Source organism: Bacillus sp. JS (assembly GCF_000259365.1).
In the GTDB taxonomy this organism is placed as follows: domain Bacteria; phylum Bacillota; class Bacilli; order Bacillales; family Bacillaceae; genus Bacillus; species Bacillus stercoris.
Window position 1 is genome coordinate 1,120,957 of record NC_017743.1, and the last position, 55,613, is coordinate 1,176,569.

60 protein-coding genes and 2 pseudogenes (2 of these 62 only partly in view) are annotated in these 55,613 nt (G+C 45.1%); 32 read left to right on the plus strand and 30 right to left on the minus strand.

Features of this window, described 5'->3' with window-relative positions:
- From sbcE to yhaL, 3 genes are all read left to right on the plus strand, one after another.
- A protein-coding gene (gene sbcE / locus MY9_RS05600; protein WP_081483665.1) for a DNA repair/recombination ATPase SbcE crosses the window boundary here: on the plus strand, positions 1–2,337 show its 3' portion. 552 nt of this gene lie to the left of the window's left edge; 2,337 of the gene's 2,889 nt are visible here — the last part of the coding sequence; its start codon lies off the left edge, out of view; it ends in the stop codon at positions 2,335–2,337.
- 73 nt (positions 2,338–2,410) lie between these two features.
- Positions 2,411–3,355, plus strand: coding sequence for a 3'-5' exoribonuclease YhaM (gene yhaM / locus MY9_RS05605; protein WP_014663394.1), 945 nt, complete (start codon positions 2,411–2,413; stop codon positions 3,353–3,355).
- 125 nt (positions 3,356–3,480) lie between these two features.
- Positions 3,481–3,693: a sporulation protein YhaL gene (yhaL, locus tag MY9_RS05610; protein ID WP_003233252.1), complete on the plus strand. Its 213-nt coding sequence runs from the start codon at positions 3,481–3,483 to the stop codon at positions 3,691–3,693.
- Positions 3,694–3,733: 40 nt separating this feature from the next.
- Here yhaL and prsA read toward each other — a convergent pair whose 3' ends face one another.
- Positions 3,734–4,612 (minus strand): peptidylprolyl isomerase PrsA, encoded by an 879-nt coding sequence (prsA, locus tag MY9_RS05615; RefSeq protein WP_014663395.1) that lies wholly within the window; start codon positions 4,610–4,612, stop codon positions 3,734–3,736.
- Positions 4,613–4,771: 159 nt separating this feature from the next.
- Here prsA and yhzE1 point away from each other — a divergent pair, with 159 nt between their 5' ends.
- Positions 4,772–4,858 carry a sporulation protein YhzE1 gene (gene yhzE1 / locus MY9_RS21100; protein ID WP_003327753.1) on the plus strand — a complete coding sequence of 29 codons (87 nt, stop codon included), beginning with the start codon at positions 4,772–4,774 and terminating at the stop codon, positions 4,856–4,858.
- A gap of 124 nt (positions 4,859–4,982) precedes the next feature.
- Entirely contained in the window at positions 4,983–5,069 is an 87-nt protein-coding gene (yhzE2, locus tag MY9_RS05625; protein ID WP_003155248.1) for a sporulation protein YhzE2, read from the plus strand.
- A gap of 51 nt (positions 5,070–5,120) precedes the next feature.
- Here the strand turns inward: yhzE2 and MY9_RS21105 are convergent, their stop codons facing one another.
- Together MY9_RS21105 and MY9_RS05630 are read right to left on the minus strand one after the other, a co-directional pair.
- Positions 5,121–5,303, minus strand: a complete 183-nt coding sequence (locus tag MY9_RS21105; protein ID WP_024571667.1) for a hypothetical protein — start codon at positions 5,301–5,303, stop codon at positions 5,121–5,123.
- A 107-nt stretch (positions 5,304–5,410) separates the two neighbouring features.
- Complete coding sequence (locus tag MY9_RS05630; RefSeq protein ID WP_040083567.1) at positions 5,411–5,929, minus strand: DUF3267 domain-containing protein; 519 nt, start codon at positions 5,927–5,929, stop codon at positions 5,411–5,413.
- 207 nt (positions 5,930–6,136) lie between these two features.
- Between MY9_RS05630 and MY9_RS05635 the strand changes: the two genes are divergently transcribed.
- Positions 6,137–6,478 (plus strand): YhaI family protein, encoded by a 342-nt coding sequence (locus tag MY9_RS05635; RefSeq protein ID WP_014663397.1) that lies wholly within the window; start codon positions 6,137–6,139, stop codon positions 6,476–6,478.
- Here MY9_RS05635 and MY9_RS05640 read toward each other — a convergent pair.
- Both MY9_RS05640 and MY9_RS05645 read right to left on the minus strand, forming a co-directional pair.
- Positions 6,475–7,086, minus strand: coding sequence for an HTH-type transcriptional regulator Hpr (locus tag MY9_RS05640; RefSeq protein WP_014663398.1), 612 nt, complete (start codon positions 7,084–7,086; stop codon positions 6,475–6,477). The genes MY9_RS05635 and MY9_RS05640 overlap by 4 nt on opposite strands.
- Before the next feature lie 178 nt (positions 7,087–7,264).
- Complete coding sequence (locus tag MY9_RS05645; RefSeq protein WP_040083814.1) at positions 7,265–7,621, minus strand: YtxH domain-containing protein; 357 nt, start codon at positions 7,619–7,621, stop codon at positions 7,265–7,267.
- A 129-nt stretch (positions 7,622–7,750) separates the two neighbouring features.
- On the opposite strand from MY9_RS05645, the gene MY9_RS05650 reads away from it, so the two are divergent.
- Positions 7,751–7,942 carry a hypothetical protein gene (locus MY9_RS05650; protein WP_014663400.1) on the plus strand — a complete coding sequence of 64 codons (192 nt, stop codon included), beginning with the start codon at positions 7,751–7,753 and terminating at the stop codon, positions 7,940–7,942.
- 74 nt (positions 7,943–8,016) lie between these two features.
- Here MY9_RS05650 and trpP read toward each other — a convergent pair whose 3' ends face one another.
- From trpP to MY9_RS05665, 3 genes are all read right to left on the minus strand, one after another.
- The gene (gene trpP / locus MY9_RS05655; RefSeq protein WP_003233236.1) at positions 8,017–8,535 is read right to left on the minus strand and encodes a tryptophan transporter TrpP; all 519 of its coding nucleotides are present in this window, start codon (positions 8,533–8,535) and stop codon (positions 8,017–8,019) included.
- Between the two features lie 124 nt (positions 8,536–8,659).
- Entirely contained in the window at positions 8,660–9,739 is a 1,080-nt protein-coding gene (gene serC, locus MY9_RS05660; protein ID WP_041521287.1) for a 3-phosphoserine/phosphohydroxythreonine transaminase, read from the minus strand.
- Between the two features lie 145 nt (positions 9,740–9,884).
- Positions 9,885–10,322, minus strand: coding sequence for an HIT family protein (locus MY9_RS05665; RefSeq protein WP_003233231.1), 438 nt, complete (start codon positions 10,320–10,322; stop codon positions 9,885–9,887).
- 487 nt (positions 10,323–10,809) lie between these two features.
- On the opposite strand from MY9_RS05665, the gene ecsA reads away from it, so the two are divergent.
- From ecsA to MY9_RS05680, 3 genes are read left to right on the plus strand one after another with little or no spacing between them, the layout of a single operon-like run.
- Complete coding sequence (gene ecsA, locus MY9_RS05670; RefSeq protein ID WP_014663403.1) at positions 10,810–11,553, plus strand: ABC transporter ATP-binding protein EcsA; 744 nt, start codon at positions 10,810–10,812, stop codon at positions 11,551–11,553.
- Positions 11,546–12,772 (plus strand): ABC transporter permease EcsB, encoded by a 1,227-nt coding sequence (ecsB, locus tag MY9_RS05675; protein WP_014663404.1) that lies wholly within the window; start codon positions 11,546–11,548, stop codon positions 12,770–12,772. Before ecsA ends, ecsB begins: the two co-directional genes overlap by 8 nt.
- Before the next feature lie 21 nt (positions 12,773–12,793).
- On the plus strand, positions 12,794–13,501 hold the full coding sequence (locus tag MY9_RS05680; protein WP_014663405.1) for an EcsC family protein: 708 nt from the start codon (positions 12,794–12,796) through the stop codon (positions 13,499–13,501).
- 19 nt (positions 13,502–13,520) lie between these two features.
- Here the strand turns inward: MY9_RS05680 and sndC are convergent, their stop codons facing one another.
- The 4 genes and pseudogenes from sndC to hmoB form a co-directional block, all read right to left on the minus strand.
- The gene (sndC, locus tag MY9_RS05685; RefSeq protein WP_041521288.1) at positions 13,521–14,711 is read right to left on the minus strand and encodes an N-acetyl amino acid acetylase SndC; all 1,191 of its coding nucleotides are present in this window, start codon (positions 14,709–14,711) and stop codon (positions 13,521–13,523) included.
- A 72-nt stretch (positions 14,712–14,783) separates the two neighbouring features.
- Complete coding sequence (locus MY9_RS05690; protein ID WP_014663408.1) at positions 14,784–16,175, minus strand: hypothetical protein; 1,392 nt, start codon at positions 16,173–16,175, stop codon at positions 14,784–14,786.
- 67 nt (positions 16,176–16,242) lie between these two features.
- Positions 16,243–16,560 (minus strand): annotated as a pseudogene (locus tag MY9_RS05695) (hypothetical protein).
- A 43-nt stretch (positions 16,561–16,603) separates the two neighbouring features.
- Positions 16,604–17,104: a heme-degrading oxygenase HmoB gene (gene hmoB, locus MY9_RS05700; RefSeq protein WP_014663410.1), complete on the minus strand. Its 501-nt coding sequence runs from the start codon at positions 17,102–17,104 to the stop codon at positions 16,604–16,606.
- A 121-nt stretch (positions 17,105–17,225) separates the two neighbouring features.
- Between hmoB and MY9_RS05705 the strand changes: the two genes are divergently transcribed.
- From MY9_RS05705 to MY9_RS05730, 6 genes are all read left to right on the plus strand, one after another.
- On the plus strand, positions 17,226–19,370 hold the full coding sequence (locus tag MY9_RS05705; protein WP_014663411.1) for a transglycosylase domain-containing protein: 2,145 nt from the start codon (positions 17,226–17,228) through the stop codon (positions 19,368–19,370).
- A gap of 121 nt (positions 19,371–19,491) precedes the next feature.
- Positions 19,492–20,553, plus strand: a complete 1,062-nt coding sequence (gene hemE / locus MY9_RS05710; RefSeq protein WP_014663412.1) for a uroporphyrinogen decarboxylase — start codon at positions 19,492–19,494, stop codon at positions 20,551–20,553.
- A 71-nt stretch (positions 20,554–20,624) separates the two neighbouring features.
- Positions 20,625–21,557 (plus strand): ferrochelatase, encoded by a 933-nt coding sequence (gene hemH / locus MY9_RS05715; protein WP_014663414.1) that lies wholly within the window; start codon positions 20,625–20,627, stop codon positions 21,555–21,557.
- Between the two features lie 14 nt (positions 21,558–21,571).
- Positions 21,572–22,984, plus strand: coding sequence for a protoporphyrinogen oxidase (gene hemY / locus MY9_RS05720; RefSeq protein WP_014663415.1), 1,413 nt, complete (start codon positions 21,572–21,574; stop codon positions 22,982–22,984).
- A gap of 149 nt (positions 22,985–23,133) precedes the next feature.
- Positions 23,134–23,709, plus strand: coding sequence for a TetR/AcrR family transcriptional regulator (locus MY9_RS05725; protein ID WP_014479348.1), 576 nt, complete (start codon positions 23,134–23,136; stop codon positions 23,707–23,709).
- 70 nt (positions 23,710–23,779) lie between these two features.
- Positions 23,780–26,107, plus strand: a complete 2,328-nt coding sequence (locus MY9_RS05730) for a YhgE/Pip family protein (RefSeq protein WP_014663416.1) — start codon at positions 23,780–23,782, stop codon at positions 26,105–26,107.
- Positions 26,108–26,148: 41 nt separating this feature from the next.
- Here the strand turns inward: MY9_RS05730 and fabHB are convergent, their stop codons facing one another.
- On the minus strand, positions 26,149–27,126 hold the full coding sequence (gene fabHB / locus MY9_RS05735; protein ID WP_014663417.1) for a beta-ketoacyl-ACP synthase III FabHB: 978 nt from the start codon (positions 27,124–27,126) through the stop codon (positions 26,149–26,151).
- A gap of 128 nt (positions 27,127–27,254) precedes the next feature.
- On the opposite strand from fabHB, the gene MY9_RS05740 reads away from it, so the two are divergent.
- The gene (locus MY9_RS05740) at positions 27,255–28,031 is read left to right on the plus strand and encodes a YhfC family intramembrane metalloprotease (RefSeq protein ID WP_014663418.1); all 777 of its coding nucleotides are present in this window, start codon (positions 27,255–27,257) and stop codon (positions 28,029–28,031) included.
- A gap of 83 nt (positions 28,032–28,114) precedes the next feature.
- Here the strand turns inward: MY9_RS05740 and MY9_RS05745 are convergent, their stop codons facing one another.
- On the minus strand, positions 28,115–28,306 hold the full coding sequence (locus MY9_RS05745) for a hypothetical protein (RefSeq protein ID WP_014663419.1): 192 nt from the start codon (positions 28,304–28,306) through the stop codon (positions 28,115–28,117).
- A gap of 137 nt (positions 28,307–28,443) precedes the next feature.
- Between MY9_RS05745 and MY9_RS05750 the strand changes: the two genes are divergently transcribed.
- Together MY9_RS05750 and MY9_RS05755 are read left to right on the plus strand one after the other, a co-directional pair.
- A complete protein-coding gene (locus tag MY9_RS05750) occupies positions 28,444–29,484 on the plus strand; it encodes a M42 family metallopeptidase (RefSeq protein ID WP_014663420.1) in 1,041 nt (346 codons plus the stop codon).
- Positions 29,485–29,498: 14 nt separating this feature from the next.
- Entirely contained in the window at positions 29,499–29,906 is a 408-nt protein-coding gene (locus MY9_RS05755; RefSeq protein ID WP_014663421.1) for an ASCH domain-containing protein, read from the plus strand.
- Between the two features lie 37 nt (positions 29,907–29,943).
- On the opposite strand, the gene gltT is transcribed toward MY9_RS05755, so the two are convergent.
- Positions 29,944–31,233 (minus strand): glutamate/proton symporter GltT, encoded by a 1,290-nt coding sequence (gltT, locus tag MY9_RS05760; RefSeq protein ID WP_014663422.1) that lies wholly within the window; start codon positions 31,231–31,233, stop codon positions 29,944–29,946.
- A 267-nt stretch (positions 31,234–31,500) separates the two neighbouring features.
- Complete coding sequence (gene yhfH / locus MY9_RS05765; RefSeq protein ID WP_014663423.1) at positions 31,501–31,638, minus strand: protein YhfH; 138 nt, start codon at positions 31,636–31,638, stop codon at positions 31,501–31,503.
- Between the two features lie 157 nt (positions 31,639–31,795).
- On the opposite strand from yhfH, the gene MY9_RS05770 reads away from it, so the two are divergent.
- The 4 genes from MY9_RS05770 (at position 31,796) to lcfB (ending at position 35,906) form a co-directional block, all read left to right on the plus strand.
- Positions 31,796–32,530, plus strand: coding sequence for an MBL fold metallo-hydrolase (locus MY9_RS05770; protein ID WP_003233185.1), 735 nt, complete (start codon positions 31,796–31,798; stop codon positions 32,528–32,530).
- Positions 32,531–32,542: 12 nt separating this feature from the next.
- On the plus strand, positions 32,543–33,538 hold the full coding sequence (gene lplJ / locus MY9_RS05775) for a lipoate--protein ligase LplJ (protein ID WP_014663424.1): 996 nt from the start codon (positions 32,543–32,545) through the stop codon (positions 33,536–33,538).
- Positions 33,539–33,602: 64 nt separating this feature from the next.
- Positions 33,603–34,247, plus strand: a complete 645-nt coding sequence (locus tag MY9_RS05780; RefSeq protein ID WP_014663425.1) for an SDR family oxidoreductase — start codon at positions 33,603–33,605, stop codon at positions 34,245–34,247.
- Between the two features lie 117 nt (positions 34,248–34,364).
- Positions 34,365–35,906: a long-chain-fatty-acid--CoA ligase LcfB gene (gene lcfB / locus MY9_RS05785; protein WP_041521290.1), complete on the plus strand. Its 1,542-nt coding sequence runs from the start codon at positions 34,365–34,367 to the stop codon at positions 35,904–35,906.
- Positions 35,907–35,944: 38 nt separating this feature from the next.
- Here the strand turns inward: lcfB and MY9_RS05790 are convergent, their stop codons facing one another.
- Complete coding sequence (locus tag MY9_RS05790; RefSeq protein WP_014663427.1) at positions 35,945–36,340, minus strand: hypothetical protein; 396 nt, start codon at positions 36,338–36,340, stop codon at positions 35,945–35,947.
- Between the two features lie 148 nt (positions 36,341–36,488).
- Here MY9_RS05790 and MY9_RS05795 point away from each other — a divergent pair, with 148 nt between their 5' ends.
- Positions 36,489–37,781 carry a M48 family metallopeptidase gene (locus MY9_RS05795; RefSeq protein WP_014663428.1) on the plus strand — a complete coding sequence of 431 codons (1,293 nt, stop codon included), beginning with the start codon at positions 36,489–36,491 and terminating at the stop codon, positions 37,779–37,781.
- Between the two features lie 38 nt (positions 37,782–37,819).
- Here MY9_RS05795 and aprE read toward each other — a convergent pair whose 3' ends face one another.
- A complete protein-coding gene (aprE, locus tag MY9_RS05800; RefSeq protein ID WP_014663429.1) occupies positions 37,820–38,965 on the minus strand; it encodes a subtilisin AprE in 1,146 nt (381 codons plus the stop codon).
- A 442-nt stretch (positions 38,966–39,407) separates the two neighbouring features.
- Between aprE and MY9_RS05805 the strand changes: the two genes are divergently transcribed.
- The 3 genes from MY9_RS05805 to MY9_RS05815 all read left to right on the plus strand — a co-directional run bounded on the left by MY9_RS05805 (position 39,408) and on the right by MY9_RS05815 (position 42,134).
- On the plus strand, positions 39,408–39,857 hold the full coding sequence (locus MY9_RS05805) for a GNAT family N-acetyltransferase (protein ID WP_014663430.1): 450 nt from the start codon (positions 39,408–39,410) through the stop codon (positions 39,855–39,857).
- A gap of 71 nt (positions 39,858–39,928) precedes the next feature.
- The gene (locus MY9_RS05810; RefSeq protein ID WP_014663431.1) at positions 39,929–40,921 is read left to right on the plus strand and encodes an NADPH:quinone oxidoreductase family protein; all 993 of its coding nucleotides are present in this window, start codon (positions 39,929–39,931) and stop codon (positions 40,919–40,921) included.
- Between the two features lie 241 nt (positions 40,922–41,162).
- Positions 41,163–42,134 carry an ABC transporter substrate-binding protein gene (locus MY9_RS05815; protein ID WP_014663433.1) on the plus strand — a complete coding sequence of 324 codons (972 nt, stop codon included), beginning with the start codon at positions 41,163–41,165 and terminating at the stop codon, positions 42,132–42,134.
- Positions 42,135–42,165: 31 nt separating this feature from the next.
- On the opposite strand, the gene phoE is transcribed toward MY9_RS05815, so the two are convergent.
- The 7 genes and pseudogenes from phoE to MY9_RS05845 form a co-directional block, all read right to left on the minus strand.
- On the minus strand, positions 42,166–42,747 hold the full coding sequence (phoE, locus tag MY9_RS05820; RefSeq protein ID WP_014663434.1) for a phosphatase PhoE: 582 nt from the start codon (positions 42,745–42,747) through the stop codon (positions 42,166–42,168).
- A gap of 70 nt (positions 42,748–42,817) precedes the next feature.
- Positions 42,818–43,912: an acetyl-CoA C-acyltransferase gene (locus tag MY9_RS05825; RefSeq protein WP_014663435.1), complete on the minus strand. Its 1,095-nt coding sequence runs from the start codon at positions 43,910–43,912 to the stop codon at positions 42,818–42,820.
- Positions 43,909–45,348: an acyl-CoA synthetase gene (locus MY9_RS05830; protein ID WP_014663436.1), complete on the minus strand. Its 1,440-nt coding sequence runs from the start codon at positions 45,346–45,348 to the stop codon at positions 43,909–43,911. Before MY9_RS05830 ends, MY9_RS05825 begins: the two co-directional genes overlap by 4 nt.
- 6 nt (positions 45,349–45,354) lie before the next feature.
- Entirely contained in the window at positions 45,355–45,915 is a 561-nt protein-coding gene (locus MY9_RS05835) for a biotin transporter BioY (protein ID WP_014663437.1), read from the minus strand.
- Positions 45,916–46,049: 134 nt separating this feature from the next.
- Complete coding sequence (locus MY9_RS22105) at positions 46,050–46,565, minus strand: methyl-accepting chemotaxis protein (protein WP_326255844.1); 516 nt, start codon at positions 46,563–46,565, stop codon at positions 46,050–46,052.
- A 288-nt stretch (positions 46,566–46,853) separates the two neighbouring features.
- A pseudogene (locus MY9_RS22110) lies at positions 46,854–47,432 on the minus strand (protoglobin domain-containing protein); the annotation flags it as partial.
- A 54-nt stretch (positions 47,433–47,486) separates the two neighbouring features.
- On the minus strand, positions 47,487–49,016 hold the full coding sequence (locus MY9_RS05845) for an FAD-dependent oxidoreductase (RefSeq protein WP_014663439.1): 1,530 nt from the start codon (positions 49,014–49,016) through the stop codon (positions 47,487–47,489).
- Positions 49,017–49,127: 111 nt separating this feature from the next.
- On the opposite strand from MY9_RS05845, the gene MY9_RS05850 reads away from it, so the two are divergent.
- Positions 49,128–49,985: an SDR family oxidoreductase gene (locus MY9_RS05850; RefSeq protein ID WP_014663440.1), complete on the plus strand. Its 858-nt coding sequence runs from the start codon at positions 49,128–49,130 to the stop codon at positions 49,983–49,985.
- 26 nt (positions 49,986–50,011) lie between these two features.
- Here MY9_RS05850 and MY9_RS05855 read toward each other — a convergent pair whose 3' ends face one another.
- Positions 50,012–50,245: an IDEAL domain-containing protein gene (locus MY9_RS05855; protein WP_014663441.1), complete on the minus strand. Its 234-nt coding sequence runs from the start codon at positions 50,243–50,245 to the stop codon at positions 50,012–50,014.
- Positions 50,246–50,537: 292 nt separating this feature from the next.
- Here MY9_RS05855 and comK point away from each other — a divergent pair, with 292 nt between their 5' ends.
- Positions 50,538–51,116, plus strand: coding sequence for a competence transcription factor ComK (gene comK / locus MY9_RS05860; protein WP_014663442.1), 579 nt, complete (start codon positions 50,538–50,540; stop codon positions 51,114–51,116).
- Positions 51,117–51,160: 44 nt separating this feature from the next.
- On the opposite strand, the gene MY9_RS05865 is transcribed toward comK, so the two are convergent.
- Entirely contained in the window at positions 51,161–52,060 is a 900-nt protein-coding gene (locus tag MY9_RS05865) for an SDR family oxidoreductase (protein WP_041521291.1), read from the minus strand.
- A gap of 215 nt (positions 52,061–52,275) precedes the next feature.
- Here MY9_RS05865 and MY9_RS05870 point away from each other — a divergent pair, with 215 nt between their 5' ends.
- Complete coding sequence (locus tag MY9_RS05870) at positions 52,276–52,545, plus strand: excalibur calcium-binding domain-containing protein (RefSeq protein ID WP_014663444.1); 270 nt, start codon at positions 52,276–52,278, stop codon at positions 52,543–52,545.
- A 43-nt stretch (positions 52,546–52,588) separates the two neighbouring features.
- Here the strand turns inward: MY9_RS05870 and MY9_RS05875 are convergent, their stop codons facing one another.
- The 3 genes from MY9_RS05875 to MY9_RS05885 all read right to left on the minus strand — a co-directional run bounded on the left by MY9_RS05875 (position 52,589) and on the right by MY9_RS05885 (position 54,827).
- Complete coding sequence (locus MY9_RS05875) at positions 52,589–54,058, minus strand: sodium:solute symporter family protein (RefSeq protein ID WP_014663445.1); 1,470 nt, start codon at positions 54,056–54,058, stop codon at positions 52,589–52,591.
- Positions 54,055–54,255 (minus strand): DUF3311 domain-containing protein, encoded by a 201-nt coding sequence (locus MY9_RS05880; RefSeq protein WP_014663446.1) that lies wholly within the window; start codon positions 54,253–54,255, stop codon positions 54,055–54,057. The genes MY9_RS05875 and MY9_RS05880 overlap by 4 nt, the downstream gene beginning before the upstream one ends.
- 209 nt (positions 54,256–54,464) lie before the next feature.
- The gene (locus MY9_RS05885) at positions 54,465–54,827 is read right to left on the minus strand and encodes a hypothetical protein (RefSeq protein WP_014663447.1); all 363 of its coding nucleotides are present in this window, start codon (positions 54,825–54,827) and stop codon (positions 54,465–54,467) included.
- 151 nt (positions 54,828–54,978) lie between these two features.
- Here MY9_RS05885 and MY9_RS05890 point away from each other — a divergent pair, with 151 nt between their 5' ends.
- On the plus strand, positions 54,979–55,602 hold the full coding sequence (locus tag MY9_RS05890; protein WP_014663448.1) for a TVP38/TMEM64 family protein: 624 nt from the start codon (positions 54,979–54,981) through the stop codon (positions 55,600–55,602).
- Position 55,603: 1 nt separating this feature from the next.
- Positions 55,604–55,613, plus strand: the beginning of a protein-coding gene (lepB, locus tag MY9_RS05895) for a signal peptidase I (protein WP_014663449.1). The gene runs 497 nt beyond the window's last position; the window shows 10 of its 507 coding nt (coding positions 1–10); it begins with the start codon at positions 55,604–55,606; its stop codon lies off the right edge, out of view.

The window sequence follows — 55,613 nt, forward strand, 5'->3', positions numbered from 1 at the left end:
GAGCTGGAAACGCTTAAGCAGCTGGCAGTGAAGCTAAAACAGGCTGAAGCAGAGGAAGCGGGCTATCATCAGCTTCTTGAGGAAAAACGAACGTTTGAAGCCCGCCTTGCAGCCGCGGAAACCGAATTGAAAGAGACGGCGGAGCATATCCGAATGATAGAGGGAGCGATTGAGCGAAAGCCGCTGTTGAATGAAAAAGCGACACTCGAACAGGTGATTGCGGAATTTCCGGAACATGCAGGACAATTTCCGGCTGACGCACTGCACCAGCTGGAAAAATATGAATCCCACCTTCACCCGAAATCCGCACAGCTTGAGGCGCTTCGGGTGAAGATGGCAGAGCTGGACAAACAGAGGCAAAAGCTTACCCCAGATAAAGAACTATTGACGAAAGAAACGCTGATACAAGAGCTTTCGGCATCATTTCATATGTACCAATCATGGGGAGAACAGCTGGCCGCCATTCAGGCACAGCTGCGCCAGTCGTCTGCACAGACAGCGGCAGGTCTTGAACAGCTCAATAAAACAGATGAAAATGAGCTTCTGAATATGAACACGTCATATGATTATGAATGGCAGCTTCAGCAAGCGGTGCAGCAATATGTACAGGCAAGAGACAGAAAACGGCAGCTTGACGAGACGTTTGAACTTGCCCGGCAAGAGCTGGAAGACGCAGAAAAAGCCGTTCATGCCGCTTCGTCCGCCATTCTTGAAGACAGCCAAAGAAAAGATAAAGAAGCGGCACTTAGCGCATATGATGAAACACAAGGGCAGCACCAAAAGCAAGCACAGCTGAGAGAGCAGCTAACGTTTTTTGAAAGACAGCAGGCTAAACAGAGAAAGGCTGTCATTGCAGCTGGCATGTTGTTCATCATTCTCTTTTTTCTGCTGCAGCAAGTGATTCCCGCCATCAGTATCGGCGCTGCACTTATTGTGTATTGGCTTTTATCAGGAAAAAAAACGTCTTCTCGAAACAGCCGGGAGACAAGACAGCCAATGACGGATATTTCACCAGCAGAAGCTGAAAAGCTGAGAGAAGCGTTATGGGAGGACGACCGCAATAAACAGCATCTTCTCACGCAGCGAGCAGCGCTTCAGCAAAAAGAGGCGGCGTATGAAAGGGTCATCCAGCAGTTTGAACAGTGGGAAGCCGATATGGCCCCGTCCTTAACACAGGTCGAGCGTTTTATGAATGAGCTCGGATTTAACGAAGATCCATCGTTTTTGCTTGATGCATACAGCTTAATGAAGGATGTCAAAAAAGAAGTGAGGAAAAAGCATGAGCTGACTATTGAAGCAGGCAGGCTGAAAAAGCACCGGAGAACATTCGAAGAACGCATCAGCATGCTGCATCCTCATAGTCAGGACATCTCCATCTCGGACGCCCTTCACACATTGCGGAAAAACATTGAACGTGAAAAAGAAATTGAGAAGCAAAAAAAGGAAATTGAAACAGATATTCATTATACAAAGGAACAGATGCTTGAGCTTGAGCAAGAAATACAGTATTTTCACGTACAGATCGAACAGTTATTTGCCGCGGCTGCTGCAAAAGACAGGGATGCGTTTTTTGCCACAGCCGACATCAGCAGGCAATTGAAGGATACGGAGAACAAGCTTCATCACGTAAACGCACAGCTTCAAGGCGGGCACCCAGAGGAGCTTGAACTGGCGGATTCCAATACGCTTTCTGAATTGAAAAACAAGCAAGTCACCGAGAATGAAAGAAAAGAGCGGCTGACTGAGGAGATCGAGCAGCTCCGCAGCCAAATCGCACTGCTCTTAGTCAAACAGGAACAATTAGAGGCTTCGGGATTGGTGTCAGATCTCAAGCTTCAAACCGAAATGCAAAAAGAACGTGTCAAAGAAACGGCTAAAAAATGGGCCTCCATACAAATGGTCAAACAGGTGATCAAAAACAAATTGGAGCGGCATAAAAAAATCGAGCTTCCGCGCCTTCTGGAGACAGCAGGAGAATTCTTCCGCCCCCTGACTGACGGAAGCTACCAAACCATTTATTTTTCCGAAACGGATGATTCGATCATGGTTATGCATCGCGATGGAACTGTCTATCATGCGGAAGAGCTGTCACAAGGGACGTGTGAACAGCTGTATACAGCGATCCGATTTGCTCTGGCTGTTACGCGCCAGGATGGGTCAAAGCTTCCGTTTCAGCTTGACGACAGCTTTGTTCATTTTGATCAGGAAAGGCTGAAACGTGTATTACATGTTCTGTATGATTTAACCGAAGGCGGAAGGCAGATTTTGTATTTTACATGCCATGACCATGTGAAGGATGCATTTCATAGCAGCCAAACTATCCATTTGGTGTCATAAAAGAGGTTCTATAGCTGAAAATCGGTATGTGATATACTGGTATTATGTAAGATACGGAGGGAGCTTTAATAGAATGGCTAAAGGGATTATGCTACATGAGGTTGGCGAACAGGTGGACCAGTATCTATTGATTAAATCCTCGACGAAAGGGATTGCAAGCAATGGAAAACCGTTTTTGACGCTGATGCTGCAAGACCAGTCAGGCGATATTGAAGCAAAGCTGTGGGATGCCAAGCAAAGTGATGAAGTGACCTATGCGCCGCAGACGATTGTCAAGGTTGTCGGCGATGTTCACCATTACCGCGGACGCACCCAGCTGAAGCTAAGAAATATCAGACCAGTAAGCGAAAATGAAAACGTCAATATTGATGATTTTCTAGAAACTGCACCGATTCCGAAAAATGAAATGATGGATACCATCACTCAATATATATTTGAAATGAAAAATCCGAATATCCAGCGAATCACAAGGTTTTTAGTGAAAAAACATGAAGCTGAATTTATGGATTATCCGGCGGCTACGAAAAATCACCACGAGTTTGTCTCAGGTTTGGCGTATCATGTTGTCTCTATGCTGAACTTGGCAAAAGCAATAGCAGATTTATATCCGTCTCTTGATCGTGATCTGCTTTATGCCGGTGTTATTCTGCATGATCTTGGAAAAGTGAAGGAGCTGTCCGGCCCTGTTTCCACTTCATACACGGTTGAAGGCAATTTGCTCGGCCATATTTCGATTATGGTGACAGAGCTTTCAAAAGCGGCTGAGGAGCTTCAAATCGATTCTGAAGAGGTGTTAATTCTTCAGCACTTGATTTTGAGTCACCATGGCAAAGCGGAATGGGGCAGTCCGAAACCGCCGATGGTGAAAGAAGCGGAAATTCTTCACTATATAGACAACCTGGATGCAAAAATGAATATGATGGACAGAGCGCTTGAGCGAGTGAAGCCGGGCGAGTATACTGAACGTGTATTTGCGCTGGAAAACCGTTCCTTTTATAAACCGACATTTCATAAATAACTTAAAAAGGACTGATGCTGACATATTCAGCTCAGTCCTTTTTGATGCGTCTTTCCCGCTCATAACTCGTCTCATTCCCGCATATGGTTAAGAATAAAGAATTTATGCAAAAGGGGGAGGAGCCCGTGTTATTTTTTCCATGGTGGGTGTATCTTTGTATTGTAGGCATCATTTTCAGCGCATATAAACTTGTGGCGGCAGCCAAAGAGGAAGAAAAAGTAGACCAGGCTTTTATTGAAAAAGAAGGGCAGATTTATATGGAGAGGATGGAAAAGGAGCGAGAACGCCGCAGTTCTCAGCAGCATGAAGAAGAAAATCAAAACCATTCCATCGCATAAAAAAAGCTGTGCGGCTCAATGAGTCTGCACAGCTTTTTTATTACTTAGAACTGCTTGAAGATGAAGAAGTGCTGTTGCTTGTTGAAGATGTATTAAATGTGTCTTTCAGATCTTTATCTTTTACTTCGATGTCAGCCTTCTTCATGACTTTTTGAACAGCTTCCTGAACGGCATTGCTGTCATTTAGTTTTTGTTCAAGCACTTCAGATTTCAGTTCTTTTTTCATATCATCGTATTTGCCGCGTTCTTCGGTCTTTTTAATGATATGGTAGCCGTATTGCGTTTTGACAGGATCACTGACTTCACCTGTTTTTAATTTGAATGCAGCTTTGCTGAATGTTTCGTCCATTTGGCCTTCTTTTGCGAACCAGCCAAGATCTCCGCCTTTTGAAGCAGAGCTGTCTGTTGAGTATTCTTTCGCAAGATCTTCAAACTTCTCGCCTTTTTTCAGCTTTTTCTCTACTTCTTCAGCTGTCTTTTTATCAGCGACAAGGATGTGGCTTGCACGGATTTTGCCTTTTAAGCCTTCCCAGTACTCTTTGATATCGGCGTCTGTTACTTTGATGTTATCTTTAGCCGCTTTTTGTGTCAGCAATTCATATTTTACTTGTTCTTTCAGGTAATCCTTGCCATATTGCTTTTCGAGGGCAGTATATTGATCCCCAAGCTGCGTTTTGTATTCTTTCAGCTTGTTGTCAATTTCTTTATCCGAAACTTTATACTTCTTGTCCAACACTTTTTCTTGCACCAGCTGTGTCAGGACGCTTGCGCCAGCAGTTTTCTTCATGTTTGTGTAAAGCTCGCCTTTAGTTACATCGCCTGCGTCTGTTTTTGCGATGACTTCTTTGTCGCCGCTGCTGCAAGCACTGAGAGCGAGGATGCTTGTAGCAGTGATAGCTGCTATTGCGATTTTTTTCATGGTTTTCAAACACTCCTAATCATTCCAAATTAAATTACCTATGCGTATCATAACATATTGTGGCTTTCTGTAAAAAGATTTTAAATAAAGGGCATTCGTCTAGTCAAACTTTTGCTGATGGCATACTTATATATTGATCAAGAAAAGGAGGTATGTAACATGAGCGGAGGATACTCTAACGGATTCGCGTTGCTCGTAGTACTGTTCATTTTGCTTATCATCGTAGGTGCAGCTTACATCTACTAAGCAGCCCGGGGATCGCTTGCAACATAAGCGATCCTTTATTTTCACTAGCGCCTAATCGTTTCAAACATGAATTGCATAACATGTAATTGGTAAATAAAGCTTTTTACAGGAGGTGCTTTTTAAGATGGGTGAAGTTTTTGCAGGCGGATTCGCTTTATTGGTTGTGTTATTTATTTTATTGATTATCATCGGCGCTTCTTGGCTGTACTAATCAACATAAAAAAGCATAGCTGCTCAATCGCAGCTATGCTTTCTTTCGTTTTTACACTGTAAAGGAGATCTCCACAAACGAAGAGATCAGTAAAATTAATATAGATACATTAATAAATCGGAATACCTTATCTTGCCGCTCTTCAGGAATCTCTCTGACAAGGCATAATGTATTGGTGAGCCTGTTTATGAAATATAAAATAAACACGGCAGCCACGATAAAATAGAATAAAATGATGGGAGATTCCCCCTCTCTCTGAACTGTCCCATATTACATTACCAAATATTTATTAAAAAAGATAGAATGTAAATTGAAAAATCGCTGCCAGCACCAGGGGGTGGCTACTTTTCAACAAGAATATCCAAGCCGTCTGCTTCCTGATCAATAAAAGCGGTTTTCGGCGCTTTTATCAGCTTGAGGGCCAGCAGGAAGTCAGGCAGACAGTAGCCGGCGTGAATGCCCGAGATCATGCAGAAATAATGAGCGTGATTCGGAAACGCCAGTGCGGCGTAAAACAATACCGGTGTAATCAGCAAGAACGGGCTTACCAGTGAAATCAGCATTGTTGTTTTTGGTATTCGTTTCCATGTGCGCATACGCAATATGTAAAACTTTTTTTCTATTTTTCTTTTTTTGCAGATGATTGGCAGGACATGGATGACTTTATGTACAAATAAAATAACGACGAGCAAACCGCCGAATAAAGGTACATATTCATCGCTTAAGCTTGTGCCAGGCCGCAGCAGCTCAAAAGCTAAAAAGGTAGAGATAAAAACCAAAATCATAAAACATACAGCAGTTAATATTATGCGAACGGCGCCATAATCCTTCATGAGATTTATGGTCTTCCAGCAATTCATCAAAGTCATCCTTCCATACATCTTGAGTAGAATCTCAAAATAATTTACTCCTCCCAAGAGAAAAAATCAATGCTTTTTTAAGAAAAAATATCATCCGGCAGGTATTTTTTTGAAACAAGCAAACAAACTGCGAAATATGGGGTTAGAACTTTCTTCTCAGTGAATTATCAGCTAAAATAAGATTAAAGATAGAAAGAAGTGGTGTGGATGGATTCGATGGATCATCGCATTGAGCGATTAGAATATTACATACAATTATTAGTGAAAACAGTAGATATGGACAGGTACCCCTTCTATGCGCTTCTCATTGATAAAGGGCTGAGCAAGGAAGAAGGGGAAGAGGTTATGGGGATATGCGATGAATTGTCGGAAGAGCTGGCAACACAAAAAGCGCAAGGATTTGTAACCTTTGATAAGCTCCTTGCGCTTTTTGCCGGACAGCTGAATGAAAAGTTAGATGTTCATGAAACGATTTTTGCCCTGTACGAGCAGGGGCTTTACCAAGAGCTGATGGAAGTCTTTATCGACATCATGAAGCATTTTGATTAACTGTTTACAGGTTCGAGCTCTTCTGCCGGTTCATCCGCCGTACTGTCCTTTGCTTTTTTCTTCAGTTTTCCGTTTACGCTTTCAAAGTCATTGTCAATATTGGTGAGTGACGTTTCGAAAATTTCCATAAAATCATCGCCGTAGATATGGCGTATCATACACATCATTTCTGCCACTTCAGGGAATTTTCCGAATAAATGGTACAGAGGCTGTGATCCTTTAAAAACAGCGTTTCGTGTCGGATCAAATTCCTCAAGCAAGCTCCAGAATACCTCGGTGCCTTCCTCAGTCAATTGGACGTATGTGTTCCGTTTATCGTTCAGCCGTTTGGAGAATCTTAAATATCCCCGTTCTTCCAGCTTTTTTGAAAAGTTGAATGCGGTTGATACGTGCATGACCCCGAATTTCGCGATTTCAGAAATGGAAGCTCCATTCAATTGATACGCAATCCATAAAATATGATGCTCATTAATATTCAGGTCATACGGTTTGAGCCATTGCTGCCAATCCTTCTCGATCGATTTCCAAAGAGCCTTGCTAAGCTGAGCCATTTTCTGGGTGAAGACCAGAGCTTCTTTCACATCATAGGGCGGTTCCACTCGATTCATTACGTCACCTGCTTCTCTTTTTCTTTTTCTCTATTATGCCAATAAAATAAAGATTAATAAAGATGAAAATGTAAGAATTTTTTAATAAATTCACAAACCATTGTGGCGGAAGGGTTTATCGGCCTAAAAAAAATACGGGTCCAATTTCGGCCCGCATTTTTTTCTTTTGAATAGGATATTAGTTTTGTAAGGTTTTCTCCAGCTGTCTGATTTTCTCTTCAATATCAGCAATTTCTTTTTGCAGATCCTGCTGGTGAGGCTTGATCTCTTCCTGCCATTTTTTAATTGACGTTTGGAGCTCGCCGCCTACGTCTTTAATCACATCTGTGCTTTCTTTTGCCGCCTTGATCAGCTGGTCTTTTAACGCAAGCCCGTCTGATTTTAAGCGTTTGATCGTTTCTTCTAAAGAATCATAATTGGTCTTCATTTTTTCACGCAGCTGCTTTCCTGAGGAAGGTGCAGTAAGAAGAACCGCTGCTCCTCCGATGATGCCGCCTACGAATAGTCCTGTTAATAGAGAACGTCCGCTCGCCATTACAATCACCCCGTCTTTTTCTTCAAAATAGGATTCATTCAGCATTTTTCATTTTTGTTGAAAGCCTGAACTTCTATACATAGCTTGCTTTATTTTAGCATATTTTTTAAGTGAAAAGGAGGGAGAAGGTTGTCTGTCTTTTTGATTGTGTTATCCTGCATCACCCTTGCCTTCGCTACAGGCGCTGTTTACTATATCAGACTTCTCAGCCAGGCTGCTTCTTATCCGCCCAAGAAGGTGATCCGGCAAAAAGCGCTTGTTTGTTCAACCGGAACCGCCTTTACACTATGTCTTATCTTTTTCACAAAACTCCTCGCTTAAAACATGCTGACATGCTGCGGGCGCTCTGTTTTAAAAAAACCTCTCCCGGAAGCGGAAGAGGTTTTGTGTGACAATTATTTAGCAGCTTCCATAAAGCTCGAACGTCTTAAAATGGTTTGCACAATCGGATAAATAATGATCATTGAGATTGTATTCAGCACAGCGGCCGGCAGAACAACGGCTGCGAACAATGCGGCGAAACCGCCAGGCAAACCGACGATCAATAAAGCTGAAGATAGAAACACAATTCCCGATAAGATGGTCCCGATGACTGTCAGCACAGCGGCTGCGCCTGTTTTCCGGCTCTTTCTAAACAAGAGAAACAGGGAGAAGAACAGAAACGCTGATACGGGTTTGTCGATGATGTTAGGGATCTGTCCGGCTGGAAATGCGGTTGTAAGCGCGGAAATGATTCCGGTCACAATCCCGATGACGAGTACGTTTTGCACCCGCGGGAACAGCAGAATGCCCATGAACATCATGATCAGCATCATATCTGGTTTCATGCCGCCTAAAAAGGGCGGAATAATGGAATGAAGCGCTGCGCCGATTGCGGCAAACAGAGCCATAATGACTAACTCTTTTGTTTTCATATCTATGCTCTCCTCTGCTAAGCTTTTGCCCTCCAATAATATGCTCATCATTTATTGCGAAGGCTTTATAAGAATGTGTTATGCAAACAGTATACCAAACGAACGGTTTGCATAGCCAGACTTTTTACTCATTTTCCTGCTGGAATTTCTTCATGAACGCCGCTAGTTTTTCACAGTCTTCGAGAGACACCGCGTTATAAATAGAAGCGCGGCAGCCTCCCACTGAACGGTGTCCGCCAAGGCCGACCATCTTCGCATCTTTTGCTTTTTGAACGAATGTTTTCGTTAATTCGTCATCCCGAAGCGTGAAGGTCACATTCATGCGTGAGCGGCTGTCCTTTCTGGCATGTCCTTTATAGAATCCGTTGCTCTCATCAATACAGCTGTAGAGAACCTGCGCTTTTTGTTCATTGCGCTGTTCAGCGGCTTCCACACCACCGTTTTCCTTCAGCCACTCCAGAACAAGGCTCAGCATATAAATCGCAAATGTCGGCGGAGTGTTGTAGAGTGAATCCGCTTTGACATGCGTGGAATATTTCAAGATTTTTGGGACGTTCGCATTTTCATTTTGCAGCCAGCTTTTTTTCATGATAACTACAGTCACGCCGGAAGGGCCGAGGTTCTTTTGGGCGCCTCCGTAGATCACGTCAAATTTGGACACATCGATTTTTCTGCTCAAAATGTCGCTGGACATGTCGGCGACGAGCGGAATTGGGGAATTCGGGAACTCCTGCCACTGAGTGCCGAAAATCGTATTGTTGGATGTGATGTGTAAATATGCGCCGTCTTTTACATCCGTAAGGTCAATCTCCGGAATATAGCTGTAATTGTCTGTTTCACTTGTAGCGGAGATAGACGTGTTCCCGAACAGTTTCGTCTCTGCCAGTGCTTTTTCAGACCAAGCGCCTGTCATGACAAAATGCGCGGTTTTTTCAGGTGTTAAAAAGTTCATCGGAAGCATTGAGAATTGAAGGCTCGCCCCGCCTTGAAGAAACAAAATATCGTAATCTTCCGGAATGCCCATCAGTTCGATTAAGAGGTTTTTCGCTTTTTGGTGCACCGCTTCATACTCTTTGCTGCGGTGGGAAAGCTCCATAACAGACATGCCGGATTCGTTAAAATCAATAAATTCTTTCTGTGCTTTTTGCAGAACTTCCAATGGCAGCGCTGCAGGACCTGCGTTAAAATTCGTTGTACGTTCCATCATGATCTCTCCCTGTTTTCCACGTTAATGTATAAAATAATACAATTATCCTATCACAAAAATTCAGTTTTTTGATAAAAAATTAGAATTATCAAAAGAAATTGACGGATGTTTGCGAAATGTTCACAAATAAAATAACCTCATCTTATGATGAGGCCAGGCGTTTTGCGATAGAGGAAGAGATATTCTGCAGATCCTCCGGTTTATAATCATCAGCATGCGTTTTCCAAACCGCTCCGAATCCATCTCCTTTTCCATAGCGGGGGATAATATGCATATGGTAGTGGAACACAGATTGTCCAGCTTTTTCGCCGTTATTGTTCAGCGTATTTAAGCCGATCGGTTCAAATTCATCCCGGATAGCGCGGGCGATTTTCGGAACAGCATGGAAATATTGTTTTGCTAATTCATCTGTAAATTCATACACATTCTCAATATGTGTTTTCGGAATGACAAGCGTATGGCCTTTTGTTACTTGGCTGATATCAAGAAAGGCAAGTACATGTTCATCTTCATACACCTTCGCGGATGGAATGTCGCCGGCGATAATTTTACAAAAGATACAATTCTCTGCACAATGCATGAGGGTTCCTCCTTATGAAATTGTTTAATATGTATACACTCATCGTACCACAGAAATGCAGAAAATAGAAAACAGGATGAACGGCGAGCGTTCACCCTGAATGCAGAGGAAGAGCTTATATGAAGAAAATGTGTTATGCCTTTGGTAAGCACCTCATTTGTCAATAAAATGAAGACTTGTTTAATGCCTAACGATTCCTGCGATAAACACCTCATTTGACAATTTGCTTCATACATGAAGAATTCATCAATTTAGTGAAGAGAAATGGTTTGAGCATTGGACATGTTTATTTTCTATCCAACTGTTTCTAAGACGTCTTTGACAAACACCTCATTTTTCAGTTGATATGCTTTTCCTCTACGACTATTATGATGTCCAAGACCCTGTCTCTTTATGACAGCAAATTCATCATTTGTTAAAAGGGAATTGTTTCAAATCAAGCCTTGTTTTTGGTACTATGAAGAAAAACACTATAAGGGGAGAAACTATGTCTCTGCTATCGGTAAATGACTTAACCGGCGGATATACAAGAAATCCGGTTTTAAAAAACGTATCATTCACCCTTGAACCGAATCAAATAGTCGGCTTAATCGGGCTGAATGGTGCTGGCAAAAGTACAACAATCAGACACATCATCGGGCTGATGGACCCGCATAAAGGTTCAATCGAATTAAACGGTAAAACCTTTGCTGAGGATCCGGAAGGCTACCGTTCACAATTCACCTATATACCTGAAACACCTGTTTTATATGAAGAACTGACTTTGATGGAGCATCTTGAATTGACAGCCATGGCATATGGCCTGTCAAAAGAAACGATGGAGAAAAGGCTGCCTCCGCTATTAAAGGAATTCCGAATGGAAAAGAGATTGAAGTGGTTCCCGGCCCATTTTTCCAAAGGAATGAAGCAGAAGGTAATGATTATGTGCGCATTCTTGGCAGAGCCTGCGCTCTACATTATTGATGAGCCTTTTCTGGGGCTTGATCCGCTTGCCATTAACGCGCTGCTTGAGCGGATGAATGAAGCGAAAAAAGGCGGGGCGAGCGTGCTGATGTCAACGCACATTTTGGCAACGGCAGAACGCTATTGTGATTCGTTTATTATTTTACATAACGGCGAGGTGCGGGCGCGCGGCACGCTGTCAGAGCTCAGAGAGCAGTTTGGAATGAAAGACGCGGCGCTGGACGATTTGTATCTTGAGCTTACAAAGGAAGACGCTGGCCATGAATAATATGCTTGATATTTGGCAGTCGCGGCTGCAGGAGCATATCAAAGAAACAAGAACATACATGAAATATATGCTCAACGATCACCTCGTCATTGTTTTGATCTTTTTTCTAGCGGGCGCTGCAAGCTGGTACAGCAAATGGATACGGGACATCCCCGCTCACTTTCCATCCTTTTGGGTGATGGCCGTGCTGTTTTCACTCGTGTTGACAAGCTCTTATGTGCGGACGCTTTTGAAGGAGGCTGACCTAGTTTTCTTATTGCCTCTTGAATCAAAAATGGAGCCTTACTTGAAGCAGGCGTTTGTCTACAGCTATGTGTCTCAGCTGTTTCCGCTGATTGCATTGAGCATCGTTGCGATGCCGCTTTATTTCGCAGTCACCCCGGGGGCTTCGCTCGTTTCGTATGCCGCGGTCTTTGTCCAGCTTTTGCTGCTGAAAGCGTGGAATCAGGTGATGGAATGGCGCATGACCTTCCAAAACGACCGCAGCATGAAGCGGATGGATGTCATTATTCGCTTTGCGGCGAATACGCTCGTTCTTTATTTTGTTTTGCAATCTGTTTATATGTATGCGCTTCTTGTCTATGTCATTATGGCTGCTCTTTATCTGTATATGTCTTCGGCAGCAAAACGGAAAACGTTTAAATGGGAGAGCCATATCGAGTCCGAATTGAGACGCAAGCAGCGTTTCTATCGGATTGCCAACCTGTTCACTGATGTGCCGCATTTACGAAAGCAAGCGAAACGCAGAGCGTATCTTGACTTTTTGCTGCGGCTCGTGCCGTTTGAACAGCGCAAAACATTTGCCTATATGTTCACCCGCGCCTTTTTGCGTTCGAGTGATTATTTGGGCATTCTCGTCAGGTTAACGATCATTTTCGCGCTGATCATCATGTATGTCTCAGCCAGCCCGCTGATTGCAGGGGTTTTGACTGTGTTTGCCATTTTCATTACGGGTATTCAGCTTCTGCCGCTCTTCGGCCACTTTGACCATCTGGCGCTTCAAGAGCTGTACCCTGTGAAAAAAGAAACGAAGCTGAAAAGCTATTTCTCTCTATTAAAAACTGCACTTAGTGTTCAAGCGCTGCTGATGTCTGCTGCATCTGCCTATGCAGCCGGCTTGACCGGTTTTGTTTACGCGCTGATCGGTTCTGCCGTTCTGATTTTTGTTGTTCTGCCGTCTTATATGACAACCAGACTGAAAAAACATGGCAAGCTGTGAGCTTAAAAAAGGGGTAGTGAAATGACAGATAATCAGCTGATGCAGGAAGCCCTTCAATGGAAAATGCATTTTTTGCGAAAGGATTCCATGTTTGAACGCTTTTCGAAGCGTGTGCAAACGAAGGTGAATGAGCGGATTCCTGAAAAAATCCATACGGTCGTCACTGAGAGCGTGAAAAAAATGGTGGAAGCGACGATGGCGGGCTCCAATATTATTACCTATAAGAAGGATACAAGCACACTTTCGCTAAGTGAAAAGAACGAACTGGCGAAAAAAACGATTGCTTCTTATCAGAAGGTGGCGGCTGCTGAGGGAGTCGGCACTGGAGCAGGCGGCATATTTTTAGGCATTGCCGATTTCCCGCTGCTGCTTTCTATTAAGATGAAGTGTTTATTTGCTTTATCCTCAATATATGGCTTTGATGTGAAGGATGCACAAGAAAGAATGTTCCTGCTGCTCGTGTTTCAGCTTGCGTTTTCGAGTGATGATGGCCGAAAATCGCTTTTTTCTGTCATCGAAAATTGGGAGACGGAGAAAAAGAGCATCGACTGGAGAGTGTTCCAGCAGGAATATCGCGATTATATCGACGTCGTGAAGTTTTTTCAGCTTTTGCCGGGCGTAGGAGCGGCAGTCGGCGGGATTGCCAATTATAAGCTGCTGGCTCAGCTTGGTGAGACGGCAAGACACGTTTTTCATCTGAGGATAATAAAGGAAACAGCCGGAGAATAAACATTCCCGGCTGTTTTTTTTATAGCTTATGATAGGTGATTGCGGCGCCTGCAAGGACCTTGGCTGCTGTCAGCATTGCTTTTTCATTAATATCAAATTTCGGATGGTGATGGGAATAGACCCGCTCTGGCTGTTCAAGAGCGGCACCTGTAAAGAAAAAAGTGCCTTTCACGTTTTGTAAGTAATAAGCAAAATCCTCGCCTCCCATTTGCGGTTCACCGGCAATGACCTGCTGAACACCCTCTATGTTTTTGGCGATGCTGGCCAAGTGGCTCGTTTCTGCAGGATGGTTCACAACCGCCGGATAGCCCCGTTCATAGTTATACTCATAGGACGCGCTGTGCATACTGCAAACCCCTTTTACAACCGCTTCAATTTCTTTTTCCAGAATGTCTTGGACATTTTCATCAAAAGAACGTGCTGTACCGATGAGTACTGCTTGGTCTGCGATGACATTAAATGGATTGTCTGCGATAAAGGAGCCTGTCGAAATGACGGCGGATTGAATGGGATTGACCTTGCGACTGACAATGTGCTGCAAAGAGGAAACGATTTGTGAACCGATCAGGACAGCGTCTTTTGTATCATGCGGATGAGCACCGTGGCCGCCCTTTCCAAGGACTTTAATCGTAAATCGGTCCGCCGCTGCCATTACGGCGCCGGGGCGGCAAAGAATGGTTCCGAGCGGTTCGGTTGCCCAAAGATGAGTGCCGAATATCACATCCACGTTTTCGAGACAGCCGTCATCAATCATTGGCTTTGCGCCTCCTGGATAATATTCTTCCGCATGCTGGTGGATCATCACAAAAGTTCCCTTCAGCTCATGTCTGTTTTGGTGAAGAACCTTGGCGACTGCGAGAAGAGTTGCCGTATGGCCGTCGTGGCCGCATGCGTGCATGACACCGGGCACTTTGGAGGCGTAAGGGACGTCTTTTTCATCTTGAATGGGGAGAGCGTCAAAGTCAGCCCGCAAAGCGACTGTAGGACCTGGTTCGCTTCCTTCAATATATGCTAAAATCCCTCTGCCGCCGAAATTCGTGCGGATTGGGACTCCTAGCGATTCATAATAGGAAGCAATAAATGCGGCGGTTTTTTCTTCTTGAAACGAGAGCTCCGGATACATATGGAAATGTCGCCTGATCTCAACCATTTCTTCAAAACAGCTGTCGAGCTGTTTGTTTATCTCTTTCTGCAGTGTGGATATGGACAAAGCCGCTTCCCCCTTTTCTATGCTTTTCCATGATTGTATAGGAAAATTCTGAAAACTTCAACTTACGCTGTTTTAAAGCATCATCACGGCTGCGATTGTTGTCACGAAAAGGCCAATCGCGACGGGAATGAAGTTTTTTCTGGCTAATTCAAATGGATCAACTTTGCAAATGGCCGCAGCGGGAATCAACGCCCATGGGACAAGTGTGCCTCCGCCCACCCAAATGGCGGAGATTTGTCCGAGTGCGGTCAGGACGGCGGGGTCGGCATGGAGAGCGGACGAAAAGAGCTTTGCAATGGAGCCGGCGAGAGAAATGCCTGAAAATCCGGAGCCGTCGAGGCCTGTTATGGCTCCAGCGGCAGTTAATGCAGCGGCGGCAAGCTCCTTTGACATAGGCATCATATGGGATAAAGCAATGCCGAGATCGTTGACAATGCCGTGGGAACCTTTAGGGAGTGAAGCGCCTATTATGCTTTCATAGCCCGAGTCCCCAAGATAAAAGAAAGCGGCAATCGGGATGACAGGGCCGAAAACCTTAAAACCGAACTTAAACCCGTCAATAAAATAGCCGGTGATTTTTTCAAGCCCTTTATGCTTATACACGAGAAAATGAACGGTTAGGAGGATACAAATCGCAGACCCGCCAATTAACGCGGTTGCATCATTTCCCTGCAGGTTAAACAAGAGCATGCAGGCAATATCAGCAAGAAAGACAAGCGGAATCAAAAAAGCCAGAATGGACCGCATGCGTTTTGGCAAGTACAGTGAGTTGTCTTGTTCGCCGGAAAAAACGGGGGAAAAAGAAGCGGGATGCTCCTGTTTTCTGTGCTCGCGCTGAATCATGATAAAGGCAGCGGTTGTTGTTGTCACACCCATAATCAGCACAAGCGGAATGCTGGCCGAGACGACATCACCCACTGGAATGCCTGCTGCATCCGCAGTCAGCTTTGGCGCCGCCTGAATGACAAAGTCTCCTGACAGGGCAAAACCATGTCCGAATAAGTTCATGGCCATGGCTGCTGCAAGAGGCGTCAAACCGGCGCGTGCGGCTGCCGGGAGCAGGACGGCGCCGATCAAAGCGACACCCGGAGAAGGCCAGAAGAAGAGAGAAATGGCGAACATCAGGCCTCCAATCAGCCAGTAGGCAGTCACGGGCCCTTTCACAAGGCTTGTAAAGGGAGAAATCATCGCTTCATTTATCCCTGTTTTTGTTAATAAATCACTCATCGAAACGATAAAGCAAATGATGAAAATCGTGGGCAGCAGTTCGCCGGCCGCATAGATAAAGCTGTGGAACAAGCTGCTGACAGAAGCTGAAAGTGAATGGCTGGCCCATAGCGATATGATAAAAATGCCGAATAAGGAAATAAAGGTCGTATCTTTCCGCAGCAGCATAAATAGGATAATCGCCCCGATAAACAACACGTACAGAACATGGATAGCCAAAATCCCGACTTCCATCATTAATCACTCCTTCCGCTTCCTACAGATTATTCATAGGCGGGCGGAAGGTGCGGGACAGAAGTCTGGGTTATGATGGAAGATGAACATTGATCTGTTTCAGCTGCTCAATCAGATGATGCCTTAATACTCTATTCGCTTTTTGCAGATGTTTTGGGAAGCATTCAGGAGAAAAAATGACGCACCCTTCAGCAAGCCACTGTTTTCTGTAGGCGATGATGCTTTCCGCAGGTTCTAAATATGAACCATCCTCGTGCTGCATCTCGTACTCGTCAAATCCGAACTGAAAACCGCAGCACGGGCAGATTTCATGAGAATGATGGCCTTCATGATCATATGGCGGTTCCGTCAATCCCTTAAACCCGCAGACTGGGCAAGTATGCTTCATTATGCTTTCCTCCCAATAAATAAGCTGCCGGACATGCCGGCAGCTATTCGACAGCGAAATATGTGGTGACGTACGAAGGCCGGGAGAAGATCGACGTCGTGTCAATTCCGGCAGACGTGCCACGTTTTTTGTGGGCTTCCTTGTAAGAACCGGACTGCTGCCAGTCTTGAAAGGCACTTTCCGTTTCCCACAATGTCAGAATGACATAGGTGTCACTGTCAAGCGGACGGAGCACTCGAATTGCTTCAAAGCCAGGCTCATTTTCAACTTTTCCCGCTCTGTTTTTAAATCTGTTTTCAAACAGCGGTCGCCCTTCCTGAGTGACGGCAATATTGTTCAATACTGCAAAACCGGGATGCTTGATCTCTCCGACTTGGTCAATGACTTCATAAGCATGTGGTGCCTGGAAAACGGTATCTCCGTTTGTTTCATGAATCAAAATCGCGTTTTCCTGCCCCTGCATCAAAAGGATATGCTCTGAGGGATGCTTCTCAACGATCTTTTTTAAAAAATCGGCTGTCCCATATGTAATATAAACCTTCATATCAGCCACCTCCTGCTTGCTAGTATACCAAAACAATGGTATAAGTTTCTATTGGCGAGTGCTTCGAACATAATTCCAAACAATTTTTCCCATACTACCCTTAGAAAGGCGAGGTGAGTTCATGTTTCAGATAAAGAAAAAGAAACTTTTTATACCTATCATTATTTTAGTGTTAACTGCTTTTCTCGCTTTAATAGGATATATTTCAATTATTTTTCTCGGCCATTATGTCATAGATGAAAAGAAGCTGATACTTCATGCCTCTTCAAAAATTGTTGATCAAAACGGCGATGAGGTTGCAAGCCTGTATACAGAAAATCGCGAGCCGGTTTCGATCAATGAGATTCCCAAGCAAGTCAGAGAAGCGTTTATCGCTGTTGAGGATAAAAGATTCTATGAGCATCACGGCATTGATGCGAAATCTGTCGGAAGGGCAGTGTACCGCGATATATTAGCAGGCGGAAAGGTGGAAGGCGGAAGCACAATCACCCAGCAGCTTGCCAAAAATATTTTTTTGACACATGACAAAACGTTTCTAAGAAAAACAAAAGAAGTGATCATTGCGATCAATCTTGAACGGGATTACAGCAAAGACAAGCTGCTTGAAATGTATTTGAACCAGCTTTACTTCGGACACGGGGTCTACGGCATACAAGCGGCGTCCCACTATTATTTTAATAAAGAAGTAAAAGATTTGACTGTATCTGAAGGCGCTGTTTTGGCCGCTATTCCAAAGGCGCCTTCTACGTACTCTCCGATTTTGCACCCTGATAAAAGTAAGGAGCGGCGTGATACAATTCTAGGTATGATGAATGACCAAGGCTATATCAGTGCGAAGGAGGCTGTCACCGCGCAGGGCCGGACGCTTGGGCTGCACGTGAAGAAACAGTCGGAAACACCTTGGTTTGACAGTTACATTGACCTTGTGATCAAAGAGGCAGAAGACAAGTATTCCATTTCCGGAGAGCAGCTTCTTCAAGGCGGATACACGATCAAGGTGCCGCTTGATTCGAAGCTGCAGAAGACGGCTTATCAGGTGATGAAAGAGGGAAGCTATTATCCCGGAACAGATCAGAATGCCGAGGGAAGCGCGGTCTTTATTAATAACAAGACAGGCGGTGTAGAAGCGGCCATCGGCGGAAGGGATTACACATCCAAAGGATATAACCGTGTCACAGCTGTCCGCCAGCCGGGTTCCACATTTAAGCCGCTCGCAGTATACGGACCGGCGATGCAGGAAAAGAAATTTAAGCCATATTCTCTATTGAAGGATGAGTTGCAGTCCTACGGAGATTATACGCCGAAAAACTACGACAGCCAGTATGAGGGCGAAGTCACTATGTCTGATGCCATTACGTATAGCAAAAACGCGCCGGCTGTCTGGACGCTGAATGAGATCGGCGTCGAAACAGGAAAATCTTATTTGAAAGCAAACGGCATTGATATTCCTGATGAAGGGCTTGCTCTTGCTCTAGGCGGCTTGGAAAAAGGCGTTTCACCGCTTCAGCTTGCCGGCGCATTTCATACATTTGCCGCGAATGGGACGTATACTGAACCGTTCTTTATCTCAAGCATAATAGATGAAGACGGGGAAACAATAGCCGATCATAAAGGAGAAGGAAAACGGGTATTCAGCAAGCAGACGTCCTGGAATATGACAAGAATGCTGCAGCAGGTAGTCAAAAAAGGAACGGCCACGTCTGGCATCTATCACGGCGATCTGGCGGGAAAAACAGGTTCTACAACTTATACAGGCGTCTCCGGAGCGACAAAGGACGCCTGGTTTGCAGGCTATACGCCGAAAATAACCGGGGCAGTCTGGATGGGCTATGACAAAACGGACCGAAATCATTATTTAAAATCCGGGAGCTCGTACCCGACGCGGCTGTTTAAGGATATTTTGACACAGGCAGGAGAAACCGGTGCTGTGTTCACAAAGCCTAAAAACGTCAAAGAACTGGAAAGTCCGATTGAGCTGAAACCGGTCAAAACACTCACAGCCGATTACACATTTAAAGCAGCGGGGCTCTTTACTATTGAATTAAAGTGGGATGCCCAAGAGGATGATCGGGTTGTATACAGAATTTATGTAAACAAGGACGGAAAGGAGACGCTTCTTGATTCGGTTGAAGGGAAGGGGAGCTATGAAATCCCTTATGCCAACTTGTTTTCGGGCGCGTCTTATAAAATTGTGCCTTATAATTCACAGACAAAAAGAGAAGGGGAAGGAACCGATTACGTTCAGCCGAAATTATTTTCCTCTTAATGGAATTCGGCGATTTTTTGAACTTTGAGCTTCATTTCTATACCATTTGCCTAAAACAAGGTATAGTGTAATAAGTCAAGAAATACGAACGTATGGTTGCAGTATGAAAGGTGGAAATCAGATGAGTAAACGAGAAACGTTTAACGAGACGTTTTTAAAAGCTGCGCGGGGAGAAAAAGCGGATCACACGCCTGTGTGGTATATGAGACAAGCAGGGCGCTCACAGCCGGAATATCGCAAGCTGAAGGAAAAATACGGATTGTTTGAGATCACCCATCAGCCCGAACTTTGTGCGTATGTCACAAGACTGCCGGTTGAGCAATACGGAGTCGATGCTGCAATCCTATATAAAGATATCATGACTCCGCTTCCGTCAATTGGTGTGGATGTTGAAATCAAAAACGGGATCGGCCCTGTGATTGATCAGCCAATCCGGTCTCTGGCGGACATTGAAAAACTCGGCCAGATTGATCCGGAACAGGACGTGCCGTACGTGCTTGAGACGATTAAACTGCTTGTCAATGAGCAGCTGAACGTCCCGCTCATCGGTTTCTCAGGTGCGCCTTTTACGCTTGCCAGCTATATGATCGAAGGCGGCCCATCTAAAAATTACAATAAAACAAAAGCCTTCATGTACAGCATGCCGGATGCATGGAATCTGCTGATGTCCAAGCTTGCCGACATGATCATTGTGTATGTGAAAGCGCAGATTAAAGCAGGCGCAAAAGCGATTCAAATCTTTGATTCGTGGGTCGGCGCGCTGAATCAGGCTGATTACAGAACATACATCAAACCTGTGATGAACCGGATCTTTTCAGAGCTTGCCGGGGAGAATGTGCCGCTGATCATGTTTGGCGTTGGTGCAAGCCATCTGGCAGGTGACTGGCATGACCTTCCTCTCGATGTTGTAGGGCTGGATTGGAGACTCAGCATTGATGAAGCCAGATCAAAAGGAATCACCAAAACAGTGCAAGGCAACCTGGACCCGTCCATTTTGCTTGCGCCATGGGACGTCATTGAGAAGAAAACGGCGGAAATACTTGATCAAGGAATGAAATCGGACAACTTCATTTTTAACCTGGGACACGGGGTATTTCCTGACGTCAGTCCTGAGGTCTTGAAAAAACTGACAGCATTTGTCCATAAATATTCACAAAACAAGAAAATGGGTCAATATTCCTAAGCATATCTTTTGGTATCATGGTGATATCCTGTCAAAATGTTTGTATCAGATCATTAAAGAGGGTGTAAACAGTGAGTAGAAAGAAAATGGGGCTTCTCGTGATGGCGTACGGCACGCCTTATAAAGAAGAAGATATCGAACGTTATTATACACATATCAGAAGAGGCAGAAAGCCTGAACCTGAAATGCTTCAAGATTTGAAAGACAGATATGAAGCAATTGGCGGCATTTCACCGCTTGCCAAAATCACAGAAGAGCAGGCACATAATCTGGAACAGCACTTGAATGAGATTCAGGACGAGATCACGTTTAAAGCGTATATCGGACTGAAGCATATCGAGCCATTTATTGAAGACGCTGTAGCAGAGATGCATAAAGACGGCATTACAGAAGCAGTCAGCATCGTGCTGGCACCGCATTTCTCCACGTTCAGCGTTCAGTCCTACAACAAGCGTGCCAAAGAAGAGGCTGAAAAACTCGGCGGTTTAACGATTACGTCAGTAGAAAGCTGGTACGATGAACCGAAGTTCGTGACATATTGGGTTGACCGAGTGAAGGAAACATATGCGTCAATGCCTGAGGATGAAAGAGAAAACGCGATGCTCATCGTATCCGCGCACAGTCTGCCGGAAAAAATCAAAGAATTTGGAGACCCTTATCCGGACCAGCTTCATGAATCGGCGAAATTGATTGCTGAAGGCGCAGGCGTTTCCGAATATGCTGTCGGCTGGCAAAGTGAAGGGAACACGCCTGATCCATGGCTGGGACCTGATGTTCAGGATTTAACTCGCGATTTATTTGAACAAAAAGGCTATCAAGCGTTTGTATATGTCCCTGTCGGGTTTGTCGCGGATCACTTAGAAGTGCTTTATGATAATGATTATGAATGCAAAGTGGTTACAGACGATATCGGCGCAAGCTATTACCGGCCGGAAATGCCGAATGCCAAGCCTGAGTTTATTGATGCTTTGGCAACAGTCGTATTAAAAAAATTAGGACGTTAAAGAAGGCGATGAACATGAGTGACGGAAAAAAACATGTAGTCATCATCGGCGGCGGCATTACCGGTTTAGCCGCCGCCTTCTATATGGAAAAAGAAATCAAAGAAAAGAATCTGCCGCTTGAGCTGACACTTGTTGAGGCAAGTCCGAGAGTCGGCGGAAAAATCCAGACTGTCAAGAAAGACGGATATATCATCGAAAGAGGGCCAGACTCATTTCTGGAACGGAAGAAAAGCGCCCCGCAGCTTGTTAAAGATTTAGGTCTTGAGCATTTGCTTGTCAACAATGCGACAGGACAATCCTATGTGCTTGTAAACCGCACCCTGCATCCAATGCCGAAGGGCGCTGTAATGGGGATACCGACAAAAATTGCGCCGTTTGTTTCTACGGGTCTGTTTTCCTTGTCCGGTAAGGCGAGAGCTGCTATGGATTTCATCCTGCCTGCAAGCAAAACAAAGGATGATCAGTCATTGGGAGAATTCTTCCGCAGACGTGTCGGAGATGAAGTGGTCGAGAACTTAATCGAGCCGCTTCTCTCAGGGATCTATGCAGGCGACATTGATAAGCTCAGCCTGATGTCGACATTCCCACAGTTTTACCAGACGGAACAAAAGCATAGAAGCCTGATTCTCGGCATGAAAAAAACAAGGCCTCAAGGCTCAGGCCAGCAGCTGACGGCAAAGAAACAAGGACAGTTCCAGACTCTGTCAACCGGATTGCAAACCCTTGTTGAAGAGATCGAAAAGCAATTAAAGCTGACGAAGGTGTATAAAGGCACAAAAGTGACCAAGCTCAGCCGTGGCGGCTCTGGCTACTCGCTTGAACTGGATAACGGTGTCACACTTGATGCTGATTCAGTAATTGTGACTGCTCCGCATAAAGCGGCTGCGGGAATGCTTTCTGAGCTTCCTGCCATTTCCCATTTGAAAAAAATGCACTCCACATCCGTGGCAAACGTCGCTTTAGGCTTCCCGGAAGGCGCCGTCCAAATGGAGCATGAGGGAACGGGCTTTGTCATTTCAAGAAACAGTGATTTTGCGATCACAGCCTGTACGTGGACGAACAAAAAATGGCCGCACGCAGCGCCAGAAGGAAAAACGCTGCTTCGGGCATATGTCGGAAAAGCAGGAGACGAATCGATTGTCGATCTATCAGATAATGACATTATCAACATTGTGTTAGAAGACTTAAAGAAAGTCATGAACATAAACGGCGAACCGGAAATGACATGTGTCACCCGATGGCATGAAAGCATGCCGCAGTATCATGTTGGCCATAAGCAGCGCATCAAGGAACTGCGTGAATCACTGGCAGCCGCATATCCGGGTGTTTATATGACAGGCGCTTCTTTTGAAGGTGTCGGAATACCCGACTGCATTGATCAAGGAAAAGCTGCCGTGTCTGACGCGCTTACCTATTTATTCAGTTAAAACCTCCGCCATAAAGCGGAGGTTTTTTTGTGCTGTGCGATGGCAATATTGTGTAAAAAAATGATTGAATTGAGCAGCAGGTTATGATACATTTGCATATGTACTTAATGACTAAAATGTTCAAACGGTCAGTTTTGGGGTGATATACGATGTCAATAGATCGAAAAAAGCTCATTTTGGAGGCGGCTACAAAGTCTTTCACGCAGTTCGGGTATAAAGCGACGACCATGGACCTTGTCGCAAAGCTTGCGAATGTGGGGAAGGGAACCATTTATACTTTTTTCAAAAACAAAGAAGAGCTGTTTGACGAGATTTTCACTACTTTATTAAAGGAAATGAAGCAAAAAGCGGATGAAGCGATGGAGCCGAACCTTCCGTTCCATGAAAATGTGCACAGAGCGCTGTTTGCCATTCTGGAGTTCAGGAAAACACATCAGCTGACGATTAAGATTTTCCAAGAAAATGCCGAGATTGGTACAATGGCAGTTCAGGAAGTGATCCAGAAAATGGAGCGAGCCATACTGTCTTATATCAAAAGTAAGATTGAGGACGGGATTAAAAGCGGCGCAATCAAGCCGTGCGATCCTGAACTGACGGCCTTTGTGATGTTGAAGCTTTATATCGCGCTCATTTTTGACTGGGAAAAACAACATCCCCCGCTTGATAAAGAGACAATTGCGGGACTGCTTGAATTGTATGTTGTCAAAGGATTGTCAGCGAACTAGATAATCCTTTCTCTTTGCAAGAAAATGACCATTTTTCATGATGAGTCAGTTTTAGAATGGAGGCATCAGGATGAACACAATACGAAGTCAGTGGAAAGACATCGTAACAAGTAAAAAATTATTGATTCCCATCATCGCCATTTTGTTTGTCCCGCTTATTTACAGCGGCGTATTCTTAAAGGCTTATTGGGACCCGTACGGCACAGTTGACCAGCTGCCTGTCGTTGTCGTCAACCAAGACAAGGGAGCAACGTATGAAGGAGAAAAACTTCAAATCGGTGATGATCTGGTCAAAGAATTAAAGGATAATAACAACTTTGATTGGCATTTTTCCAATGATCTCGACCAATCGTTAAAGGACTTATTGAATCAAAAATATTATTTAGTTGTCGAGATTCCTGAGGATTTTTCTAAGAATGCCAGCACTGTGTTGGACAAAAATCCGAAAAAATTGGATCTGAAATACCACACAAATGCAGGTTCTAACTATGTAGGGGCAACGATCGGCGAAAAAGCGATTGATAAACTGAAAGCCTCTGTTTCAAAAGAAGTGACCGAGCAATATACGAAAGTTATTTTTGATAACTTTAAAGATATCGCAAAAGGTTTGAGCGACGCGAGCAGCGGCGCGAAAAAAATTGATGACGGCACAAAGGATGCGAAAAACGGAAGCGCCCAGCTGAAAGAAAATCTGGCGAAGCTGAAGGAAAGCACCGCTACCATCAGTGACAAAACAGCGCAGCTTGCAGATGGAGCGGCTCAGGTGACGAGCGGCATCCAATCACTTGACAGCTCGCTCGGTAAATTCCAGGACAGCAGCAACCAGATTTATGATAAATCTGGTCAGCTTGCAGCAGGATCAGGCAAGCTGACGGGCAAACTAAATGAACTGAATGCCGGCCTTCAAAAGGTGCAGCAGGGCTTACCTGATCTTACAAACGGGCTGGATCAGCTCAACAGTAAAGCGCAAGAAGAGTCGGAGAAAGTAGCAAAAGCGGAAAAACTCATAAATGCGCTCGATTTAACACAGCTTGAAACAGCTGTGAACAAACTGGAAAAGTCAGAAACTGCGATGAAGGAATTTAAAAAACAGCTGTCTGACTTTGAAAACAGCTTGAAAAACCGTGATCAGGCATTCAAAAATCTCATCAACTCGAGTGATTTCTTAACAGCGGAGCAAAAAAGCCAGCTGATCAATTCTGTTGAAAAGCAGCTTCCGCAAGTTGATGCGCCTGATTTTGATGAAATTTTAAGTGGACTTCCTACAGCTGATCAGCTGCCTGACATCGCAACGATAAAAAGCTCATTGGAAGATGTGAAAGCGGAGGTTGCCCAGGTGAAGGCATTGCCGGAAGCTACCTCTAAGCTTTATAACGGTGCAAAAGCCACTCAAGACGCGATTGACCAATTATCTGCTGGATCTGAGAAAATATACAATGCGTCACAGCAGGTGACAGATGGCCAAACTAAATTGACAGCCGGCATTGGTGAATATAATAAGCAGTTCGCAAAAGCAAAAGCGGGCTCAGAGCAATTGGTGACAGGAAGCAGCCAAGTATCCGGCGGATTGTTTAAGCTGTTAGACGGGTCTAAACAGGTCCAAAGCGGATCATCAAAACTGGCCGACGGATCTGCATCACTTGATACAGGCTTAGGCAAGCTATTGGACGGCACAGGGGAGCTGTCTAATAAGCTGAAGGATGCGGCAGATCAAACAGGAGATATCGATGCTGATGATCAAACATACGGCATGTTTGCGGATCCGGTGAAAACCAAAGATGATGCCATTCATTCCGTTCCTAACTATGGAACAGGGCTGACACCTTATATCCTGTCAATGGGCTTATATGTCGGCGGCATCATGCTGACGGTTGTCTTCCCGCTGAAGGAGGCGTCAGGACGTCCGAGAAACGGTTTTGAGTGGTTCTTCAGCAAATTCAATGTCATGATGCTTGTTGGAATCATTCAATCGCTGATTGTGGCGACAGTTCTTCTATTGGGAATTGGGCTCGAGGTAGAGAGCACGTGGAGATTTTACGTGTTTACGATTATTACGAGTCTCGCTTTCCTAGCGATGATTCAATTTTTGGCTACCACAATGGGCAACCCTGGACGTTTTATCGCAGTCATTATTTTAGTGCTGCAGCTGGGAGCAAGCGGAGGGACCTTCCCGCTTGAATTGCTTCCGAATTTCTATCAGGTCATTCACGGCGCATTGCCGATGACCTACAGCATTAACGGATTCAGAGCGGTCATTTCAAACGGGGACTTTGGCTACATGTGGCAGATGGCCGGCGTCTTAATCGGCATCGCCCTTGTCATGATTATCTTAAGCATTACCTACTTTACAGTGTTAAGCCGGAAGGAAAAAACATCGGAAGAACAGCCGGCTTCATAAAGAAAAAGAACTTGTTTCCTTGGAAACAAGTTCTTTTTTTGTTACATTCCCCATCTAATAAGCAATCCTGTATAGGTTAATCCGCCGCCAAATCCGAAAAGCATCACGGTTTGATCTTTTTTCAGCTTCCCTGCTTTTATTGCGAGATCGAGCGCCAAAACAATGGAGACCGAAGACGTGTTTCCATAGTATTCAACACTAGTGAGCGTTTTTTCAATCGGGAACGGTGTTTTTTCACAAATTGACTCGATCATGCGCAAGTTGGCGCTGTGAGGAACAAACCAATCGAGACCATCAGAGCTGAGTCCTGCTTTATGTAAAAGCCGTTCAAATTCGCCAGGGATCGTTCTTACGGCCCATTTATATACTTCGCGGCCGTTTTGGACCATTTTCCCGGAGCCAGCAAGCTCCACACCGTTTATTTCATTTCGCAGTCCGGCACGATACAAAATATCGCCTCCGTTCCCGCTTGTTCCTTGGACAGAGGAAAGAAATCCTGGCGCCTCTTCCTCTCGCTCCACTAACAGCACACCCGCGGCGTCGCCGAACAGAACGCATGTCGTTCGATCGGTATAATCCGTTACCTTTGACAATGTCTCCCCGGCGATGACGAGAATTTTTTGATGAAGGCCGGATGTGATCAATCCATTTGCCAAATGAAGACCGTATGTCAGTCCGGCGCACGTCGCATTAATATCCAGCGCGCCGGTGTTTTCCCAGCCGAAATATTCCTGCACGCGGCATGCCGTACTCGGAAAAGCGTAATCGGATGTTGTTGTGGCAACGAGGATCATATCGACATCATCAAGTGTGCCTTTATAGCGGCTCTTGAGGTCCTTTACTGCTTCGATGCATAAATCAGAGGTGAACTGCTGTTCATCCGCAATCCGGCGTTCTCTCATGCCTGTACGCTGAACGATCCATTCATCAGATGTATCAACGATCTTTTCTAAATCAGCATTGGTTAAGCGTCTGCTCGGCGCATATGTGCCGATAGCTGTAATTTTTGCTTTTGACATATGAATCACTCCTTATTATCAGATTATAACACTAGATATTAGTATCTGGTACTAAAAAGAAGGTTTTTTGATAAAAAAAGAGAAGTGTAGGATAGGGAAGCTATGAAATAGAAAAAGGAGGCTGAAAAATGGTCAGTCAAGAAGCAGTAGTCTTTTTGGCGTTATCCGGGGCTATTGCGTTTCTGTTGCCGATCGGGCTGATTGTGTGGTTTAAGCGGAAATATGGCGCCTCGCTTAAAGTGTTTTTTATTGGCGCTCTTACGTTTTTTGTCTTCGCACAGCTGCTGGAAGGCGGCGTTCATGTGTATGTACTGCAAGTGAATGAAGTGACAAAAGAAGCGATGCAACATCCTTTGTGGTATGGCATTTACGGCTGCTTGATGGCCGGCATTTTTGAGGAGTGCGGAAGGTATTTGATGATGCGATTTTTTATGAAGCGCCATCGTACTTGGGCGGATGGCCTGGCTTTCGGGGCAGGCCATGGCGGGCTTGAAGCCATCCTGATTACAGGTTTGTCCTCTATCTCACTTATTGTATACGCATTTGCTATCAATAGCGGGACGTTTGAACAGCTTTTGGTCAATGGCGACGTCAAACAGGCGCTTTTGCCGATACAGGAGCAGCTGCTGCATACCCCTTCGTATGAATGGCTGCTGGGCGGAATAGAAAGAATCAGCGCCATTGCTGTCCAAATCGGGCTGTCGCTGCTAGTCCTGTACGCGGTTAAAAGCCGCCGGCCGCTGTTTTTGCTGTATTCTATTCTTTTACATGCACTGTTTAATGTCCCGGCGGTTTTATATCAAAGAGGAATCGTAGAGCATGCCGCTGCTGTTGAAATCATTGTTGCTTTTATGGCTGCTTTATCAGTGTATTGGATTGTAAAAGCAAAAAGGCTGTTTCAATAAAAGGTCCAAGCAGCAGCAAAGCCCGCTTGGAAAAATGTGAATGGAAATATTCATTAAGCATGGGTCATCAGAATATTTCTGATTCAGTCTTTAGCAATGACAGCAAGAATGTCTGTGTTTTTTACAAGAGAAACAATGGTGTTTCTTTTTCTTCTTCTCGCAAGGGTCATGGCATTCTTTCTTTTTCTTGCAATGGCCGTGGAAATCTTTATCGAACCACTCGTCAAAGAACCAAAAATCATCGAACCAATCGTGACAACGACATTTCTGTTCATGTGAATGACGACAGCACATAGAAACCCCTCCTCTTCCCATGCTCTCTACAGCATATGAGAGATTGATAGGAAAAGATTGGACGGGTCCCTCGGGAAAAGAGTATATTTTAAGTAGAAAATAAAAGGAGGAATGCCCTATGACGTCCGTACGTAAAACGATGGAGCTCATTAAAGAACTGGTATCGATCCCAAGCCCGACAGGAAATACATATGAGGTAATCAATTATATTGAAAGCCTTTTAAAAGAATGGAAGGTAGAAACGGTTCGGAACCACAAGGGCGGCTTACTTGCAACGCTTCCAGGACGCGACACATCCCGGCATCGCATGCTGACGGCGCACGTTGACACCCTCGGCGCTATGGTGAAGGAAATTAAAGCGGACGGCCGGCTGAAAATCGACTTAATCGGCGGGTTCCGCTACAACTCGATTGAGGGGGAGTATTGCCAAATTGAAACCGCCTCAGGAAAAACGTACACAGGCACCATTTTAATGCATCAAACGTCTGTGCACGTATACAAAGACGCGGGAAAGGCTGAGCGGAATCAAGAGAATATGGAGATCCGCCTAGATGAACCTGTTCACTGCCGAAAAGATACGGAGGAGCTTGGCATTGGTGTCGGAGACTTTGTGTCGTTTGATCCCCGTGTCGAGATCACATCAAGCGGATTTATTAAATCGCGCCATTTGGATGACAAAGCAAGCGTCGCCTTATTGCTCCGCTTAATTCATCAAATTCAAACAGAAGACATTGAGCTGCCGTATACAACCCATTTTCTTATTTCCAATAATGAAGAAATCGGATACGGCGGAAATTCGAATATTCCTCCTGAAACGGTCGAATATTTGGCGGTTGATATGGGAGCTATCGGAGACGGGCAGGCCACAGATGAATATTCAGTATCAATCTGTGTGAAGGATGCGAGCGGGCCGTATCATTACCAGCTGAGAAAGCATTTAGTTCAATTAGCCGAAAAGCATCATATTGACTATAAGCTTGATATCTATCCGTACTACGGGTCTGATGCGTCAGCAGCAATCAAATCCGGGCATGATATTGTGCATGGCCTCATCGGGCCGGGAATTGACGCTTCCCATGCATTTGAACGCACCCATAAATCATCTCTTCGCCATACCGCTAAGCTTCTGTATTACTATGTACAGTCACAAATGGTATAAGGGGGGAAGGGTGAATGAAGATTTATAAGCTGAAAAGCACATTCGGCTGGGAAGGTGATGACGGACTGGGAGAACAGCTGATTCAGCAGATCATTGCCGGAGAAAAAACAGCCACGTGCGCGCCGAGATCATTATATTCAAAAGATGAATTGAGGGACGTTTATCAAACAGCTGGTCAGCTTGTTACCGTTTATGATAAACATGACAATCCAAGATGCAATATAAAAGTGACAGACGTCTTTGAAACCACCTTTGGTGCGCCTGATATGAGGTTAGTCAAAGGAGAGGGCAATGGAGACCGCATTGACGAATTTCAAAAGGATCATCGGATGGCTTGGGCGGAGCTGATTAAAAACGGTGACCTGGAGCTGAATGAAGATACGGTTTTGATTACAGAGCTGTTTGAGCTTGTTCAAGACTAAAAAAGCCTGCGGGGATAAGAATCCCGCAGGCTTTTCATTAACCGGAAATGGTTGCGTTTTGCTCTGTTTTCGATTGGGACATAACAGCTTCTGCTTTCGCAGGGTTAAACATGCCTTCCCATTTAGACATCACAACAGCAGCAAGCGCGTTACCAGTCAGGTTGACAACTGTACGTGCCATATCCATGATACGGTCTACGCCGGCAATAAAGGCAAGTCCCTCAGCCGGAACGCCGATGGTGCCAAGCGTCGCAAGCAAGACAACAAAAGAAGTACCAGGCACGGCAGCCATCCCTTTAGATGTCACCATTAAGACAAGCACAAGCGTAATTTGGTGCCAAATTGTCAAATCAATTCCGTATACCTGTGCCAAAAACAGCGCGGCAATGGATTGGTAGAGAACGGAACCGTCTAAGTTAAACGTATATCCGATCGGAATCACAAATGAAACAATGCCTTTCGGGCATCCGATTTTCTCCATTTTTTCCATGATGCGCGGAAGAACAGTTTCAGAGCTTGATGTACTGAACGCCAGTAAGATCTCATCCTTCATGTAAGCAAGGAATTTGAAGATGCTGATGCCGGCCATTTTTGCGACAATTCCAAATACGACAATTAAGAAGAAAGCAAGTGCGACATACACCAATCCGACGAGCTTTCCGAGAGAGATAAGAGAACCGAGCCCGAATTTAGACACAGTCACTCCGATTAGCGCGAAAACGCCGAACGGCGCCACTTTCATCACAAGGTTTACAACGTGGAACATGGCATGGGATACGCCTTCAAAAAAGGCTAAAACTGGCTTGCCTCTTTCACCGATCGCGGAAATACCCAATGCAAATAGTACTGTAAAGCAGATGATGGCTAGAAGATCCCCTTCGACCAACGACTGGAAGAAGTTTGTCGGCACAATATGGAGGAATGTTTCCGCCACTGATTTATTACTTTGTTCTTTTTCGGTTTCAACATATTGACTGATGTCCGATTTTTGAGCTTCGTGTATATTAACTCCTGTACCCGGATGGAAGATGTTTGCAAGGGCTAGTCCGAGAATAATGGCAAAAGTCGTGATGATCTCGAAGTACAGAATCGTTCTGAAGCCTAGTTTACCGACTTGCTTTCCATTTCCTGCACCGGCTACACCGATGATTAAGCTGGAGACAACAATAGGAATCACTATCATTTTGATTAAGCGTAAAAAGAGATCCCCAATTGGCTGCAGGTAAGTAGGCAATGCTGGGTTGCCATACCAAATGACGCCAACAATAACACCTAGAATAAGTCCAACGAATATTTGTGTGGCTAATCCAAACTTAATTCTTTTCATAGATTACCTCCCAAAAAACAAAGTATCAACATATATCATGAATAGACATATATTTAATCTCACTATTAGATCAAATTATAATAGATAAGAAATGAATTCGTCTACAGTAAATTATATTTCGAAAATAAAGAATATTCAGTGATGACGCGATAATCACCAGAATTATCTAAAATCGGGTGAGCTTTGACCTAACCTAACTATTATTTCAAAATTAAGATATGTGTGAATAAATAAGAAAATCCCACGCGCAGGGCGTGGGATTTTTGCTTATGACAAATCATTTACTTTTATGCAGTTATTGCAGATATTACCATAGCACTCATGCTGCTCTTCTATCTTTTTTCCGCATTCCTCGCACTTTTTCGAAGGCAGGTTTCTAAAAAATTCTGTGATTTTTCCCAGCATAACCAATCCCTCTTTCCCCTTTGTAGTGACTTCATTGTAATATAACAGATTGTAAAAATCAATAACTGTTTTGATACAATATTTAAAACATGCTTTTTTCAAGAAAAATGGGTATATTGAAGGAGGAACAATTTTCTTGAAAAGATAGGAGGACATTATGAAAGTTACAGTTATCGGATGCTATGGCGGTTTCCCGGCCGCAAATGAAGCGACGTCAGGCTATTTATTTCAGTCAGGTGATTACTCTCTGCTTGTCGATTGCGGCAGTGCCGTATTGTCTAAGCTGTTCGGCTATGTGCCGGCGGAAAAGCTGGATGCGGTCGTTCTGTCTCATTATCACCATGACCATATTGCTGATATCGGGCCGCTGCAATTTGCCAAGCAAGTCGGTTCGTTTCTCGGCAAAGGAGAGCATACGCTTCCGATTTACGGACATGATGCTGATATAGAACAGTTTCAAAAGCTTACATATAAAACACATACGAAAGGCATTGCCTATCAGCCGGATCAGCCGCTGACTGCCGGTCCGTTTACGATCACATTTTTAAAAACGATTCACCCGGTGACGTGTTATGCCATGCGGATTACTGACGGCAGCCACACTGTCGTTTATACTGCTGATTCCAGCTATCAAGATTCATTTATTCCGTTTTCGAAAGATGCTGATTTGCTGATCTCAGAATGTAATTTTTATGCGGATCAAGACGGGACAAGCGCAGGCCATATGAACAGCCTGGAAGCCGGGCGCATTGCAAAAGAAGCGGGAGCTGGAGAGCTGCTGCTGACACATTTGCCGCATTTTGGCGTGCATGACAATCTTCGCAAAGAAGCGAAAACCGTTTTTAACGGTGAAGTGAATATTGCGAAATCAGGTTTTGTGTGGGAAGGATAAAGGAGGAGCACCATGTTATTTATAGACAATCAAAATATCAATGATCCGCGGATCAATCTTGCTATCGAGGAGTACTGTGTCAAGCATTTAGACCCTGAGCAGCAGTATTTGCTCTTTTATGTGAATCAACCGTCTATTATCATTGGGAAAAACCAAAATACAATAGAAGAAATCAATACAAAATATGTAGAGGAAAACGGGATTATCGTCGTCCGCCGTTTATCAGGCGGGGGCGCTGTGTACCATGATCTGGGGAACTTGAACTTCAGCTTTATCACCAAGGATGACGGGGACAGCTTTCATAACTTTAAAAAGTTCACTGAGCCGGTGATTCAGGCGTTACATCAACTCGGGGTTGAAGCGGAATTAAGCGGCCGGAACGACATTGTAGTGGATGGCCGGAAAATATCCGGAAACGCCCAGTTTGCAACGAAAGGCCGTATTTTCAGCCACGGCACCCTCATGTTTGATTCAGCCATTGATCATGTTGTGTCAGCATTAAAGGTGAAAAAGGATAAAATTGAATCAAAAGGCATCAAATCGATCAGAAGCCGAGTGGCAAACATCAGTGAGTTTCTCGATGATAAAATGACCACCGAAGAATTTCGCAGCCATTTGCTTCGCCATATTTTTAACACAAACGACATTGGAAACGTGCCGGAGTATAAGCTGACAGAAAAAGATTGGGAGACCATCCATCAAATTTCGAAAGAGCGCTATCAGAATTGGGATTGGAACTACGGCCGCTCACCGAAATTTAACCTTAATCATTCGAAACGTTATCCGGTTGGGTCGATCGATTTGCGCCTGGAAGTCAAGAAAGGCAAAATTGAGGACTGCAAAATCTTCGGAGATTTCTTCGGTGTCGGTGATGTATCTGATATTGAAAACCTGCTGGTCGGAAAACAATACGAACGGAGTGTCATCGCTGAGGTGCTCGAAGATGTGAATCTCAAGCATTACTTTGGGAACATTACGAAAGAGGATTTCCTTGATCTAATTTATTAAGGCAAAGCACTTCGTTTGAAAGAGCGGTTGTGTGTTTGAAATAATGGAGGCAGGAGGGATTCAGATGAAAGTGTTTTTAATCGGAGCGAACGGACAAATCGGGCAAAGACTCGTCTCTTTATTCCGGGATCATCCTGATCATTCCATTAGAGCGATGGTCAGAAAAGAAGAACAGAAAGCGTCTCTCGAAGCTGCCGGTGCAGAAGCTGTGCTTGCGAATCTGGAGGGCAGCCCCGAAGAAATCGCCGCCGCGGCAAAAGGCTGCGACGCCATCATTTTCACAGCGGGTTCCGGCGGCAGCACAGGCTATGATAAAACGCTGCTGGTGGATCTTGATGGAGCGGCAAAAGCCATTGAAGCGGCGGACATTGCCGGAATCAAACGGTTTATTATGGTCAGCGCCCTGCAAGCCCATAACCGTGAAAATTGGAATGAGGCACTCAAACCTTATTATGTGGCCAAGCATTATGCCGATAAAATTCTGGAAGCAAGCGGTTTAACCTATACGATTATCCGTCCGGGAGGCCTTCGCAACGAGCCTGGAACGGGAACTGTTTCAGCTGCGAAGGATCTGGAGCGGGGGTATATTTCCCGTGATGACGTTGCAAAAACGGTCATTGCCTCTTTAGATGAAAACAATACGGAAAATCGGGCCTTTGATCTGACAGAAGGAGATACGCCGATTGCTGAAGTATTGAAGAAACTATGACTGAACTGACACTCGGGGCTTTTTGCTCTTGAGTGTTTTTTTCTGTTTCTCTATAATGGAGGAGAAAGCTTGGCTTCAATAATGAATGACTATTCATTCACTTTAAGGGGTGGGAGAATGAATCTTGTTTCAAAATTGGAAGAAACAGCATCTGAGAAGCCCGACAGCATCGCATGCAGGTTTAAGGATCACATGATGACGTATCAAGAGCTGAATGAACAAATTCAGCGATTTGCGGACGGCCTTCAGGAAGCCGGTATGGAGAAAGGGGACCATCTAGCTTTGCTGCTTGGCAACTCGCCTGATTTTATCATCGCGTTTTTTGGTGCTTTAAAAGCCGGGATCGTGGTTGTTCCCATCAATCCGTTGTACACGCCGACAGAAATTGGTTATATGCTGACAAATGGCGATGTAAAGGCGATCGTGGGCGTTAGCCAGCTTTTGCCGCTTTATGAGAGCATGCATGAATCGCTGCCAAAGGTTGAGCTCGTCATTTTATGCCAGACGGGAGAGGCTGAGCCGGAAGCCGCGGACCCAGAGGTCAGGATGAAAATGACAACGTTTGCAAAAGTAGTGCGGCCGACATCTGCCGCTAAACAAAACCAAGAGCTTGCTCCTGATGATACCGCGGTTATTTTATATACGTCAGGAACGACTGGAAAACCGAAAGGCGCGATGCTGACTCATCAGAATTTGTACAGCAATGCCAACGATGTCGCAGGCTATTTGGGAATGGATGAGAAGGACAATGTGGTCTGTGCTCTTCCCATGTTTCACGTGTTTTGTTTAACTGTCTGCATGAATGCACCGCTGATGAGCGGCGCAACTGTCTTGATTGAGCCTCAATTCAGTCCGGCATCTGTTTTTAAACTTGTTAAGCAGCAGCAGGCGACCATTTTTGCCGGTGTTCCTACGATGTATAATTACTTGTTTCAGCATGAGAATGGAAAAGAAGATGATTTTTCTTCCATCCGGCTTTGCATTTCGGGGGGAGCGGCCATGCCAGTCGCATTGCTGATGGCGTTTGAAGAAAAATTCGGCGTTACCATTTTGGAAGGCTACGGGCTCTCGGAAGCATCACCTGTCACTTGCTTTAACCCGTTTGACAGGGGCAGAAAGCCGGGCTCCATCGGGACAAGTATCTTACATGTCGAAAACAAGGTCGTCGATCCGCTCGGGCGCGAGCTGCCCGCTCACCAGGTCGGCGAATTGATCGTAAAAGGACCCAATGTGATGAAGGGCTACTATAAAATGCCGATGGAAACAGAGCATGCGTTAAAAGATGGTTGGCTTTATACGGGGGACTTGGCAAGACGGGATGAGGACGGCTATTTTTACATTGTTGACCGGAAAAAAGACATGATCATTGTAGGAGGATACAATGTGTATCCTCGGGAAGTGGAGGAGGTGCTGTACAGACACCCGGACGTCAAGGAGGCCGTTGTCATCGGCGTGCCGGACGCCCAAAGCGGGGAAGCGGTAAAGGGATATGTGGTACCGAAACGTTCTGGCATAACAGAAGAGGACATCATGCAGCACTGTGAAAAGCATCTGGCAAAATACAAGCGGCCTGCCGCCATTACGTTTCTTGACGACATTCCGAAAAATGCGACGGGGAAAATGCTCAGAAGGGCGCTAAGAGATATTTTGCCCCAATAAAATGAAAAAGCGAAGCAGCTAGCTTCGCTTTTTCATTTTCAATCCTTTGCTTCTTTTTTCATAATGTTTAGCAGCGCCTTTGTATCGTTTTTGCTTAATTTGTAGTATGTGCCATCCTTCAAAAATACGGCTTGCTGGCTGCCGTCAATCCATAGCCTGAATGAGTCGTACCGGTCTTTATGAAACTTGATTGTCCCTTCGTAATCAGGGGCTGATGTTTTTTCTGTCTTCACCTGTTTTCCCTGATTCATAATGTCCAGCATATCTTTTACGTGCTGCCTTTTTTCAATCTTAATATCTTCCTGGCCGCTTGAAGACAGTGTGATCAAATCCGCGTCTACCGATTGATACACATCGCCTGACCGGCTGTAAAGATAGAAAAATGCAATAAACACAAGACCGATTACCACGATGGCTGCCACTATTTTTTTCATTTGCATCACTCCAAACATTGTTAGTTTTCCCAGCGATCGGGCTTTCCATGCTTAAAAGGATGGAAAAGTGCGGAACACAGCTTGGTTCTAAGAATTTGAATTTATGATTACAATAGAAGTAACGGGTTGATGTGAGGAGTGAGGTGTTATGCGCAAATGGATTGCGGCAGCAGGGCTTGCTTACGTGCTGTACGGGCTGTTTTTTTATTGGTATTTCTTCCTGTCCGGTGATTCCGCAATACCGGAAGCCGTGAAAGGGACGCAGGCTGATCCGGCTTCTTTCATGAAGCCGTCTGATTTGGCGGTGGCCGAGCAGTATTCAAATATCAAGAATTTTTTATTTTTTATCGAGGTACCTCTTGATTGGTTTCTGTTTTTTGTTTTGCTGGTCAGTGGCATTTCAAAGAAAATCAAGAAATGGATGGAAGCGGCCGTGCCTTTTCGGTTTTTGCAGATCGTTGGTTTTGTATTCGTACTTTCGCTGATTACCACATTGGTGACGCTGCCTTTAGATTGGATAGGCTATCAAGTGTCACTTGACTACAACATTTCCACACAGACTACGGCCAGCTGGGCTAAGGATCAGGTTATCAGCTTTTGGATCAGCTTTCCAATCTTTGCGCTTTGCGTTCTCGTGTTTTATTGGCTGATCAAAAGGCATGAAAAAAAATGGTGGTTATACGCCTGGCTGTTAACAGTGCCGTTTTCGCTGTTTCTGTTTTTTATTCAGCCGGTCATTATCGATCCTTTATACAATGATTTTTATCCGCTGAAAAATAAAGAGCTTGAAAGCAAAATTTTAGAGCTGGCAGAAGAAGCCAATATTCCGGCTAATCATGTATATGAAGTGAACATGTCGGAAAAAACAAATGCGCTGAATGCCTATGTTACGGGAATTGGGGCCAATAAACGGATTGTATTGTGGGATACGACGCTGAACAAACTTGACGATTCAGAGATTCTGTTTATAATGGGCCACGAAATGGGCCACTATGTCATGAAGCACGTTTACATCGGCCTGGCTGGCTATTTGCTCGTGTCGCTCGCCGGATTTTATGTCATTGATAAGCTATACAAGCGGACGGTGCGCCTAACGCGCAGCATGTTTCATTTAGAAGGGCGGCATGATCTTGCGGCACTTCCGCTGTTATTGCTTTTGTTTTCTGTTTTGAGCTTTGCGATTTCGCCTTTTTCTAATGCTGTCTCGCGTTATCAGGAGAATAAGGCTGACCAGTATGGGATCGAGTTGACAGAGAACAGAGAAGCCGCTGTTAAAACGTTTCAGGATTTGGCCGTGACGGGGCTGAGCCAGGTTGATCCTCCGGTGCTTGTGAAGATTTTCAGAGGCAGCCACCCTTCGATCATGGAACGGATTCAACATGCGGAGAAAGAAGAGAAAACGCCGGAACATCCTGCCACAGAACAGGATAATGGCAAATAAAAAGAAGCAGGTATGGAGGAACCTGCTTCTTTTTGATATTATTGGGCAGCTGCTTCTACATTGATTAACCCTTTTCCATAGTAGAAAGAGCTTCCAAGGTATGTTGCAGTGCTTTCTAAACGATCGCGAACTTGCGCGTTTGTCCAAGTCGGGTGCTTAGAAAGAATTAACGCTGCTGCTCCGGCAACGTGAGGAGTCGCCATTGACGTTCCGTTGTAAGCACCGTAAGTGCCTCCAGGAAGTGTGCTTTGGATAGATACGCCAGGAGCCATCACATCAAGCTCAGAACCTGCGCTTGAGAATGAAGCTCTTTGGTTGCTGCTGTTTACCGCACCTACCGCGATGGTAGAAGGATATTTCGCAGGATAGCCGACTGTGCTTGAGCTTCCGGACGAGCCTTCGTTTCCGGCTGCGGCCGCAACCACAATACCGCTGGAAACGGCTTTATCAACAACTGTTTTCAGCGCTGTAGAACCAGAAGGTCCGCCAAGGCTCATGTTGATAACATCCATATTGTTGGAAATGGCCCATTCAATGCCGTTGATGATCCAGCTGTATTGGCCGCTTCCTGTTGAATCAAGAACTTTTACCGCATATAATGATGCGCTTGGCGCTACGCCGAGAACACCGATTGAGTTATTAAGAGCGGCAATCGTACCGGCTACGTGCGTACCGTGAGAACTGCCGTCCTGGTATGGGTTTGTTTCAGAAGGTACGAAGCTTGCTCCGCCTCTGACGTTTAAGTCAGGATGAGAAGAGTCAATTCCGCTGTCGATAACAGCTACTTTTACGTTAGAGCCTGTGTAGCCTTGAGAGTGAAGAGCCGGCGCTTTAATTTGGGAAATGCCGTAAGGAACAGATTGCGCATATTCATGTGCAATATGATCTTCTTCCACATATGCAACACTCGGATCTTGTTTTAATTCTTTTACAGCTTTTTCATCCAATGTTGCTGTGGCTGCGTTAACATACTTAAACTGCTTTTGAACTTTTCCGCCTTTCTCAGAAATAACATCCTTTTTCTTGGCGGAGCTCATGGCACTCATTGTCTGTTTAAATCCGACAATGTATTTCTTTTCTGTACTGCTTTTTCCGGCAGCCTGCGCAGACATGTTGCTGAACGCCATCGTAAAGATTAACGTTAACGCAAACAACAAGCTGATCCACAATTTTTTGTTTCTCACTCTTTACCCTCTCCTTTTAAAAAATTCAGAGTAGACTTACTAAAAAGACTATTCTGTGAATTTATTGTAATAGATGGAATAATATTTTAGTAGACCCATTTTTTTGAGATGATTTTATCTCTATTTAGGTATATCATCTCTCGCTATTTCCGTAGAGACTCGAAATAACTATTTTCATACAGAAAAAAACGAAAATAGACATGAGTAAATGTTCATTATGCTGAAATGTCATGCTTTTTCAGGTTAAATGCTCCTGAGTCCCGGCAAATTCCTGTCGAAAAAATTCGTTCGAATGACCTGCATATGCTTTCGTGAGAACAATGGATATTATCGTGATATTTTTTCAATGTATGATGATAAAAGTATTCTGAAAAATAAACTTTACAGAAAAATTTGATTAGGGATAGAATGAAAAAATGATTGAGAGGGAGGAAGAACTGAGATGAACATTCGCCAAGCAAAGATTTCAGATGCGGCAGCCATCGCGCCGCTGTTTAACCAATATCGGGAATTTTATAGACAGGCATCCGATTTGCAAGGGGCGGAGGCTTTTTTGAAAGCGCGTTTGAAAAATCACGAGTCTATTATTTTGATAGCAGAAGAAAATGGAGAGCTCATAGGCTTTTCCCAGCTCTATCCCGCGTTTTCTTCTGTGTCAATGAAAAGAATCTACATATTAAATGACTTATTTGTTGCTCCTCATGCGCGTACAAAGGGAGCCGGCAGCCAGTTGCTTTTGGCCGCAAAGGATTATGCAGCGGAAAACGGGGCAAAAAGTTTAACGCTTCAAACTGAGCACCACAACCGGAAGGCAAGAAGCTTGTATGAGCAAAATGGCTATGAAGAGGATACCGCATTTGTCCACTACCATCTCAATGTGCCGGCGAAGTGAAAATGGCGGCTTGATGATTTGGTTTTTGGAACGTTCTTCGGTTACGATATAAATGAAAAGGAGTGTGCCGAATGTCAACGTTATTTCAAGCATTGCAGGCAGAAAAAAATGCCGATGATGTTTCAGTCCAAGTGAAAACCATATCAACAGGGGATTTGCCGAAGGATGGTGTCCTGATTAAAGTTGCTTATTCCGGCATTAATTACAAAGATGGTCTGGCCGGAAAAGCAGGAGGCAATATCGTCAGAGAGTATCCGCTTATTTTAGGCATTGATGCTGCGGGTACGGTCGTCTCTTCCAATGATCCGCGTTTTGCAGAGGGGGATGAGGTGATCGCGACAAGCTATGAGCTCGGCGTCTCCCGTGATGGCGGATTAAGTGAATACGCTTCGGTGCCTGGTGACTGGCTGGTGCCTTTGCCACAGAATCTTTCGTTAAAAGAAGCGATGGTGTACGGAACGGCGGGGTTTACTGCGGCGTTATCAGTGCATCGGCTTGAACAGAACGGTCTGTCTCCGGAAAAAGGCAGTGTGCTAGTCACAGGAGCAACCGGCGGTGTCGGCGGAATTGCGGTATCGATGCTGAACAAGCGGGGCTATGATGTGGTGGCAAGCACCGGAAACCGGGAGGCGGCTGATTATTTGAATCGGCTCGGTGCAAGCGAAGTAATCAGCAGGGAAGATGTCTATGACGGAACGCTTAAGGCGCTGTCCAAGCAGCAATGGCAGGGAGCGGTTGATCCAGTCGGGGGAAAACAGCTTGCCTCGCTTTTAAGCAAAATTCAATATGGCGGAGCTGTCGCGGTAAGCGGCTTAACCGGAGGAGGAGAAGTTCCTGCAACGGTGTATCCTTTTATTCTTCGCGGAGTAAGCCTGCTCGGGATCGATTCAGTATACTGTCCGATGGACGTAAGAGCCGCTGTTTGGGAGCGCATGGCTTCTGATCTCAAGCCTGATCAGCTGCTGACCATTGTGGATAGGGAAGTATCATTGGAAGAAACGCCTGCTGCATTAAAAGAGATTTTGCAAAATCGCATTCAAGGAAGAGTGATAGTGAAGCTTTAACAGGATCAGCTTGCAGGGAATGTATGTTTCTGCAAGCTTTTTTGTGAACAGGGTGTTAAGCTGTGCCTCGAAACAATCTTCCGTTTCTTGTTTGCGCTATGTTAAAGAAACAAGATTGACCTGGAAAGCGGAACTTTCTTTTCTCATTTGAAAAATAATTGGTGATAATGATTCTCATTCCGTGTTATACTACTCTTGGACATTTTAATCATAGAAACTGCTAACAGGAGAGACTGGAACTATGAAAAAAACACTGATTATTCTTACAGTTTTACTTCTTTCTGTCTTAACGGCTGCTTGCTCGTCTTCAAGCGGCAATCAAAACAGCAAAGAACATAAAGTGGCGATAACACATGATTTAGGAAAGACGAATGTGCCTGAGCATCCGAAGCGGGTTGTTGTTCTTGAGCTTGGTTTTATCGACACACTGCTTGATCTCGGCATTACGCCTGTCGGGGTTGCCGATGACAACAAAGCGAAACAGCTGATCAACAAGGATGTGCTGAAGAAAATTGACGGCTACACATCTGTCGGCACTCGCTCACAGCCAAGCATGGAAAAAATCGCTTCATTAAAACCCGATTTAATTATTGCTGACACGACCCGGCATAAGAAGGTGTACGATCAGCTGAAAAAAATCGCGCCGACGATTGCGCTTAATAATTTAAATGCCGATTATCAGGATACAATTGACGCTTCCCTTACGATTGCAAAAGCAGTCGGCAAGGAGAAGGAAATGGAGAAAAAGCTGACGGCGCATGAAGAAAAGCTTAGCGAGACAAAGCAGAAAATCAGCGCGAACAGCCAGTCCGTGCTTTTGATCGGAAATACAAATGATACGATTATGGCCAGGGATGAAAACTTCTTTACATCAAGACTTTTAACACAGGTCGGCTATCGATATGCAATCAGTACGTCAGGCAATAGCGATTCAAGCAATGGCGGCGACTCCGTGAATATGAAAATGACACTGGAGCAGCTGCTGAAAACAGATCCGGATGTGATCATCCTGATGACAGGAAAAACAGATGACCTCGACGCCGACGGGAAACGCCCGATCGAAAAGAATGTCCTCTGGAAAAAGCTGAAGGCAGTGAAAAACGGACATGTATACCACGTGGACCGTGCAGTGTGGTCTCTGCGCCGCAGTGTAGACGGGGCGAATGCCATTTTGGACGAGCTTCAGAAAGAGATGCCGGCTGATAAGAAATAAAAGAAAAGACAGGCTGACGCCTGTCTTTTTCTTATTTGATAAAGCCGGATAAGTGGCTGTTGATATTATAGTCTTTAATCCGCCATTTTTCTTCTGCAAATTCAATGTTGCTGAGGCAGGCGTTTACGAGGCGGGTGCTTTTAAGCTCAGGGTCACCGCCGGATATCTCCGTCAGCAGGGCGTGAATTGCCGCACCGTGCGCCACGATCAGCACCTTCTTGTCTGGATACGCTTGGTTCACTTTTGCCAACCCGCCCATCAGTCTGTCAGTGAGTTCTTCTAGGGTTTCCATATTCGGATAGATGTTATCCGGATAGCGCTTTGTCCGTTCCTCCAGCGGCATGCCCTCCGCGTCGCCGTAATCGCGTTCCTTAAAATTATCCATCTCGACAATCGGAAGATGCAGATATTCATTAATAATTTCCGCGGTTCTTTTCGCTCTTTTCAGCGGGCTCGTCACAATAATATCCCAAGAAAAGTCCTTTACATATTCTCCGGTTTCTCTTGCTTGGCGTTCACCTGTTGCGTTTAGCGGGATATCGGTTTTGCCTTGGCATTTTTGCTGCAGGTTCCAATCGGTTTCTCCATGTCTTACTAAACAAACGGCTGTCATAAAATCCCCTTCCTGACTTTATTCATATTGCTATTATACTAAATTGAAAGCGTGCGTCCTATGAAAAAGCCTATGCAAGCACTTCAAATAATAAAGCCAGTCCGATTCCGCCGCCGCTTCCGATGGCTGCAACCGCATATTGACAGTCTGTCCGTCTTTTCGCTTCATAAAACAATCTGGTTACCAGAGCTGCACCTGATGCACCGTATGGATGGCCAAGAGCTAATGCGCCGCCGCGCACATTGATTTTTGAAAAGGGAATGCCGAGTTCTTGCGAGCAGACACAAATTTTGACGGCAAAGGCTTCATTGATTTCAAATAAATCGATATCATCAGGTGTTACATCGTGTGTATGTAAGAGCTGACGGATCGCATCAACCGGTGCCGCGGGCGGATAGTTGGGGTGAATACCGCTGACAGCGCTGCCGATAAACCGAAGCACAGGCTTAAGTCCGAGGGCTGCCGCTTTTTCTTCTTCCATTACTAAAAGAGCGGCTGCTCCGTCTGCTATGCCGCTGCTGTTGGCTGCTGTGACTGTTCCGGAGCTGGTGTCGAAAACCGGCTTTGCACGGGGAATAATTGCTTTTATCGGCCGCGTCTTCAAAAATGCTTCGTCCGTCTCCAATTCCCCGAGAGCAACAATTTCTTCACGGTAGAATCCTTCATCATGCGCGTTCCTGGTGCGTTGATGGCTGAGAAGCGCATACTCATCCTGCATGCTTCTGCTGATGGAATAGCGTGCCGCTGTATATTCTGCGGCAATGCCCATGTCGGGATCGCCGATCGCATCTGGAGAAAAGCGGGCCCGTTCTGAAAAAGGGGATTGGCTGCTGCTTTCTGAGCCGCCCGCGATATACATCGTGCCGGCTCCCGCTTGAACGAGGCTGCAGGCATAGCGTACGGCTTCAAGACCTGAGCCGCACTGTCTGTCAATTGTCATCCCGGGAACCGATAGAGGCAGTCCGGCTTGAAGGGCTGACAGTCTGGCGAGGTTGCCGCCTCTGCCGGTAGCGTTTCCTAGAATGACCTCGTCAATTTGATCCTCTAGCTTTCGGCTGAGACAACGGATGATGGGAGCCGCCAAATCCTCCGGCAGGAAAGGCTTCAGCAGTCCATTTTGTTTTCCGAATATCGTTCGTTTTGCATCAACAATAACCGCATTCATTTATACTGTACACCCTCTTCCAGCCATTTCTTCACTCTGGAACGGGCAATTTTTCCGCTGCTCGTTTCCGGCAAGCTGTCTGCAAACACCCATTTTTTCGGGATTTTATAGGAGGCTAATTTCTGTTTACACCAGGCTTTCAGCTTTCTGGCATTAGCGCTTCCACGAATGACAGCTACAGCGATTTCTCCCCAATACTCGTCCGGCATTCCAACGACAGCCGCGTTTTCAACCTCTGGGCAGGAGAGTAGCACACTTTCAACTTCTTCTGGGAAAATATTTAATCCTCCGTACACGATCATCCCGTTTTCTCTTCCTGATATGTATAGAAAGCCTTCCTCATCAACGCAGCCCATATCATCCACTGTCATCCATTCATCTGGTGTGCTGCCGTTCACATAGCCGGAAAACCGCATCGGGCTTTTGACAAATATTTTTCCGATTTCTCCTGGCTGGCAGCGTTCTCCTTTGGCACCGCGGATTTCGATCTGGACATTATGAAAAGGGCGGCCGGCTGAATGCGGCTTCCGTTTGCTGTCTTCCGGTGAAGAAAACGTCACAAAACTAAGCTCTGAAGTGCCGTAAAAATCGTACAGCCTGAGATGGGGCCATATAGCGGCAAGCTTTTTCTTGGATTCTGCCGGCCAGTCTGCACCAGATGAAATGATTTTAAGAGGGCTGTCGGGAAAGCCCTCGATCCGGGTGAGTGCGTCTGTCATTGTCGGTACGGTATAAAGAACACTGACGGCTTCACGGTTCAGCCATTCCTTTGTCTGGGCAGGAGAAAACTTATTCAGCAAACAAACCGTTCCCCCGAGATATAAAGTGCTGACTGCCCCATATAAAAAGTGAGAGGATATTAACGTTCCGGGAATCAATACCGTGTCATCTGATGAGATCGAAAAATCTGTTTCTGTACAGGTAAAGCTCTCTATCCATGAGCGGTGAGACCGCGTAAAGGCCTTTGGTTTTCCTGTCGAGCCTGACGTAAATCCCATGTAAAAGGGGTGCTCCGGGTCAATGATAGGTAAGGGAGCAGCGGATTCCTCTTCAATATTTGCCATACAGTTATCCAGCAAAATAACGGGTGTCTTGCTATGTATCAGTTTGTTTTTGTAAAAGGCTGAAGTAACCACTAGATCCGCATCGCTTATGGATAGCCTCTCCATACATTCAGCCGGGCTCCAGCGTGTGTCGAGGGGAATGGCCGTGCATCCAGCCGCTGCGGCTCCGGCAAACAGCTGTAAAAACGCCAGACTATTTGGGAGCAAAAATGCCACACGATTCGGCATGCTTGGCTGTGACCGCAGCCAATTTGCGGTTTGGGCGACAAGCCGATCCCAATCTTGGTACGTGATTTGCTCCGATTCAGTTAGGATCGCTACACGGCCGGGCGATGTTTCGGCAGTAGATGAATAGGTATGAGTAATTGTCATGCAGTTTCATCCTCCTTTTGTAAACATCGTATCAGAAAGAGACAAGGCTTGAGTGATTTTTATTGCCAGGAATGCAGATACAGCCGCTTTTATCAAATCACCGGGCACATATGCAAGACTCATGAAGGCGGCCTGTGACAAATCAATATGCATCATAAAAGCTTGTACCGGTATACCAAGCAGATAAATAAAGATGATGCCGAATGCGATATGAGTGAAAAAGAGACGCACTGCTGTCACCTTTCGCAGTCTGTTAGCGGCTAAACTGATCAGCCATGAAGCGAGTGGATAAGCGATCAAAAAACCTGCGCTCGGTCCGAAAAACACACCAAAACCGCCTCGTCCGCCAGACAACAGCGGCGCTCCGAAGGCGACGAGGAGCAAAAAGACAAGCTGGCTTAAGAAAGCAGACTTTGGCTTGAGGATGCTGCCTGCCAGCATGACACCAAGCGTTTGCAATGTAATCGGAACGGGTGTAAAGGATAAGAAGAGAGGGGGGATAAAGCCGAGCACCGCCATCAGTGCGGTGAAAATAGCAATATGCATCATGTCAATTAATTTCAGCATTGTGAATCCTCCAAACAGTAATCAAATATGGTTATACAATAAATGCAGGCTATTATTATGTCAACTTATTTTTAAATTAAGTTTACATAATGAACGCAGAAAAACCGGCCGAATGGCAGGCCGGTTTTTGATGGTTATTCTTCTGTCAGGATGACAAGCGAATCAACGGAAGCGGCCACATGGGAAACGGCGCGGCTGACTTCCTGAAGCCCTCCAAGAAAGGCCTGCAGATCGACGTCGATTTTGCCTGATTGCTCTTTGCTGATTTTCATGCTGTGGACGATTTCATCGAATAAGCGGTTAATTTGCGTCATTTTTTCTTTACTTTCGCTGACTAGCTCATTCACGTCCTTGATATGCTTCGATACAATGTTGATTTGTGTATTCGTATTATTCACAAGCTCAGACACAGTAGAGACGGTTTTTTTCGTGTCCTCAGAAAGCTTCCGCACTTCATTTGCCACGACAGCAAAGCCTTTGCCGTGTTCTCCGGCGCGGGCGGATTCAATAGATGCATTGAGTGAGAGAAGGTTTGTTTGTTCAGCTATGCCTGTGACGATGCCGAAGATTTTTTCAATTTGCTGCGCGATTTCATCCAGCTTGACCATTTCTTTTTCGATTTGGACAAGGCTTGTGTCAATTTTGTTCATCTGTTTTTGCTGGACTTCTAGCTCTTTTTTCCCGCCGATCGACTTTTCTTCAACAGTGCTGGATGTCACCGTGCCGGCTTTGGATGCTTGAGAAATGCCTTCAGATTTGTCCACAAGCTCTTGAACGGATCTGCTTGTTTCTGAAAACAGATTGGCAATCGATCCAGAGGTTTCTTGAATTTTCTGATGAAGAAGGTTTTTCTTTTCTTCTTGTTCATCACGGGTCTGGCTGTACTCGCTTTGAAATGCTTCAAGGACAAGCTGCTGTTCTAAATTCAAGATTTTTGTTGTCGCTTTAATGGCTTTCAGCAGTTCTTGCTGATTTGTAATGGATGTTTCGTAAATGTTAATCATTGACAAAAGCAGTTCTTGAAATGCGCCCATATACCATTTTGGCAGAAGGCCGATTCTTAAATGGATGGAGGCGATTCGGTTACGCTTTTCAATGAATTCATCATCGATAACGCCTGCAAACATTTCCTGAATATGCCGTTTTAACGTTTGTTTTAAGCGGTCAACTGAGCTGTGATCATTAATGATATCCATCAATGAGCTTTCATGGTCAAGGTTTTTATAGAACGCATCGACGATGTATACGATATTTTCTTGAATGAGTGGCTGAAGCTGCTCTAACACGTAAAGCTCAGCATCTCCCAACCTGACCATTTTGAGCTGTTTTTTGACATCTGCATGTTTGTTTGTGAGCTGAATGCGGTTTTTTTGCTGTCCGTTTGAATCTGAAAAGTAAGCTGTTTCTTGTTTTCTGTCTTTTTTAAATAACAATACAATGATCCCCCTTGGGAAAAATATAATTTTTACTTTTTGGCTTTTTAAGCCTTTTACTTTTTTATCGGCCAAGGGAAACATGAATGAAGCTGCAGATGAAAAATATTTGAAAAACCGTTCATTAAAATGAACGGTTTAATCGAGATCTATTTGCTTTAATGGTTTAATGGCCGGACCCTCTACAACTTCGCCAGAAGGCTTAAAGCGTGATCCGTGGCACGGACAATCCCATGTATGCTCGCTGTCGTTCCACTCGACCTCACAGCCTAAATGGGTACAGGTTGTATCAACGAGATGGAGGCAGCCTGTCTCATCCCGAAATGCGCCCGCCCGCCTGCCGTTTATGGTGACAGCTTTCCCTTCTCCTGGCGAAATGTCTTCAAATTGGACATCAGGCTTTTCAAGCTTTCCTTTAATTAAATGCTTGGCGACATCGGCATTGTAGGAAATCACTTTCTGCAAACCGGGGTTCAGATGGAACCGGGACGGCGTGAAAATGCTTTCGTAAGGATTATCTTTTTTCTCTACAAGGTCCGATAATAAAGTGGCTGCGATCCCCGATGCAGTCATGCCCCATTTTTTGAACCCGGTCGCTACTAGAATATTGTCCTCATTTTCCGACATCGGCCCGATAAACGGGATTTTGTCGATCGTCACAAGATCTTGGGTGGACCAATAATATGGGATGCTTTCGATGCCGATGGTGCTTTCGGCCAGTTGTCTCAGTGTTTCATAATGTGTGGACATGTCTTTTCCCTGGCCTGTTTTATGGCTTACTCCACTAAAGAGAATCAGCTTTTCACCGTTTGCAACCGTATAGCGAAGGGCCACTGACGGCTGATCGATACTCAAATACATGCCCTCGGGATACTCGATCTTCGGCTTGATGGCGAGGACATAAGATCTGTCAGAATACATTCTCGCAGCATATAATCCGCCTCCGTCATAAAAAGGGAAGTGGGAACAGCATATGACAAAGCGGCTCTTAATGGCGTGCCGGCTTTTTGTTATCACTTCGGGCCTTTCGCCTTTTTTGATATCAAGTGCAACGGTCTCTTCATAAATTCGGCCGCCTTTTTGAACAATTTGCTCCAGAAGCGCTTTTAAGTATTGCAGCGGATGAAATTGAGCTTGATTCTTCATGACAAGCGCCAGCTTAGAACCTACGGGAATCGGAAGATTCTTGATAAGGTCTCTTTCAATTCCGAGTTTTGTGTATGCCTCATGCTCAGTGCGGATTTTTTGAACAGCGTTTTCATTTGCTGTGTAAAGATATGCGTCTTGCTCAATCCATTCACAGTCAATTTGATGTTCATCCACAATCCCTTTTATGTAATCAATTGCATTTTGGTTTGCTTCATAATAAAGCCTCGCATGGTTTAATCCGAAATTGCGGATAAATTCGTCGTATATCATGTCATGCTGTGCGGTAACTTTAGCCGTTGTGTGGGCAGTGGTTCCGTTGAGAACCTGATTTGCTTCAATCAAGACAACACGGAAGCCTCTCTTCGTAAGTTCATATGCCGTTGTAATTCCTGTAATCCCGCCTCCGATAATGGTGACGTCACATTCAGTTTCCTCTTGAAGCGCAGGAAAAGAAGGCAGGTCAGTTGATGTTTTCCAGTATGTTTCAGGTGCTTCCTTTGCAAAATGTTGATTAGCCAAGCCGTTATACCTCCAATCAGATTTATTCTTAATTTTTCCATATTCTATCTTTTCATACATAGGAAGCAGGCATTGTTCATAACATAATAAGGTTGAAAAGGAGTGATTTCATTGGCGAATCAAAAAAAGAAAACATTACCGCCTCAGCACCAGAACCAGCAGCCTGGTTTTGAATATCTCATGGACCCGCGTCCGGTTTTTGATAAGCCGAAGAAAGCGAAAAAATTAGAGGGCAAAACCGCTATTATTACTGGAGGAGACAGCGGAATTGGACGCGCTGTATCGGTGTTATTCGCAAAAGAAGGGGCTAATGTGGTCATTGTATATTTGAATGAACATCAGGACGCCGAGGAAACAAAGCAGTATGTAGAAAAGGAAGGGGTAAAATGCCTGCTGATTGCAGGAGATGTCGGGGATGAAGCGTTTTGCAATGATGTAGTCGGGCGGGCAAGCCAAGCGTTTCCATCCATTGATATATTGGTTAACAATGCAGCTGAGCAGCATGTCCAGCCCAGCATTGAAAAAATCACCAGCCACCAGCTGCTCAGAACCTTCCAAACAAACATTTTTTCCATGTTTTACTTAACAAAGGCAGTGCTGCCTCATTTAAAAAAAGGGAGCTCTATCATTAATACCGCTTCAATTACCGCCTATAAAGGCAATAAAACGCTGATCGATTATTCAGCGACAAAAGGAGCGATCGTTACGTTTACAAGATCCCTTTCCCAGTCGCTTGTTCAGCAGGGCATACGGGTCAATGCGGTGGCACCGGGTCCCATTTGGACACCGCTTATCCCGGCCAGCTTTGCCGCAAAAGACGTGGAAGTGTTTGGTTCAGACGTGCCGATGGAGCGCCCGGGACAGCCGGTCGAAGTGGCGCCAAGCTATTTATACCTAGCCAGCGACGATTCCACATATGTCACAGGACAGACAATTCACGTCAATGGCGGAACCATTGTGAATGGATAATAAAAAGCCAATCCTTAAGGATTGGCTTATTCGCTCTGCTTGAGCGTTGCATATTCTTTAGAGAGCGTCAGAAACGCATCTTTATCTTTTTCGTCCAAGGCTTTGTTGATTTGGTCCGTCAGCATGGCCAGCCGACGCTTATACAAGGATTCATCGAGCACCATTTGAATATAGACATCCGTCATTGTGACATCAAGTTCTTTTGTTTTTTGCGTGTTGCGGGACTTCATGAGCTCAGTGTACGATTTTTTCTCTTTCATAAAGAATCCCCCCAATGCCTTTTTTATAGTATATGGATAACGGTCGAAAAAATCAATAAATTTTTATAATTTTTAGACAACTAATACTTGGCAATCTATCGACATATCCTGCAAAATGCCGTAAACCGGCAAGTCTAATCAAAGTAAAATCGGTTTATTACTAGTCATTTAGTACCATTAAATATCATTAAAAGATGATTTTATCTTAATTGTTAAAAAAACCTGTCGTTTTATAAAAACAGATGATAGATTATTAGTATAAATTTTGCAGAAAAAGGATGGAGGCCAAAATATGAGTCAGAAAACAGACGCACCTTTAGAATCGTATGAAGTGAACGGCGCAACAATTGCCGTGCTGCCAGAAGAAATAGACGGCAAAATCTGTTCCAAAATTATTGAAAAAGATTGTGTGTTTTATGTCAGCATGAAGCCGCTGCAAATTGTCGACAGAAGCTGCCGATTTTTTGGATCAAGCTATGCGGGAAGAAAAGCAGGAACTTATGAAGTGACAAAAATTTCACACAAGCCGCCAATCATGGTGGACCCTTCGAACCAAATCTTTTTATTCCCTACACTTTCTTCGACAAGACCTCAATGCGGCTGGATTTCCCATGTGCATGTAAAAGAATTCAAAGCGACTGAATTCGACGATACGGAAGTGACGTTTTCGAATGGGAAAACGATGGAGCTGCCGATTTCCTATAATTCGTTCGAGAACCAGGTATACCGAACAGCGTGGCTCAGAACCAAATTCCAGGACAGAATCGACCACCGCGTGCCGAAAAGGCAGGAATTTATGCTGTACCCGAAGGAAGAGCGGACGAAGATGATTTATGATTTTATTTTGCGTGAGCTGGGGGAGCGGTATTAGAAAATAGAAAGGAGCTGGCCCACAGGGCAGCTCCTTTCATAAAGCTATGCCGTCGGAATGCCTCCGGTGATGCCATATACCTGAGATGTCACATAGCTTGAATTCTCTGAAGCTAGAAATACATAAACATCCGCCAATTCCGCTGGCTGTCCAGCGCGGTTTAATGGAGCTGGAGGCGTGCCTTGTCCGAATTTCGGGATGTTTTCCGTCGGCTGTCCGCCGGAAATTTGCAGCGGTGTCCAAATGGGTCCGGGCGCAACTGAATTCACTCTGATTCCTTTGGAAGCCAGCTGTTTTCCCAGTCCGACGGTAAAGCCGATAATGGCGTTTTTCGTTGCTGCGTAATCTAACAGCATCGGGCTTGGATTATAGCCTTCAACTGAGGTAGTTGTGATAATTGAAGCTCCCTCCGGCAAATACGAAAGCGCCGCTTTTACAACCCAGTAAAGGGAGAAGACGTTCACTTCAAATGTTTTATAGATTTGTTCAGTAGGCAGATCTTCGATGTTTTCGACTGCTTGCTGTTTGCCTGCAACGAGCGCCAGCACATCAAGTTCTCCGAGCTCCTGCTGCGCCTGTTTGACCAGATCCTGGCAAAAGGATTCGTCGCTCAAGTCTCCGGGAATCAGCACTGCTTTTCGACCTTCTGCTTCTATGAGTTCTTTTACCTCTTCAGCATCTGGCTGTTCCTCGGGCAAGTAGTTAATGGCCACGTCGGCGCCTTCTCTGGCGTAAGCGATCGCGGCAGCGCGGCCGATGCCGGAATCGCCGCCGGTGACAAGCGCTTTCCGGCCGATTAGTTTACCAGACCCCTTGTAGCTTTTTTCTCCGCAATCAGGAACAGGCTTCATGTTCTTTTGCAGGCCTGGCGGCTCCTGATATTGTTCAGGAAATTCATCATGAAAAAATGCTTTTATAGGATTCGTAAGGTTTGAATCAGACATCATCAACGCTCCTTTTCTGTTTGGTGTACATTCGTATGTGTACCCCTGAGCATGTGGAGAAAAACATGTGTTGGCAGTTTGAATAGTGAAGGAAAAAGAAAACAAGAAAAACAAACCCTTCTTCCATATTTATCTTGTCAAATAAGACTATATGAATTATGATAAATTCGAGCTATAAATCAACTAAATATTGGGTGTTGGGGGAGTGAATTGTCATGAAAAAAGCGGCGGCGGTTTTGCTGTCACTCGGTCTCGTTTTCGGTTTTTCATACGGAGCTGACCATGTGGCGGAAGCCAAAACAAAGGTGAAGGTCTATAAGAACTGCAAGGAGTTAAACAAAGTATACAAAGGCGGAGTGGCCCGCACATCGAAGGTGAAAAATAAAGGCGGAAAAACGAAGTACAAGCCTTACGTCTCTAAGGACCTTTATGATGCCAATAAAAAGAAAGACCGCGATAAAGATCTTATCGCCTGTGAACGGTAAATAAGAAAAAGCAATCTGATGTCCAGATTGCTTTTTCTATTGCTTAAGCCGCCTGATCGGCCGCAGCGCTTTTCGCCTTCCTTGTCATAAGGCTGACTGCCGTCATGACCGTGATATTCAAAAGCAGGGCGGCGATGCCGACATTCAAATCTTTTGCGGCTTGCGGCAGCGCCGGAAATAAAGTGCCGATCGTCGTTTCCGTCATTGTAATATAAGTAACTGCTCCAACACCTGCAATAATGCCGGCGAAGGCTCCCTGCTTTGTCACCATATTATGCTTGAACAGGCTGAACAAAAGGGCGGGGAATAGCTGTGTGACAAGGCTGTAGCCCATCAAAAGCAGCGTAACGATGGTATTCCCGCCTTTGAAGGTAAAATACACCGAAATCAGCGCGATCACCGGCACTAAAAACTTAGCAAGCGTCGATACTTGCTGTTCTGTCGTGCGGGGCGCGATTACCTTGTACACATTTTTTGCAAACAGCGTGGAGGCGGACATTAAGATCATAGAGCCTGGCACAAGTGCTGTCAGCAGTCCGGCAGCACCGATAATTCCGACAAACCATGGGTCAAATGCTTGCAGGGACAGTCTCAAAAGCGATAGATCCCCGTCTGCGCCTTTCAGATCTGGAACTTGCAGGATAGCCGCGAAGCCAACGAAAAGGACGAAGAGCAGGACCAGCTGGTACAAAGGCATGATGATGGCGTTTTTGCGAAAGACTTTTGGATTTTCAGCTGAATACGAAGCGGAAAACGTGTGAGGCCACATGTAAAACCCGAGCGCTGTCAAGAGTACGGTTGAACTGAACCACGCCGTACTTTGTCCTGTTTCGGGCAGTGTAAGAAAGCCAGGCTTTGTCGTTTCAATCTGCTGAAACATGTCTTGAAATCCGCCGTAGTAATGAATTGGCAAATACACACCTAAAAACAGAACGACAACCAGAATCATGATGTCCTTCACAACCGATATCCAAGCTGACCCGTGAATGCCGGAAACCATAACATAAACCGTAATGGAAATGGCACCGATCCAGATGGCGGCGGTCGGGGTGATTTTGCCGTACGAGGTTTCCGATACAATCAGCCCGAGGCCTTTCAGCTGCAGTACAAGATAGGGAATGAGTGCGGCGATGCCGACCAGTGAAACGAGAATGCCAAGCAGCGGACTGTTGTATTTTTTTGTGAAAAAATCAGACTGCGACATTAGTTTATGCTGTTTCGCGTACGTCCAAACTGCCGGAAGAAGCCAGTAAGACAGGATGTAGGCCAGGCATCCGTAGGCGATGATATAAAAGGCTGGCCCGCCCTTTCCGTAGGCCCAGCCGCTGCCGCCGAGAAACGTAAAAGTAGTGTAAATTTCGCCTGCCATCAAAAGGAAGACGAACACAGTTCCGAAGCCGCGTCCTCCAACCGTCCACTGCTCCAGGTTCATGTCTTTTCCTTTTTGGGCGCGTATACCGAGAAAAATACTCAAGAGCAGGACGCCAAAAATGATGATGAGAGCTGCGTTCATTCTGCTTCCTCCTTTTTATTTTCCTTGTCGAGGACATACACAATTGCCATCAGCACAGAGGTCAAAAGAGCCCACATCACAATATAGGCAAGGATAAACGGCATGCCGAACACATAGGGGGTCACTTTATTTGCAAAAGGGATGCCGAGTAAGATTCCGATAAAGGGCAACGCGGCGAGAACGTGAATCAGTTTCATAAAATCCTCCTTCTCATTAGGATTGGGGGTGTACAAGCCCGGCCGTACTGAAAATGGTGTCGTCGATATGGCAGTACATGTCATATTTCGGGGTGAAAGGCTGTGGTTCGAATTATAAATAAATTTATTTTGTTTGTATAGTGTGAATTGTCTGAAATTTATGATCGGGATCGCCCCGAAGAGGGAACGGACAATATGATTCAAAAGGCTCAGGTCCTGTCCGGGGCAAATAGATAGTATGTTAATAATTCGCTGACCTGCTCACGGATTCGGGGATTAAAATAGCGGTGCTTTTCTTCATAACCGTCCATGACAAATACATAGAGCGTAAACGCCTCATCGCGTTCCATCTCGCGGATCGCAATTTTCCTCTTCCTCAGTTCTTTTCTGACCTCTATCAAATCCTTTTGTGCTATTTTTAATGATTCGCTGATAAGCTGTTTATAAGGATGCTTCAATTTTAATGTGCTTTCTTCAATGCCGGCGAGATCACGGTTAAAAATTGTAATGGCCATGGGCAAAAAGAGAGCACGTTCAATTAAATCGTATATTTCCTCTTGCAGATTCGGCATGTTGACTCCTTCTTTCTAAGGGAACATTTGTTCTATTTGTATTCTATATCGGCTGGTGAAATGTTTCAAGACAGAAAAAAACACCAAAACTTTTTAGTTTTCTGCTGATAATGTGTAGAATAAGGATAGACAAACCTGGTAAGGAGTATAAATGTTGGAGCATTTTTTATCCTATTTGACACAAGAACATTTAACTGAATTATTTCAAAGCTATAGGGCTTTCGGTCCGCTCATAGCTGTGCTGCTGCCTTTAATTGAAGCATTTCTCCCGTTTTTGCCGCTGATCGTGTTTGTGGTGGCGAATACGAACTCGTTTGGCTTATGGGAAGGATTCATCCTGTCCTGGGCGGGATCAACTGCTGGTTCCATTCTCGTATTTTTGATCGTCCGTCAATACGGACAGAGAAAATTGCTTGGATTTATCCGCAGTCATCCGTCTGTCAGAAAGCTGATGTTATGGGTGGAAAGACACGGCTTCGGCCCCATGTTTCTTCTGCTTTGTTTTCCATTTACACCGTCAGCCGCGGTGAATGTTGTTGCCGGTTTGTCAAGGATCGGAACGCGGCCGTTTATTTTGGCGGCAGCCTCAGGGAAGCTTGTCATGATTTTTATGATCAGCTTCATCGGATATGATCTGCACGCGCTGATTACACAGCCGATTCGAACGGTCATCGCCGTATTGGTGATCACTGTCTTATGGTATGTCGGCAAAAAGGTGGAGCGGCATCTGCATGTAAGAGCCAGTCAGCGTGAGCATGATGGAGGGAGACAGTAACATGAAAAAAC

What these genes read in the sequence shown, in the direction of transcription:
- yhaM (WP_014663394.1), top strand. Translation starts at nt 2,411, where the DNA reads ATGGCTAAAGGGATTATGCTACATGAGGTTGGCGAACAGGTGGACCAG.
- prsA (WP_014663395.1), bottom strand. Translation starts at nt 4,612, where the DNA reads ATGAAAAAAATCGCAATAGCAGCTATCACTGCTACAAGCATCCTCGCT.
- yhzE1 (WP_003327753.1), top strand. Translation starts at nt 4,772, where the DNA reads ATGAGCGGAGGATACTCTAACGGATTCGCGTTGCTCGTAGTACTGTTC.
- yhzE2 (WP_003155248.1), top strand. Translation starts at nt 4,983, where the DNA reads ATGGGTGAAGTTTTTGCAGGCGGATTCGCTTTATTGGTTGTGTTATTT.
- MY9_RS05630 (WP_040083567.1), bottom strand. Translation starts at nt 5,929, where the DNA reads ATGAATTGCTGGAAGACCATAAATCTCATGAAGGATTATGGCGCCGTT.
- MY9_RS05635 (WP_014663397.1), top strand. Translation starts at nt 6,137, where the DNA reads ATGGATTCGATGGATCATCGCATTGAGCGATTAGAATATTACATACAA.
- MY9_RS05640 (WP_014663398.1), bottom strand. Translation starts at nt 7,086, where the DNA reads ATGAATCGAGTGGAACCGCCCTATGATGTGAAAGAAGCTCTGGTCTTC.
- MY9_RS05645 (WP_040083814.1), bottom strand. Translation starts at nt 7,621, where the DNA reads ATGGCGAGCGGACGTTCTCTATTAACAGGACTATTCGTAGGCGGCATC.
- trpP (WP_003233236.1), bottom strand. Translation starts at nt 8,535, where the DNA reads ATGAAAACAAAAGAGTTAGTCATTATGGCTCTGTTTGCCGCAATCGGC.
- serC (WP_041521287.1), bottom strand. Translation starts at nt 9,739, where the DNA reads ATGGAACGTACAACGAATTTTAACGCAGGTCCTGCAGCGCTGCCATTG.
- MY9_RS05665 (WP_003233231.1), bottom strand. Translation starts at nt 10,322, where the DNA reads ATGCATTGTGCAGAGAATTGTATCTTTTGTAAAATTATCGCCGGCGAC.
- ecsA (WP_014663403.1), top strand. Translation starts at nt 10,810, where the DNA reads ATGTCTCTGCTATCGGTAAATGACTTAACCGGCGGATATACAAGAAAT.
- ecsB (WP_014663404.1), top strand. Translation starts at nt 11,546, where the DNA reads ATGAATAATATGCTTGATATTTGGCAGTCGCGGCTGCAGGAGCATATC.
- MY9_RS05680 (WP_014663405.1), top strand. Translation starts at nt 12,794, where the DNA reads ATGACAGATAATCAGCTGATGCAGGAAGCCCTTCAATGGAAAATGCAT.
- MY9_RS05690 (WP_014663408.1), bottom strand. Translation starts at nt 16,175, where the DNA reads ATGATGGAAGTCGGGATTTTGGCTATCCATGTTCTGTACGTGTTGTTT.
- hmoB (WP_014663410.1), bottom strand. Translation starts at nt 17,104, where the DNA reads ATGAAGGTTTATATTACATATGGGACAGCCGATTTTTTAAAAAAGATC.
- MY9_RS05705 (WP_014663411.1), top strand. Translation starts at nt 17,226, where the DNA reads ATGTTTCAGATAAAGAAAAAGAAACTTTTTATACCTATCATTATTTTA.
- hemE (WP_014663412.1), top strand. Translation starts at nt 19,492, where the DNA reads ATGAGTAAACGAGAAACGTTTAACGAGACGTTTTTAAAAGCTGCGCGG.
- hemY (WP_014663415.1), top strand. Translation starts at nt 21,572, where the DNA reads ATGAGTGACGGAAAAAAACATGTAGTCATCATCGGCGGCGGCATTACC.
- MY9_RS05725 (WP_014479348.1), top strand. Translation starts at nt 23,134, where the DNA reads ATGTCAATAGATCGAAAAAAGCTCATTTTGGAGGCGGCTACAAAGTCT.
- MY9_RS05730 (WP_014663416.1), top strand. Translation starts at nt 23,780, where the DNA reads ATGAACACAATACGAAGTCAGTGGAAAGACATCGTAACAAGTAAAAAA.
- fabHB (WP_014663417.1), bottom strand. Translation starts at nt 27,126, where the DNA reads ATGTCAAAAGCAAAAATTACAGCTATCGGCACATATGCGCCGAGCAGA.
- MY9_RS05740 (WP_014663418.1), top strand. Translation starts at nt 27,255, where the DNA reads ATGGTCAGTCAAGAAGCAGTAGTCTTTTTGGCGTTATCCGGGGCTATT.
- MY9_RS05745 (WP_014663419.1), bottom strand. Translation starts at nt 28,306, where the DNA reads ATGAACAGAAATGTCGTTGTCACGATTGGTTCGATGATTTTTGGTTCT.
- MY9_RS05750 (WP_014663420.1), top strand. Translation starts at nt 28,444, where the DNA reads ATGACGTCCGTACGTAAAACGATGGAGCTCATTAAAGAACTGGTATCG.
- MY9_RS05755 (WP_014663421.1), top strand. Translation starts at nt 29,499, where the DNA reads ATGAAGATTTATAAGCTGAAAAGCACATTCGGCTGGGAAGGTGATGAC.
- gltT (WP_014663422.1), bottom strand. Translation starts at nt 31,233, where the DNA reads ATGAAAAGAATTAAGTTTGGATTAGCCACACAAATATTCGTTGGACTT.
- yhfH (WP_014663423.1), bottom strand. Translation starts at nt 31,638, where the DNA reads ATGCTGGGAAAAATCACAGAATTTTTTAGAAACCTGCCTTCGAAAAAG.
- MY9_RS05770 (WP_003233185.1), top strand. Translation starts at nt 31,796, where the DNA reads ATGAAAGTTACAGTTATCGGATGCTATGGCGGTTTCCCGGCCGCAAAT.
- lplJ (WP_014663424.1), top strand. Translation starts at nt 32,543, where the DNA reads ATGTTATTTATAGACAATCAAAATATCAATGATCCGCGGATCAATCTT.
- MY9_RS05780 (WP_014663425.1), top strand. Translation starts at nt 33,603, where the DNA reads ATGAAAGTGTTTTTAATCGGAGCGAACGGACAAATCGGGCAAAGACTC.
- lcfB (WP_041521290.1), top strand. Translation starts at nt 34,365, where the DNA reads ATGAATCTTGTTTCAAAATTGGAAGAAACAGCATCTGAGAAGCCCGAC.
- MY9_RS05790 (WP_014663427.1), bottom strand. Translation starts at nt 36,340, where the DNA reads ATGAAAAAAATAGTGGCAGCCATCGTGGTAATCGGTCTTGTGTTTATT.
- MY9_RS05795 (WP_014663428.1), top strand. Translation starts at nt 36,489, where the DNA reads ATGCGCAAATGGATTGCGGCAGCAGGGCTTGCTTACGTGCTGTACGGG.
- MY9_RS05805 (WP_014663430.1), top strand. Translation starts at nt 39,408, where the DNA reads ATGAACATTCGCCAAGCAAAGATTTCAGATGCGGCAGCCATCGCGCCG.
- MY9_RS05810 (WP_014663431.1), top strand. Translation starts at nt 39,929, where the DNA reads ATGTCAACGTTATTTCAAGCATTGCAGGCAGAAAAAAATGCCGATGAT.
- MY9_RS05815 (WP_014663433.1), top strand. Translation starts at nt 41,163, where the DNA reads ATGAAAAAAACACTGATTATTCTTACAGTTTTACTTCTTTCTGTCTTA.
- phoE (WP_014663434.1), bottom strand. Translation starts at nt 42,747, where the DNA reads ATGACAGCCGTTTGTTTAGTAAGACATGGAGAAACCGATTGGAACCTG.
- MY9_RS05825 (WP_014663435.1), bottom strand. Translation starts at nt 43,912, where the DNA reads ATGAATGCGGTTATTGTTGATGCAAAACGAACGATATTCGGAAAACAA.
- MY9_RS05830 (WP_014663436.1), bottom strand. Translation starts at nt 45,348, where the DNA reads ATGACAATTACTCATACCTATTCATCTACTGCCGAAACATCGCCCGGC.
- MY9_RS05835 (WP_014663437.1), bottom strand. Translation starts at nt 45,915, where the DNA reads ATGCTGAAATTAATTGACATGATGCATATTGCTATTTTCACCGCACTG.
- MY9_RS22105 (WP_326255844.1), bottom strand. Translation starts at nt 46,565, where the DNA reads ATGAACAAAATTGACACAAGCCTTGTCCAAATCGAAAAAGAAATGGTC.
- MY9_RS05855 (WP_014663441.1), bottom strand. Translation starts at nt 50,245, where the DNA reads ATGAAAGAGAAAAAATCGTACACTGAGCTCATGAAGTCCCGCAACACG.
- comK (WP_014663442.1), top strand. Translation starts at nt 50,538, where the DNA reads ATGAGTCAGAAAACAGACGCACCTTTAGAATCGTATGAAGTGAACGGC.
- MY9_RS05865 (WP_041521291.1), bottom strand. Translation starts at nt 52,060, where the DNA reads ATGTCTGATTCAAACCTTACGAATCCTATAAAAGCATTTTTTCATGAT.
- MY9_RS05870 (WP_014663444.1), top strand. Translation starts at nt 52,276, where the DNA reads ATGAAAAAAGCGGCGGCGGTTTTGCTGTCACTCGGTCTCGTTTTCGGT.
- MY9_RS05875 (WP_014663445.1), bottom strand. Translation starts at nt 54,058, where the DNA reads ATGAACGCAGCTCTCATCATCATTTTTGGCGTCCTGCTCTTGAGTATT.
- MY9_RS05880 (WP_014663446.1), bottom strand. Translation starts at nt 54,255, where the DNA reads ATGAAACTGATTCACGTTCTCGCCGCGTTGCCCTTTATCGGAATCTTA.
- MY9_RS05885 (WP_014663447.1), bottom strand. Translation starts at nt 54,827, where the DNA reads ATGCCGAATCTGCAAGAGGAAATATACGATTTAATTGAACGTGCTCTC.
- MY9_RS05890 (WP_014663448.1), top strand. Translation starts at nt 54,979, where the DNA reads ATGTTGGAGCATTTTTTATCCTATTTGACACAAGAACATTTAACTGAA.